Annotated in this window: 47 protein-coding genes and 1 pseudogene (1 of these 48 cut by a window edge); 24 read left to right on the forward strand and 24 right to left on the reverse strand. The window is 58.9% G+C overall.

All coding sequences use genetic code 11. The features are described 5' to 3' along the window. Positions 1 to 424, forward strand: the end of a protein-coding gene (gene speE, locus BMZ63_RS06065; RefSeq protein ID WP_091703041.1) for a polyamine aminopropyltransferase. It extends 458 nt beyond the left edge of the window; the window shows 424 of its 882 coding nt (coding positions 459–882); its start codon lies off the left edge, out of view; the stop codon is at positions 422 to 424. A gap of 119 nt (positions 425 to 543) precedes the next feature. On the opposite strand, the gene BMZ63_RS06070 is transcribed toward speE, so the two are convergent. Beyond that, complete coding sequence (locus BMZ63_RS06070) at positions 544 to 1812, reverse strand: ammonium transporter (RefSeq protein ID WP_091703044.1); 1269 nt, start codon at positions 1810 to 1812, stop codon at positions 544 to 546. A gap of 69 nt (positions 1813 to 1881) precedes the next feature. Further along, a complete protein-coding gene (glnK, locus tag BMZ63_RS06075) occupies positions 1882 to 2220 on the reverse strand; it encodes a P-II family nitrogen regulator (protein ID WP_091703047.1) in 339 nt (112 codons plus the stop codon). A gap of 362 nt (positions 2221 to 2582) precedes the next feature. Here glnK and BMZ63_RS06080 point away from each other — a divergent pair, with 362 nt between their 5' ends. The 3 genes from BMZ63_RS06080 (at position 2583) to trmB (ending at position 5262) form a co-directional block, all read left to right on the forward strand. Continuing rightward, the gene (locus BMZ63_RS06080) at positions 2583 to 2831 is read left to right on the forward strand and encodes an accessory factor UbiK family protein (RefSeq protein ID WP_091703049.1); all 249 of its coding nucleotides are present in this window, start codon (positions 2583 to 2585) and stop codon (positions 2829 to 2831) included. A 93-nt stretch (positions 2832 to 2924) separates the two neighbouring features. Next, positions 2925 to 4466 carry a YifB family Mg chelatase-like AAA ATPase gene (locus BMZ63_RS06085; RefSeq protein WP_091703050.1) on the forward strand — a complete coding sequence of 514 codons (1542 nt, stop codon included), beginning with the start codon at positions 2925 to 2927 and terminating at the stop codon, positions 4464 to 4466. Positions 4467 to 4536: 70 nt separating this feature from the next. Continuing rightward, positions 4537 to 5262, forward strand: coding sequence for a tRNA (guanosine(46)-N7)-methyltransferase TrmB (trmB, locus tag BMZ63_RS06090; RefSeq protein ID WP_091703053.1), 726 nt, complete (start codon positions 4537 to 4539; stop codon positions 5260 to 5262). A gap of 38 nt (positions 5263 to 5300) precedes the next feature. Here trmB and BMZ63_RS06095 read toward each other — a convergent pair whose 3' ends face one another. The 10 genes from BMZ63_RS06095 to BMZ63_RS06140 all read right to left on the reverse strand — a co-directional run bounded on the left by BMZ63_RS06095 (position 5301) and on the right by BMZ63_RS06140 (position 14087). Beyond that, positions 5301 to 5852: a hypothetical protein gene (locus BMZ63_RS06095; RefSeq protein WP_227663443.1), complete on the reverse strand. Its 552-nt coding sequence runs from the start codon at positions 5850 to 5852 to the stop codon at positions 5301 to 5303. After that, positions 5849 to 7015, reverse strand: a complete 1167-nt coding sequence (gene hemW, locus BMZ63_RS06100) for a radical SAM family heme chaperone HemW (protein ID WP_091703058.1) — start codon at positions 7013 to 7015, stop codon at positions 5849 to 5851. The genes BMZ63_RS06095 and hemW overlap by 4 nt, the downstream gene beginning before the upstream one ends. Then, on the reverse strand, positions 7008 to 7607 hold the full coding sequence (rdgB, locus tag BMZ63_RS06105) for an RdgB/HAM1 family non-canonical purine NTP pyrophosphatase (RefSeq protein ID WP_091703060.1): 600 nt from the start codon (positions 7605 to 7607) through the stop codon (positions 7008 to 7010). The genes hemW and rdgB overlap by 8 nt, the downstream gene beginning before the upstream one ends. Positions 7608 to 7611: 4 nt before the next feature. Next, entirely contained in the window at positions 7612 to 8061 is a 450-nt protein-coding gene (locus BMZ63_RS06110; protein WP_091703063.1) for a DUF4426 domain-containing protein, read from the reverse strand. 2 nt (positions 8062 to 8063) lie between these two features. Next, entirely contained in the window at positions 8064 to 8663 is a 600-nt protein-coding gene (metW, locus tag BMZ63_RS06115; protein WP_091703066.1) for a methionine biosynthesis protein MetW, read from the reverse strand. Beyond that, on the reverse strand, positions 8660 to 9808 hold the full coding sequence (metX, locus tag BMZ63_RS06120; RefSeq protein ID WP_091703069.1) for a homoserine O-succinyltransferase MetX: 1149 nt from the start codon (positions 9806 to 9808) through the stop codon (positions 8660 to 8662). Before metX ends, metW begins: the two co-directional genes overlap by 4 nt. Positions 9809 to 9882: 74 nt before the next feature. Then, the gene (locus BMZ63_RS06125) at positions 9883 to 11847 is read right to left on the reverse strand and encodes a dynamin family protein (RefSeq protein WP_091703072.1); all 1965 of its coding nucleotides are present in this window, start codon (positions 11845 to 11847) and stop codon (positions 9883 to 9885) included. A gap of 25 nt (positions 11848 to 11872) precedes the next feature. Beyond that, on the reverse strand, positions 11873 to 12457 hold the full coding sequence (locus tag BMZ63_RS06130; protein ID WP_091703074.1) for a YggT family protein: 585 nt from the start codon (positions 12455 to 12457) through the stop codon (positions 11873 to 11875). 22 nt (positions 12458 to 12479) lie between these two features. After that, positions 12480 to 13313 carry a pyrroline-5-carboxylate reductase gene (gene proC, locus BMZ63_RS06135; protein ID WP_091703077.1) on the reverse strand — a complete coding sequence of 278 codons (834 nt, stop codon included), beginning with the start codon at positions 13311 to 13313 and terminating at the stop codon, positions 12480 to 12482. A 60-nt stretch (positions 13314 to 13373) separates the two neighbouring features. Further along, positions 13374 to 14087 (reverse strand): YggS family pyridoxal phosphate-dependent enzyme, encoded by a 714-nt coding sequence (locus BMZ63_RS06140; RefSeq protein WP_091703079.1) that lies wholly within the window; start codon positions 14085 to 14087, stop codon positions 13374 to 13376. A 52-nt stretch (positions 14088 to 14139) separates the two neighbouring features. Here BMZ63_RS06140 and BMZ63_RS06145 point away from each other — a divergent pair, with 52 nt between their 5' ends. The 3 genes from BMZ63_RS06145 to BMZ63_RS06155 all read left to right on the forward strand — a co-directional run bounded on the left by BMZ63_RS06145 (position 14140) and on the right by BMZ63_RS06155 (position 18052). Then, a complete protein-coding gene (locus BMZ63_RS06145) occupies positions 14140 to 15174 on the forward strand; it encodes a type IV pilus twitching motility protein PilT (protein WP_091703082.1) in 1035 nt (344 codons plus the stop codon). A 192-nt stretch (positions 15175 to 15366) separates the two neighbouring features. Continuing rightward, positions 15367 to 16488, forward strand: coding sequence for a PilT/PilU family type 4a pilus ATPase (locus BMZ63_RS06150; RefSeq protein WP_091703085.1), 1122 nt, complete (start codon positions 15367 to 15369; stop codon positions 16486 to 16488). Positions 16489 to 16618: 130 nt separating this feature from the next. Beyond that, the gene (locus BMZ63_RS06155; protein WP_091703087.1) at positions 16619 to 18052 is read left to right on the forward strand and encodes an OmpP1/FadL family transporter; all 1434 of its coding nucleotides are present in this window, start codon (positions 16619 to 16621) and stop codon (positions 18050 to 18052) included. 39 nt (positions 18053 to 18091) lie between these two features. Here BMZ63_RS06155 and BMZ63_RS06160 read toward each other — a convergent pair whose 3' ends face one another. Both BMZ63_RS06160 and polA read right to left on the reverse strand, forming a co-directional pair. After that, entirely contained in the window at positions 18092 to 18445 is a 354-nt protein-coding gene (locus BMZ63_RS06160) for a hypothetical protein (protein WP_091703090.1), read from the reverse strand. 337 nt (positions 18446 to 18782) lie between these two features. Then, positions 18783 to 21515, reverse strand: coding sequence for a DNA polymerase I (gene polA / locus BMZ63_RS06165; RefSeq protein WP_091703093.1), 2733 nt, complete (start codon positions 21513 to 21515; stop codon positions 18783 to 18785). Positions 21516 to 21602: 87 nt separating this feature from the next. Here polA and BMZ63_RS06170 point away from each other — a divergent pair, with 87 nt between their 5' ends. Further along, positions 21603 to 21941 carry a DUF2782 domain-containing protein gene (locus BMZ63_RS06170; protein WP_091703208.1) on the forward strand — a complete coding sequence of 113 codons (339 nt, stop codon included), beginning with the start codon at positions 21603 to 21605 and terminating at the stop codon, positions 21939 to 21941. 22 nt (positions 21942 to 21963) lie between these two features. On the opposite strand, the gene BMZ63_RS06175 is transcribed toward BMZ63_RS06170, so the two are convergent. Together BMZ63_RS06175 and pyrE are read right to left on the reverse strand one after the other, a co-directional pair. Next, positions 21964 to 22620 (reverse strand): DUF4124 domain-containing protein, encoded by a 657-nt coding sequence (locus BMZ63_RS06175; RefSeq protein WP_091703095.1) that lies wholly within the window; start codon positions 22618 to 22620, stop codon positions 21964 to 21966. 2 nt (positions 22621 to 22622) lie between these two features. Beyond that, positions 22623 to 23261 carry an orotate phosphoribosyltransferase gene (gene pyrE / locus BMZ63_RS06180; protein ID WP_091703098.1) on the reverse strand — a complete coding sequence of 213 codons (639 nt, stop codon included), beginning with the start codon at positions 23259 to 23261 and terminating at the stop codon, positions 22623 to 22625. Between the two features lie 81 nt (positions 23262 to 23342). On the opposite strand from pyrE, the gene BMZ63_RS06185 reads away from it, so the two are divergent. Next, the gene (locus BMZ63_RS06185) at positions 23343 to 24149 is read left to right on the forward strand and encodes an exodeoxyribonuclease III (protein WP_091703100.1); all 807 of its coding nucleotides are present in this window, start codon (positions 23343 to 23345) and stop codon (positions 24147 to 24149) included. 109 nt (positions 24150 to 24258) lie between these two features. Here BMZ63_RS06185 and rph read toward each other — a convergent pair whose 3' ends face one another. Then, positions 24259 to 24975 (reverse strand): ribonuclease PH, encoded by a 717-nt coding sequence (gene rph / locus BMZ63_RS06190; protein ID WP_091703103.1) that lies wholly within the window; start codon positions 24973 to 24975, stop codon positions 24259 to 24261. A gap of 165 nt (positions 24976 to 25140) precedes the next feature. Between rph and BMZ63_RS06195 the strand changes: the two genes are divergently transcribed. Beyond that, a complete protein-coding gene (locus BMZ63_RS06195) occupies positions 25141 to 26007 on the forward strand; it encodes a YicC/YloC family endoribonuclease (RefSeq protein ID WP_091703106.1) in 867 nt (288 codons plus the stop codon). A gap of 186 nt (positions 26008 to 26193) precedes the next feature. Continuing rightward, positions 26194 to 27435, forward strand: a complete 1242-nt coding sequence (locus BMZ63_RS06200; protein WP_091703109.1) for a tyrosine-type recombinase/integrase — start codon at positions 26194 to 26196, stop codon at positions 27433 to 27435. Positions 27436 to 27444: 9 nt separating this feature from the next. Here the strand turns inward: BMZ63_RS06200 and BMZ63_RS06205 are convergent, their stop codons facing one another. The 3 genes and pseudogenes from BMZ63_RS06205 to BMZ63_RS15295 all read right to left on the reverse strand — a co-directional run. Then, positions 27445 to 27687, reverse strand: coding sequence for a helix-turn-helix transcriptional regulator (locus BMZ63_RS06205; RefSeq protein ID WP_091703112.1), 243 nt, complete (start codon positions 27685 to 27687; stop codon positions 27445 to 27447). Between the two features lie 366 nt (positions 27688 to 28053). Further along, a complete protein-coding gene (gene istB / locus BMZ63_RS06210) occupies positions 28054 to 28809 on the reverse strand; it encodes an IS21-like element helper ATPase IstB (RefSeq protein WP_091703115.1) in 756 nt (251 codons plus the stop codon). A 160-nt stretch (positions 28810 to 28969) separates the two neighbouring features. Beyond that, positions 28970 to 29162, reverse strand: a pseudogene (locus BMZ63_RS15295) (IS21 family transposase); the annotation flags it as partial. A gap of 1301 nt (positions 29163 to 30463) precedes the next feature. Here BMZ63_RS15295 and BMZ63_RS06220 point away from each other — a divergent pair. The 12 genes from BMZ63_RS06220 to BMZ63_RS06275 all read left to right on the forward strand — a co-directional run bounded on the left by BMZ63_RS06220 (position 30464) and on the right by BMZ63_RS06275 (position 43682). Then, positions 30464 to 30910 carry a MarR family transcriptional regulator gene (locus tag BMZ63_RS06220; RefSeq protein WP_091703120.1) on the forward strand — a complete coding sequence of 149 codons (447 nt, stop codon included), beginning with the start codon at positions 30464 to 30466 and terminating at the stop codon, positions 30908 to 30910. Positions 30911 to 31178: 268 nt separating this feature from the next. After that, positions 31179 to 32177 (forward strand): lipid A deacylase LpxR family protein, encoded by a 999-nt coding sequence (locus tag BMZ63_RS06225; RefSeq protein WP_091703123.1) that lies wholly within the window; start codon positions 31179 to 31181, stop codon positions 32175 to 32177. Positions 32178 to 32233: 56 nt separating this feature from the next. After that, positions 32234 to 33487, forward strand: a complete 1254-nt coding sequence (locus BMZ63_RS06230) for an efflux RND transporter periplasmic adaptor subunit (RefSeq protein ID WP_031211604.1) — start codon at positions 32234 to 32236, stop codon at positions 33485 to 33487. Further along, complete coding sequence (locus BMZ63_RS06235; protein WP_091703125.1) at positions 33484 to 36651, forward strand: efflux RND transporter permease subunit; 3168 nt, start codon at positions 33484 to 33486, stop codon at positions 36649 to 36651. Before BMZ63_RS06230 ends, BMZ63_RS06235 begins: the two co-directional genes overlap by 4 nt. Next, positions 36641 to 38074, forward strand: a complete 1434-nt coding sequence (locus BMZ63_RS06240) for an efflux transporter outer membrane subunit (protein WP_091703128.1) — start codon at positions 36641 to 36643, stop codon at positions 38072 to 38074. The genes BMZ63_RS06235 and BMZ63_RS06240 overlap by 11 nt, the downstream gene beginning before the upstream one ends. Beyond that, the gene (locus BMZ63_RS06245; RefSeq protein ID WP_091703130.1) at positions 38058 to 38525 is read left to right on the forward strand and encodes a GbsR/MarR family transcriptional regulator; all 468 of its coding nucleotides are present in this window, start codon (positions 38058 to 38060) and stop codon (positions 38523 to 38525) included. The genes BMZ63_RS06240 and BMZ63_RS06245 overlap by 17 nt, the downstream gene beginning before the upstream one ends. 228 nt (positions 38526 to 38753) lie before the next feature. Next, a complete protein-coding gene (locus BMZ63_RS06250) occupies positions 38754 to 39374 on the forward strand; it encodes a glutathione S-transferase family protein (RefSeq protein WP_091703133.1) in 621 nt (206 codons plus the stop codon). A gap of 63 nt (positions 39375 to 39437) precedes the next feature. Beyond that, positions 39438 to 40106 carry a cupin domain-containing protein gene (locus tag BMZ63_RS06255; protein WP_091703135.1) on the forward strand — a complete coding sequence of 223 codons (669 nt, stop codon included), beginning with the start codon at positions 39438 to 39440 and terminating at the stop codon, positions 40104 to 40106. Between the two features lie 43 nt (positions 40107 to 40149). After that, a complete protein-coding gene (locus BMZ63_RS06260) occupies positions 40150 to 40716 on the forward strand; it encodes a TetR/AcrR family transcriptional regulator (protein WP_091703140.1) in 567 nt (188 codons plus the stop codon). A 144-nt stretch (positions 40717 to 40860) separates the two neighbouring features. Next, entirely contained in the window at positions 40861 to 41667 is an 807-nt protein-coding gene (locus BMZ63_RS06265; protein ID WP_023011702.1) for a dienelactone hydrolase family protein, read from the forward strand. Between the two features lie 84 nt (positions 41668 to 41751). Further along, the gene (locus BMZ63_RS06270) at positions 41752 to 42837 is read left to right on the forward strand and encodes an aldo/keto reductase (RefSeq protein WP_091703143.1); all 1086 of its coding nucleotides are present in this window, start codon (positions 41752 to 41754) and stop codon (positions 42835 to 42837) included. 77 nt (positions 42838 to 42914) lie between these two features. After that, positions 42915 to 43682, forward strand: coding sequence for a MipA/OmpV family protein (locus BMZ63_RS06275; protein WP_023011700.1), 768 nt, complete (start codon positions 42915 to 42917; stop codon positions 43680 to 43682). Positions 43683 to 43855: 173 nt separating this feature from the next. On the opposite strand, the gene BMZ63_RS06280 is transcribed toward BMZ63_RS06275, so the two are convergent. From BMZ63_RS06280 to BMZ63_RS06290, 3 genes are read right to left on the reverse strand one after another with little or no spacing between them, the layout of a single operon-like run. Continuing rightward, complete coding sequence (locus BMZ63_RS06280) at positions 43856 to 44758, reverse strand: alpha/beta fold hydrolase (protein WP_091703146.1); 903 nt, start codon at positions 44756 to 44758, stop codon at positions 43856 to 43858. Further along, positions 44748 to 45239: a PaaI family thioesterase gene (locus tag BMZ63_RS06285; RefSeq protein ID WP_091703150.1), complete on the reverse strand. Its 492-nt coding sequence runs from the start codon at positions 45237 to 45239 to the stop codon at positions 44748 to 44750. Before BMZ63_RS06285 ends, BMZ63_RS06280 begins: the two co-directional genes overlap by 11 nt. Continuing rightward, positions 45236 to 45721, reverse strand: a complete 486-nt coding sequence (locus BMZ63_RS06290) for a PaaI family thioesterase (RefSeq protein ID WP_091703211.1) — start codon at positions 45719 to 45721, stop codon at positions 45236 to 45238. The genes BMZ63_RS06285 and BMZ63_RS06290 overlap by 4 nt, the downstream gene beginning before the upstream one ends. A 260-nt stretch (positions 45722 to 45981) precedes the next feature. Between BMZ63_RS06290 and BMZ63_RS06295 the strand changes: the two genes are divergently transcribed. Then, positions 45982 to 46596: a TetR/AcrR family transcriptional regulator gene (locus BMZ63_RS06295; protein ID WP_091703153.1), complete on the forward strand. Its 615-nt coding sequence runs from the start codon at positions 45982 to 45984 to the stop codon at positions 46594 to 46596. A 107-nt stretch (positions 46597 to 46703) separates the two neighbouring features. On the opposite strand, the gene BMZ63_RS06300 is transcribed toward BMZ63_RS06295, so the two are convergent. Continuing rightward, on the reverse strand, positions 46704 to 47099 hold the full coding sequence (locus BMZ63_RS06300; RefSeq protein WP_091703156.1) for an ectoine synthase: 396 nt from the start codon (positions 47097 to 47099) through the stop codon (positions 46704 to 46706). Between the last annotated feature and the right edge of the window lie 41 nt (positions 47100 to 47140).

Genomic DNA, 47140 nt, shown 5'->3' on the forward strand with positions numbered 1-47140 from the left:
CAGTGTGGATCTGATTATCATCGACAGCACCGATCCCGTCGGCCCGGCCGAAGGGTTGTTTGCGCTGGATTTCTACCGTGATGCGCTGGCGGCGCTGCGCGAGGGCGGCATTATTGTCCAGCAGAGTGAATCGCCGTTGCTGCACACCAACACCATTATTCGCGATATTCACAATGACATGAAGAAGGCCGGTCTGAGCCACGTGCAGACCCTGCCGTTCCCCCAGCCCGTCTACCCCACCGGGTGGTGGAGCTGCACCATGGGAAGCAAGGAGAACCCGCTGAAGTATTTCCGCGAGCAAGACGCGGACGAGCGGCCATTCGTTACCCGCTATTACAACCGGGGCATCCACCAGGGAGCACTGGCGATGCCGCAATTCATGGTGGATGCGCTGGAAGACGAAGTGCATCCGGAAGAGGGCTGAGCCGGCTTGCTCTGCAGAGGGGATTGCCGGTCAAGCAAACACGAAAAAGGGGGTGCCGGTTTCGGCACCCCCTTTTTTGGTCACTGGTTCAACCAGCTTGTTGTTGTCCGTGCCAGAGCTTATTTGCTGGAAACAAACTCCGGATAGGCTTCCATACCACACTCGGACAAGTCGACGCCTTCGTACTCGTCTTCTTCCGATACCCGGATACCCATCACCGCTTTGATGATGCTCCAGACAATCAGGCTGGCCACGAATACCCAGACGAAGATGGTGACCGCACCAATCAACTGTCCGCTGAAGCTCACGCCGGAGTTGGTCACTGGTACCAGCAGCAGGCCAAGGAAACCACACACGCCGTGGGCGGAGATGGCACCGACCGGGTCATCAATGCGCAGCTTGTCCAGGGCAACGATGCTCAGCACCACGACCAGACCACCCAGGGCGCCCCACAGGGTTGCTGTCAGCGCACTCGGCGTGGACGGCTCGGCAGTGATGACCACGAGGCCGGCGATGGCGCCGTTCAGCAGCATGGTCAGGTCGGCCTTGCCGAACATGGCGCGGGCGGTGACCAGGGCGGCAATGGCGCCGCCGGCAGCGGCCGCGTTGGTGTTCAGGAATACCATGGCCACGGAGTTGGCGCTGGCGATGTCGCCCAGCTTCAGAACCGAGCCGCCGTTAAAGCCGAACCAGCCCATCCACAGGATGAAAGTACCCAGAGCCGCCAGCGGCAGGTTGGCACCCGGGAAGGCGCGAATTTCGCCGTTCGGGCCGTACTTGCCTTTACGCGGGCCGAGCAGAAGAACCCCGGCCAGGGCAGCGGCCGCACCGGCCATGTGAACGATGCCGGAGCCGGCGAAGTCGCTGAAGCCCAGGTCGCCCAGGTTGTACATGCCGAATACATCGGCACCACCCCAGGTCCAGGCGCCTTCCAGCGGGTAGATAAAGCCGGTCATGAACACGGCAAAGATCAGGAAGGACCAAAGCTTCATGCGCTCGGCCACGGCACCGGATACGATGGACATGGCGGTCGCCACGAACACCACCTGGAAGAAGAAGTCAGAGGCTGACGAGTAGATCGAGCCGCCTTCAAAACCGCCCTCACGATCGGCAAAGTCGCCCAGGATGCTGGTGACATCAATACCGGCAATGCCGGAGAGGAAGTAGCTGCCGCCATACATGATGGCGTAGCCGCACACCAGGTACATGGTGCAGGCAATGGCAAACAGGGCCACGTTTTTGGTAAGGATTTCGGTGGTGTTCTTGGCGCGCACCAGGCCCGATTCGAGCATGGCAAAGCCGGCGGCCATCCACATGACCAGGGCACCACATACCAGGAAATAGAAGGTGTCTATCGCATACTGCAGGTGAAAGAGATTACTTTCCATGGGAAGCCCTCCGCACAAGGCTTTTAAATCAGAATTTTTTGCGTTGGCTGGAAACTGGCCGGGTCGGGATCAGACCGCTTCTTCGCCGGTTTCGCCCGTCCGGATCCGGATGGCCTGGGCCAGTTCGGTCACGAAAATCTTGCCATCGCCGATCTTGCCGGTATTCGCGGCCTTAGTGATGGCCTCAATAACCTGGTCAAGCAGATCGTCGCCAATGGCGATTTCCACTTTTACCTTGGGCAGGAAGTCCACCACGTATTCCGCGCCCCGATAGAGCTCGGTGTGGCCTTTTTGCCGGCCGAAGCCTTTGACTTCAGTTACGGTCACGCCCTGTACACCAATCTCGGATAGTGCTTCACGCACATCATCGAGCTTGAAAGGCTTGATAATTGCTGTCACAAGTTTCATTGCTGTCTCCTTATAAAACCGTTCCGATCAGTGGCCCCGCGGGCCAGGTGTCGGGTTCGGGGGATGCTGCCACCTCGCACATCAATTGTGCGGATTGCGTACGTAGGCTTTAGCATCGGGTATGCCAACGCAAAAAAGTTCTTTTAATACAGCTGCTTGTATAAACGCGGTGCTATTTTAGCGCAAATGCACGCACTAATGTGGGGCGAGTGCGTTACACCTGGCTCAAAACAGCGCATGTTCTGACCCTGCCATTATAGAGCTGCTGCCCGACAGTATGGCAGCGGCCGGGGTGTGGTACACTTTTGCTCCACAAATCACACAGTTTATCCAGAGGCGGGCGAAAGGCCCGGAGGTGCGTAATGAAAGGGCCACAGGATATTTTTGCCCAGTTGCAGGGCCAGTTCGGCCAGTTTGTTCCCGACATGGCCAAAGCGGCCCGGGACGACGTGGAAAACCAGGTACGGGCTAGCGTGATGGCCATCATGTCGCGTCTGGAACTGGTTACCCGGGAAGAATTCGATGCCCAGCAGGCGGTGCTGGAGAAAACCCGTGAAAAAGTCGAAGCGCTGGAAAAGCGGGTGGCAGAACTGGAAAGCCGACAGTCCTGACCGCCCCCGTTTTACTCCGGTTCTGATACAGTGTTCAAACGCGGGCACGGGACGTGCCCGCGTGTGTTGATTCCCTGCCAAGGAAAGGTTGCCATGCTTGCCATTGTTCATTCCCGCGCCTGTATTGGCGTCAGCGCCCCCGAAGTGACCATTGAGGTGCACCTGTCAGGCGGTTTGCCTGCCCTCTCCATTGTTGGCTTGCCGGAGACCGGTGTGCGTGAGAGCAAGGACCGCGTGCGCAGTGCCCTGCTGAATGCCGGCTTCGAGTTCCCGGCCCGCCGGATCACCATCAATATGGCGCCCGCCGATTTGCCCAAAGAGGGCGGCCGGTTTGATTTGCCCATCGCCCTGGGCATTCTGGCCGCCTCCGGTCAGATTCCCTCTGAATCGCTGGAAAATATCGAATGCATTGGCGAGCTTTCGCTTGATGGTGCCCTGCGGCCGCTTAAAGGTGTGTTGCCGGCGGTGCTGGCCGCCCGCGAAGCGGGCCGGGTTCTGCTGTTGCCACAGGAGAATGCGGCGGAAGCCGCCCTGGCCAGTAACAACGATGTGCTTTCGGCCAGCCATCTGCTGACGGTGTGCGAGCATTTGTCTGGCCGTGCCAAACTGGTGCCTCTGCCACGGGCCGAGGATGACAAAAATACGCCAGCGGCGGTCAACGGGCCGGACCTGGCCGATGTCCGTGGCCAGCAGGTGCCACGCCGGGCCCTGGAGGTCGCGGCGGCTGGTGGTCACAATCTTCTGTTTTTCGGTCCTCCCGGCACCGGCAAAAGCATGCTGGCCAGCCGCCTGCCGGGCATCCTGCCGCCCCTGGAAGACCATGCTGCAATGGAAGTGGCCAGCGTGCACTCGGTGGCCGGTCATGCCGTGCAGGCCGGCGAGTGGCGCAAACCGCCATTTCGGAATCCTCACCATACCGCCTCGGCGGTGGCGCTGGTGGGCGGTGGCAGCAGCCCGCGACCGGGTGAAATTTCGTTGGCGCACCGCGGAGTGCTGTTTCTGGATGAACTTCCGGAGTTCGACCGGCGTGTGCTGGAAGTGCTGCGAGAGCCGATGGAAAGTGGTGAGATTGTCATCAGCCGGGCGGCCCGGCAGGTTACCTTCCCGGCCCGTTTCCAGGTGGTGGCGGCCATGAACCCCTGTCCCTGTGGCTACCACGGCCATCCCAACATCGAGTGCCAATGTACGCCCACCCAGGTCATGCGTTACCGGGCCAAAATTTCCGGGCCGCTGCTGGACCGTTTTGATCTGCACGTGGAGGTGCCCGTGCAGACCGGTGAAGTGTTGCTGGGCGCGGGTGGCAATGCCGGGGCCGGGGAAAGCAGTGCCAGTGTCAGCCAGAGGGTGATGCGCGCACGGGTTGCGCAACAACGAAGGGGTGCACTCAATGCCGCCCTGGCTGGCCGGGCACTGGATGAGGCCTGTTATCTGGAGGTCGAGGGCCAGAAGTTGTTGTCTTCGGCCATGGAACGGCTGGGCCTGTCGGCGAGGGCGTTACACCGGATTCTGCGGGTGGCCCGGACGCTGGCGGATCTGGACGGTGCCACAGAGCTGCAGCGCCAGCATCTGATAGAAGCGCTGGGGTATCGTCAGCTTGACCGTCAGCATGGTCAGAATTCCCTGGTGTCCGCCTGACGGGGCGGACTCTGTTAAACTGTCGGTAAATTTCCAAGAAACCCATCCGCTGTGGCGGAGAGAGGATGACATGACCGATCAGACCGATAATCGAGAGTCCTCCGGCGACAATCCGGTGACCACCCGCCGTGGCGTGCGCAGTTTTGTGCTGCGCCAGGGCCGCATGACCGAAGGCCAGAAGAAAGCCTATGACCGCCTGTGGCCAAAGTACGGCCTGAGCCGTGAAGATGGCATGATTGATCCGCGCCAGGTATTCGGCCGCGATAACATGCTGAACCTGGAGATTGGCTTTGGCATGGGGCGGTCACTGGCCGACATGGCCGAGGCGGCGCCGGAGCAGGATTTTATCGGCGTTGAGGTGCATTTGCCCGGTGTGGGCGCGTTGCTCAAGGAAGTGGAGGAGCGTGGCCTGGAAAACATACGCATCTACAGCATCGATGCCAACGATGTGATTGACTTGTGCCTGCCCGAGGCCTGCCTGGACCGGGTGATGGTGTTCTTCCCCGACCCCTGGCCGAAGAAAAAGCATCACAAGCGCCGTCTGGTGCAGCCGGAGTTTGTTCAGCGCATTCGTCACAAACTGCGCGTCGGCGGTGTTCTGCACCTGGCCACCGATTGGGAGAACTACGCCGAACACATGCTGGAAGTGATGAGCGAGGCGGAAGGCTTTGCCAATACCCGGGAAGAGGGCGGGTACTCACCGCGCCCGGACGACCGGCCGATTACCAAGTTTGAAAAACGCGGAGAAAACCTGGGCCATGGGGTCTGGGATTTGCTGTTCTACCGCACCAACTGATCCTGCCCGTACAGCGAAACGCCGCCATGCATCCGTTGTCAGCCCGCCGGCTGTAACGGGTGTCGGCGGGCAGCGCGTATAATCACCAGTCCCGCCACGCCCAGAATCAGGCCCGTGTACTTCAGCAGCGCCAGGATCGCGGCTGCCAGACTCAAGGCGTCGGTCGCCGGGTTGACGTTGTTCAGTAACACCAGGTTTTCCGCCACATCGGCCAGTGCCGCCAGCACGAATACCACGCGTACGCCGCGGGCAATGCGCCGTTCACGGATACCGGGCCGGTCGCGGGTGAAATGGCGGGTCAGCTGCAGCAGCGTGGCCAGATAACTCACGATAAACGCGAAGTCCAGCCACAAGGCGGTATAGGCCAGCCCCAGGCGGCCATCACTCCAACTGCGAATAATGCTGTGGGCCTGCTCGGCACTGCCGGCCAGCTGGAAGCTGATCATGCCCTGGGGCGCAGCCGCTGTCTGCAGCAGGTTATTGATGATCACCAGCGCCAGGAACAATACTCCCGCCAGCGCCATGGATACTTTCATGGGCAGGCGCATGGGCAGTCCCGGTAGCCAGGTGGGGCGATGATGGTCCGTCACAGGAATTGCTCCAGCAGGCTGTTCAGATAACGCTGGCCCTGCTCCGTGGCCTGTATGCCAGAGCGGGCCAGCAGTCCCTTATCTCTCAGTTCCTCCAGTTTTACCGAAACCGGGGACAGCGGTAAACCGGTGCGTTCACAATAGAGAGATTCAGGCACCCCACCGCTCAGTCGCAGAGCGTTCATCATGAATTCCAGCGGCCGCTCGGCCGGGTCGATGTCTTCGGTGCCGGAAGTACGCGAACCGATCCGGTTCAGATAGGCCTCCGGCTGGCGGGTTTTCCAGTAGCGGAAAATACGGCCGTCCGCCGTGCTGATCTTGCCGTGAGCGCCGGCACCCAGGGCCAGATAATCCCCGAAAGTCCAGTAGTTCAGGTTGTGCCGGCTTTCCCGCCCCGGCCGGCTCCAGGCCGAGACCTCGTAATCGTTGAAGCCCTGGCTGCGCAGATAATCGGCGCCGGTTTGATAGATGCGCCAGAGCCGCTCATCATCGGGCAGCGTGGGTGGGCGTGAGAAGAATTCGGTATTGGGCTCGATGGTCAGCTGGTACCAGGACAGGTGTGTCGGCCCCTGTGCCAGCGCCGTTTCCAGGTCGGCCAGGGCCTGCTCTGGTGTTTGCCCAGGCAGACCGTGCATCAAATCGATGTTGAAATTGTCGAAGCCGGCCTCGCGGGCACTGGTGATGGCCTGCAGGGCGGCGTCCCGGTCGTGGATGCGCCCGAGGACCTGCAGGTGTTCCGGCTGGAAGCTCTGCACGCCGATTGATAAACGGTTGATGCCAGCCCTGCGAAAATGCTCAAACCGGCCGGCTTCCAGGGTGCCGGGATTGGCTTCCAGGGTGATTTCGGCGTCGGGACTGAATGTCAGATACCGGCGCAGTTGTTCAAACAGCCGTTCATAGAAATCGCCGGACATGAGCGAGGGTGTACCCCCGCCGATGAACACGCTTTCAATGGCCCGGTCGCGAACCAGTGCAAGGTCCTGTTCAAGATCTTCAATAATGGCGGCCAGGTAGGCCTGTTCCGGCAGCTCGCCGCGAATGGCGTGGGAATTGAAGTCACAGTAGGGGCACTTGCGCACGCACCAGGGCACGTGGATGTACAGCGCCAGGGGCGGGCAGACCGCCACCGGGGCGGTGGCGGTTGACGGGAGGGGGTCAGGCATTGGCCTTCAACTGTTCCAGCAGGCTGGCCAGTGCGCGGCCACGATGACTGATCTGGCCTTTTTGCTCGCGGTTCAACTCGGCGGCACTGCACTGGTACTCCGGGGCAAAAAACACCGGATCGTAGCCAAAACCACCGTCGCCGACGGGTTGCTCAAGAATCCGGCCGGGCCAGCGGCCATGGCAGATTAACGGCGTGGGATCGTCGGCATGGCGCAGGTACACCAGCACGCAATGAAACTGGGCCGTCCGTTCGGCTTCGGGTATGTCGGCCAGTGCTTCCAGCAAGGCGGCCACGTTATCGGCATCGGTAGCGCCGGGGCCGGCGTATCGGGCCGAACGTACTCCGGGTTGTCCACCCAGGGCATCCACGGCCAGCCCGCTGTCGTCCGCCAGGGCTGGCAGCCCGGTCTGCCGGGCGGCGTGGCGGGCCTTGAGGATGGCATTTTCGACAAAGGTGACCGCCGGCTCATCCGCCTCTCCAACGCCCAGGTCGCCCTGGGGCAGGGGGGTGAAGTCCAGAGGCGCGAGCAGGTGCTCAAATTCGGCAAGCTTGCCTTTGTTGTTGCTGGCGATGACGAGTTTTTTCAGCATGGTCTCAGTCACTGAACAAGGTGTGGGTGAAGCGTAAGGGCATGGCCTCGTTCTGGCCCCGGGGGCGGGCTTCCACGTTGAAGGTCATCAACTCGCCAGAGGAATACTGGTACTGGGCGATGAAGTACACCGCATCGCCTTCCTGAATACGCCGGAATGCCAGAAACTTTACCTGCTGGATATCGTTGGAGACTTTGCCTTCCACCTGGCCGTTAACCGGTTGCGGCTGGCCATTTTCATCCTCTTTCATGATCGAGATATTGACGATGCCAATGCCCCGGGAGCGGGTCAGATCGTTGGCCTGGGCCACCTCCGGTGACAGGAAGGTGCTGGGGAAAACGCTCCAGTGCACCTGGTAATCGCCAAAATCCTTTTCTCCGGCTGCGGCCGGCAGGGATGCCAGCAGCAGGGAGCAGAAGGCCAGTAAGAAAGCACTGACAGAACGTGTAATCATGATTATTCCTCCCGCGTGATACGGTAAATGGCAATCTCGCCGAGCAGGTTGGGCCAGGCCCGGGCCAGCCAGCTGTTCTGGTGCTGGCAGTCCACCACCCGGCGGCTCTTGATGCGAATGCCTTTCTGCCGGCACAGCGCCTCGAAATCCTTGAAGGTGCAAAGCCGGATATTAGGGGTGTTATACCATTTATACGGCAGTGCGTTCGATTCGGGCATGCGGCCGCTCAGGGTCAGCCCCCAACGCAGACGCCAGTGGGCGAAGTTGGGGAAGGTAACAATGCCTTCCCGGCCCACCCGCAGCATTTCCTCGATCACCCGGTCTGGCCGGCGCACGGCTTGCAGGGCCTGGGTCATCAGTACGATATCGAACATGCCGTCATCAAAGTTGTCCAGTCCCTGGGTATCCAGGTTCTGCTCGATCACACTCACGCCACGGCCCATGCAGGTGGTGATGTGGTCCGGGTTGATTTCCAGGCCAAAACCGGTGGCGTTGCGTTCACGTTGCAGGAAATCCAGCAGGGTGCCGTCGCCACAACCAAGATCGAGCACGTGCTGGCCGGGGGTAACCCACTGCTGGATGATGTCGAGATCCGGTCTCATGCGCCAACCTCCCGTGCGACCCGGTCCAGATAGGCCGTGAATACGTCAGTGTACCTGGGGGTGGGGATCAGAAACGCATCATGCCCCCAGGGCGCATCAATTTCAGCGTAGCTGACCTTTTTCCTGGCGGAAATCATGGCATTCACCATTTCCTCGGAACGCTCGGGTGAGAACCGCCAGTCGGTGCTGAAAGACAGCACCAGGTATTCGCATTTTGCCGGTGCCAGGGCTTTAGCCAGGTCCCCATTGGTTTCCCAGGCCGGGTCGAAGTAATCCAGTGCCCGGGTCATCAACAGGTAGGTGTTGGCGTCAAAGCTCTCGGAGAAGCGCTCGCCCTGGTAGCGCAGGTAGCTTTCCACCTGGAATTCGGCACCAAAGCCGAACTGGTAGGCTTCATCACGCAGCTCCCGGCCGAATTTCTCGCCCATGGAGGCATCGGACAGATAGGTAATGTGCCCGACCATGCGAGCCAGCATCAGGCCCCGGCGGGGAATGGCGTTGAAATCGTAATAGCGGCCTTCGTGAAACTCCCGGTCGGAGGTGATGGCCTGGCGGGCCACTTCGTTGAAGGCGATGTTCTGGGCGCTCAGTTTCGGCGTTGAGGCAATGACCACCGCGTGGCGTACCCGGTCCGGATAGCTCAGGCTCCACTGCAAGGCCTGCATGCCGCCCAGGGACCCACCAACCACGGCGGCCCATTGTTCAATGCCCAGCCGGTCGGCCAGCCGGGCCTGGCTTTCGACCCAGTCGGTCACGGTAATAACCGGAAAATCCGGGCCGTAGGGTTTGCCGGTGGCCGGGTTGGTCGAGGCCGGGCCGGTGCTGCCGTGGCAGCCGCCGAGGTTGTTCACGCTGACCACGAAGAAACGGTTGGTGTCGATGGGTTTGCCGGGGCCGATGCAGCTGTCCCACCAGCCGGGTTTGCGTTCGTCCATGGCGTGGTAACCGGCGGCATGGTGATGGCCACTCAGGGCATGGCAGATGAGCACGGCGTTGCTGGCATCGCTGTTCAGCGTGCCATAGGTTTCGACCACCAGGTCGTAGCTGTCCAGGGTCTGGCCGCAGGCCAGCGCAATGGGTTGGTCGAAGTGCAGGGTTTCCGGGCTGACTAGGCCTACGGAATCCGCAGGCAGGGTATCGGGCATGGGTGTGAGGTTTCCTGCTCAACAGTATGCGAACGCAGAAGTGTAAAGCCGCCCGCCAGCACCTGCAACCGGCGCTAACCAGCGCCGGACAGGTTCACCACTTTTTGTTGGCTGGTGCTGGGCGGCGGTTTGCGGATTTGCCGGCTCATGGTGTTGGTCATTGCCAACTGGCGTTGAATGTCGGCGATCGTTTTATCCAGCCGCTCCCGCTCGGCGCGGCTGTTGCGATCAGCCTGGACCATTTCCCGCAGCCGGCGGATCTGGTGTTCCAGCATCTGCTTTTGCTCCAGGGAATACTGCATGACTGGCAGCAACGCCTGCTGCGGCCAGCGCTCGACATCCTGGCGGGCGCGCTCGTGCAGACGGCGGGCTTCGCTGACCATCACGTTGAAGAACCGGCGGATCAGCAGGGATTGTTCGGTCAGCAGGTTCTTCGGGCTGATGCGAAAACGCCTGGCTTTTTTGCGCAGTTCGCGCACGGCGATCATGTGCCGGCCCACTCTGAGGGGAGCCGGTGCCAGATGCTGGCTTCGGCTGTCCTGGTTGTAGCGGCTGTAGATGCCGGCTGCCATTTTTTCCGCCAGTCGTGCTTCGGTCAGCAGGTTGGCGATGTCGCTTTCCAGGCGCTCGAAAAACTGCTCCATGGCCCGGTTCATGCCGGCGGTGGTCCAGCTGTTACTCATCTGTTCCCGGGCTTGTGCGGCGTGGGCCTCGAAGGCATCTTCGCTGACGATCCGGGCCAGCATGTCACCCTGGGAGTCCATCAGTCGCCTCGATGACCGCAGGGCAATCACCTGCTTGTGATAGAAGTCGTATTCCTTTTGCGCTTTCTCCGCCATGCGGCGCAGGGCCGCCTTGTCGGTGGTCTGACCGCTGCAGGCCTGGCGCTCCTGTTCCAGGCCTTCGAGTCTTGCCTGCAGGTTGGCCTGGCTGTTTTGCAGCATGCCGAGCAAATCGCTGATCAGGTTCTGGGTGATCAGCTGTTCCTTGTAGGTAAGAATGCGCTCGACGATCAGGTTTTCCAGTTGCCCCAGATTGGCGCGCTCGAACAGGGCTTTGTTTTTGCGCACCCGCGCCAGCAGGGCCTGTTTCGCCGATAGTGGAATGATGTCCCGCTGATGAATGCCCAGATGGTCGGCGGTGGAGGCGCGTACCCGTTCAATCGCCTGCCGGGTGTGTGCCTCGCCCTGCAGGTCATCCCAGAGTACATCCACTTTGTTCAGTACCGCGAAGCGTCCGGCCCGGTGATCGGCCTCGCGGGTGTCGATGTGTTCTCGCCACAGGGCCATGTCGCTGGCGGTGACGCCGGCATCGGCGCTGAGGATGAAGATGACGGCATGGGCCCGGGGCAACATGCTGTAGGTCAGTTCCGGCTCCGAGCCCAGGGCGTTCAGGCCCGGGGTGTCGAGGATGCGCAGCCCCTGCTCGAACAGCGGATGGCGGATGCTGATCAGCGCATGGCGCCACGCCGGCACCAGCACATGGCCGGGGTTGTCACGGTCGTGGTCCAGCATGTCTTCGTTGAAGCCCAGGTCACGGGCCTGCTCCGGTGTCACGCTTTTGTTACGGGCCACTTCGGCCAGCACATCGCGCATGACATCCGGATGGTGCTCATCCAGCTCGAAGCGGTGCCAGCGCTCGGGCTGCTTGCGCAATTGCTGGAGCGACAACTCGCCGGTGCGGGTTTCGATGGGCAGCAGGCTGAGGTAGTTTTCCCGGCTGTCGCGATCGAAGAAGAGTTCGGTTGGGCACATGGTGGTGCGCCCGGCCTCCGAGGGCAGCATGCGCTGACCATAATCGGAAAAGAACAGGGCGTTGATCAGCTCGGTTTTGCCCCGGGAGAACTCACCGACGAAGGCAATGGTGAGTTCGTCTGCCAGCAACAGCTCCACCCCATTGCGGATGCGCTGGCCGATGTCGTCGGAGAACAGCTCGTTGTTCTGCAGCCACAGCTGGTAGTAACCCATCTGCCGGATCAGGTCTTTTTTCCATTGATGGTAGGCTTGTACCTGCCGCGACAGTGTTCCCTGCTGTTCCATCGATCCTTCCTTATTGCTGTACCAGTTACATGCCCAGGCCAAGCGCACCCAGGCCGGCGGCCACTTTCATGTGATCAATCACCACGCTGATCACGTTCAGAATCAGAAAGACAATAATCGGTGACAGATCCAGCCCGCCCATGGAGGGCATCAGGTTACGCACCGGGCGCATGACCGGTTCGGTCAGCTGTGCCACCAGTTGAATGGCCGGGTGGCCGCTTTGCGGGGCGATCCAACTGACCACCACCACGGCAATCACCGACCAGAAATAGATTTTCACGATGAGCCCGAGCACATTCAGCACCGCCCACACCAGCAGTGTCAGCGGGTTGAGGGACGGGATGCCCCCATTCAGGGCGATCAGTATGAAGAAAAAGGCAAGCGCCTGGATGATCACTGCCAGCACCAGCGAGGCGCCGTCTATGCCGCCCCAGCCGGGGATGATGCGGCGCAATGGGCGCAAGGGCGGGTTGGTCGCCTTCACCACAAACTGGGTGATGGGGTTGTAGAAATCAGCCCGTGCCAGTTGCAGCAGAAAACGCAACAGCACCACCGTCATATAAAAGGTGGATGCAATCGCCAGGATGGTGATGACAATGTCTGCCAGCATGAAGCGGTGTCTCCGTTATCGGTTACTGTTTGTCGGCCAGTTCTTTGGACATTTCCTGCGAGCGGGTAAAGGCCGCACCGTAGGCTTTTTGCACCAGTTCCCTCAGGCCGCCATCTTCAAAGGTGTGGATGGCCTGTTCGGTGGTGCCGCCCGGTGACATCACATTGCGCTTGAGCTGGGCCGGGTCGTGCTCGCTGCGCCCGGCCATTTCGGCGGCGCCGGCCATGGTCTGGATGGCCAGCTTGCGGGCGGTGTCGGCATCAATGCCGGCCTCGGTGGCGGCGGATTCCAGCGCTTCGAGCATCAGGAAGAAATAGGCGGGGCCGCTGCCAGACAGCGCGGTGACCGCGTGCAACAGGTTTTCGTCGTCCACCCACAGGGCGGTGCCGATGCTTTCGAACACCGATTGCACCATTTTCTTCTGGTCATCCTTCACCTGGCTGTTGGCATAAAGGCCGGCGGCGCCCTTGCCCACCAGTGACGGTGTGTTGGGCATGACCCGCACCAGCGGCAGGCCACCACCCAGCCATTGGTCCAGGGTCCCGGCGGTCAGGCCGGCTGCGATTGAGACCATCAGCGGGCGGGTATTCTGCACCACCGGGGCAATGTCGCGACAGACATCCGCCATCACCTGGGGTTTGACGGCCAATACCACCATGTCGGCCTGTTCGGCGCAATAGCGGTTGTCGGTGGTCACGCTGATACCAAAACGCTTGCGGAGGGTTTGCAGGTGGTTGTCGTCCGGTGCGCTGACCCAGATATCACCGGCCTTGAAGCCGCTGTCGAGCATGCCGCCAATGATGGCACTGGCCATGTTGCCGGCGCCGATAAACGAGATGGTGGGTGAGGTACTCAAGGTTCACTCCCGGGCTTGGTCGTTAATGGATTATCCGCATCATAGCAGGAACCGGCGGCTTCAGCCTTGTGCCGGCTTTTTCTCGCGCGCACCGAACACGGCGGTGCCCACCCGGACCCAGGTGGCCCCTTCGGCAATGGCCGTTTCCAGGTCACCGGACATTCCCATGGACAGCGTGTCGAGCGGGCCGGCTTCCGGATGTGCCTGTTTAAGCGCGCGCAGGGTGCCGGCCAGCTTCCGGAAACTCAGGCGCAGCTCGCCTTCCGGCTGGTCCGGGTTCGGGATGGCCATCAGCCCCCTCAGTGACAGGTTGGGCAGTTCCCCTATCGCGTCCACCAGCTCCGGCAACTGCTCCAGCCGACAGCCGGACTTCGACGCCTCGTTATTAATATTGACCTGCAGGCAAATGTTCAGGGCCGGCAGCCCGTCCGGCCTTTGCTCACTCAGCCGGCGGGCGATTTTCAACCGGTCCACGCTATGCACCCAGGCAAAGGACTCGGCAATCTGCCGGGTTTTGTTGGACTGGATCGGGCCAATGAAATGCCACTCCAGCTCGCTTAAATCCTGCAGGGCATCGATCTTTTCGAGCGCCTCCTGCAGGTAGTTCTCACCAAAGGCCGTTTGCCCGGCCGCGACGGCAGCACGGATAGCTTCCGGTGGGCGCGTTTTGCTGACCGCCAACAGGTGCACACTGTCGGGATCGCGCCCGGCGGCCACTGTTGCTTTTTGTATGCGTCGGGTTACGCTCCCGATGTTGTCTGCTATGCTGCTCATACTGTGAGTTTGCCGCTTCTGGACCAAAAGAAAAAGCCCTCCGAGGAAACCTATGGATATTACTGAACTGCTTGCCTTTTCGGCCAAACAGGGTGCGTCGGATTTGCACCTGTCGGCCGGGTTGCCACCAATGATTCGTGTTGATGGCGATGTGCGCCGAATCAACCTTCCGCCCATGGAGCACAAAGAAGTGCACGGGCTGATTTACGACATCATGAACGACAAGCAGCGCAAGGATTACGAGGAATTCCTGGAAACCGACTTCTCCTTTCAGGTGCCCGGTGTGGCCCGCTTCCGTGTTAACGCATTTAACCAGAACCGGGGTGCCGGCGCCGTATTCCGGACTATCCCTTCGAAAGTACTGACCATGGAAGATCTGGGCATGGGCCAGGTTTTCAAGGACGTGTCTTCGGTTCCCCGTGGCCTGGTGCTGGTGACCGGCCCCACTGGCTCCGGTAAGTCCACCACTTTGGCGGCGATGATCGACTACATCAACGACACCCGCTACGAACACGTACTGACCATCGAAGACCCGATCGAATTCGTGCACGATTCGAAAAAATGCCTGGTCAACCAGCGGGAAGTACACCGCGATACCCTCGGCTTCAACGAAGCGTTGCGTTCGGCCCTGCGTGAAGACCCCGACATCATCCTGGTGGGCGAATTGCGGGACCTGGAAACCATTCGCCTGGCCCTGACCGCCGCCGAAACCGGCCACCTGGTATTTGGCACGCTGCACACCACCTCCGCCGCCAAGACCATTGACCGGGTGGTGGATGTGTTCCCGGCGGAAGAGAAATCCATGGTCCGTTCCATGCTTTCGGAATCCCTGCAGGCGGTTATCTCCCAGACCCTGATGAAGAAAATGGGCGGTGGCCGGATTGCCGCCCACGAAATCATGCTGGGCACCCCGGCCATCCGGAACCTCATTCGAGAAGACAAAATCGCCCAGATGTACTCCTCTATTCAGACCGGTGGTTCCCTGGGCATGCAGACCCTGGACCAGTGCCTGGAGCGGTTGCTGCAGAAAGGCATGATTTCCCGCGAAGCGGCGCGGGCGAAGGCGAAGATGCCGGATAATTTCTAACGCACATTGGGTTCTGGCAGTGATGGAGGCCGGCAAGCCAGTTTGCGGCTGAGGCAGGTAGTCCCTCCCGGGACTGTCTGCAGCATGGATGCTGCAGTCAAGCGTACAGGGACGTATTCACAGCGTGTCCCGGGAGGGACTACCTGCCTCAGTCCTGCCCCCGGATTAGATAAACAAAGTAGGTAAAATAAAATGGAATTCGAAAAACTGTTAAGGCTGATGGTAGAAAAAGGCGGCTCGGACCTGTTCATTACCGCAGGTGTGCCGCCCAGCATGAAAGTGAACGGGAAGGTCCTGCCGGTCACCAAGAATGCCCTCACGCCGGAACAGACCCGGGAGCTGGTGTACGGCGCCATGAACGACAAGCAGCGCGCCGAATTTGATGAATCCCACGAGTGCAACTTCGCCATCAGCGCCCGTGGCATCGGGCGTTTCCGGGTCAGCGCCTTCTTTCAGCGCAACCTGTGCGGCATGGTACTGCGGCGCATCGAAGTGAAAATCCCGCAGATCGACGACCTGTCCCTGCCGGAAATCATCAAAGAACTGGCCATGACCAAGCGGGGACTGATCATGTTCGTGGGTGCCACCGGCACCGGTAAGTCCACCTCGCTGGCGGCCATGCTCGGCCACCGGAACCGCAACAGCCGGGGACACATCATCTCCATCGAAGACCCCATCGAATTCGTGCACCAGCACCAGGGCTGCATCGTTACCCAGCGCGAAGTGGGCATCGACACCGAAAGCTTCGAAGTGGCCTTGAAAAACACCCTGCGACAGGCCCCGGACGTCATTCTTATTGGTGAGGTGCGAACCCGCCAGACCATGGAGTACTCCGTGCAGTTCGCCGAAACCGGCCACCTGTGCCTGGCCACCCTGCACGCCAACAACGCCAACCAGGCGCTGGACCGGATTATCCAGTTCTTCCCGCCGGAGCAGCACAACCAGATCTGGATGGACCTCTCGCTGAACCTGAAAGCTATCGTGGCGCAGCAGTTGATCCCCACACCGGACGGCAATGGCCGCAAAGCGGTTATCGAAGTGCTGATCAACACCCCGCTGGCGGCGGACCATATCCGCAAGGGTGAAGTGCACAAGCTCAAAGAGCTGATGAAGAAGTCGAACGAGTCCGGCATGCAGACCTTTGACCAGGCGCTGTACAAGCTCTACTCCGAAGGCTCGATCACCTACGAAGACGCCCTGGCCCACGCCGATTCCGCCAACGACCTGCGCCTGATGATCAAGCTGGGTGCCGATGCTCAGGGCGCGGACCAGCTGAATTCCACCGTAGATAAGCTCTCAATCCAGGACGATTAACGCCCCAAATGCGGCCCCTGCGGGCCGCGATACAAAAGTTTACAAAATTCATTCAAACGTGTGTTTAATTGGCTTGTGGCTGCTAAGGAATGGTGCCTATACTCAGGCTGAAACCTTGTAAGGAGTCGTTATGAACAACAATTACAATGCACTCGCAAAAGCTGTCCGTTTCGCCACCCTGGCCGCCATTGCCGCGCCCGCCAGTGTCATGGCCGGTGGCTTTTCGCTGAACGAACAAAGCGCTTCCACCTCCGGCTACGCCAACGCCGGCGCTGCCGCCCATGCTGCCGATGCCAGCACCGTGTTCTTTAACCCTGCCGGTATGAGCAAGCTGTCTGGAACCAATGTGTCTTTCGGGGCTTCGGTTTTGGATATTGATGCGGAGGCGAAGAGTGGGTCTCAGACCGCTACCAATCAAGTTGGTGAGCCTGTGACTGGTAGTGGCGGTGGAGATATTGCAGACCCGGCAGTGTTGCCCAGCTTGTTTGTCACTCACGAAGTAAATGATTCAATTGATGTCGGGTTTGCTTTGCATGCGCCTTATGGTTTGGCAGCTGACTATGACAATGACTTTCAGGGACGTTTTTTCGCCGATAAAACAGAATTGTCGGTAATCTCCTTTAGCCCATCTTTAGCTGTTAGTAATGGCGAGGGCCTCTCGATGGGTGCGGGAATTAACATCATGTACGCGGAAGGCCGCCTGTCCAGATATCAGGACATAAGCGGTAAACTCCTGCGGGATGATCCCCGATACACCACTCCAGAGGAAGCAACCGCTGCAGCTAATGCCTTTGAGGATGCGTTCGGGGCCCCATATGCCGATGTTGAAGGCGATGACGTGGCGATCAACTTTAAAGTTGGTTTTCTCTACGATATTTCAAATAGGACTCAGGTAGGTTTGACCTACCAAACTTCTACAGAGTTCGAACTTGAGGGGGATATCAAAGTAAGTGGGGCGCCGAATCAAATGGGGAATGGAGTTCAGCCCACACTCCAAGAAGATGCCTACGTTCCACTTGATATTCCGGAGAGCGTCACGTTCGGTGTAAGTCACCAATTAACTGATGATATTACGGTTTTGGCAGGAGCAACTTATGCTAAGTGGAGCCGTTTTGAGGAGCTCGACGTATATAGCGCAGAAGGAAATCAAGGCGAAGTCGCCGATTTGCTTGAAACACAAGGCGATCAACCTCTGACTCACGTTACCGAAGAATGGAAAAATACTTGGCAGTTTAATGTCGGTGGTATCTGGCAGGCCACGCCCAAGTGGCAGCTAAAAGCGGGTTATGCTTATGACGAATCGCCCGTAAACAATTACGTGACCGCGCGCATTCCGTCTCAGGATCGCCACTGGCTGACGCTGGGTACCCAATGGAAAGATGTCCAAAGCGGTTGGACGGTCGACGCCGCTGTTGGCACCTTGATTTTTGATGGTGATGCAAAAGTAGAAGACCGTGAGTATTCTCATGACAACCCAAGCGTTCAAACATCTAAGGCTTCTTATGACGCCGAATACGACCTAAGCGCCTGGAGCGCCTCCCTGCAGGTCAGCAAGGCGTTCTGATCCACTCCCCAACCGGCTGATTGCCCGGACCCCGGCTAGTCAGCCCACCACCTGCCCCCGGTACACCACCTTGTTGTGCCGGGGGCGAGGTGGGTGTTTCCCCTCCCCGCTTTTACTCCCCGGTTCCTCATAGACTGTTTGTCCCCGGTAGGTTTTCACCGGTTTGTCGTCCTCGCCCAGCTCCGGCACTCGTTGCTTCAGCGCCTCCCAGGTATGTACCAGGTGACGAGAACGGGTTTGTTGGGCGTATTCGGCCAGCTGTTGTTCCAGATCGTCCTGATTCAAATGCAGTTTTACACCGAATTCGGACTGGATCAGGCGTCGGCACTGATGCACCAGTCGTAACAGTTCCGGTTCAAACAGCCAGCTGCGTTCATTCGCGGTGGAATTCATGGCGGGCCTCTCATTGCCTGTGCTGCTCGGGGAGTTTCCCCTGGTGAGTGCATCCAGCAGGTTTCGTGCCCGTTGTTGGTATCTCCGCCCAAGACGAGGGTGAGCATCCGGTTGGGAGGCTTTGGAAAAACCGTGCGGAGCCAGGGATGGCGGAGCTCGAGCGACACAGGGAGGTGCCGCAGGAGCGTGTTTTGGAAAAGCCTCCCCACCGGATGCTCTGGCTTGGAGGTGAGTGTTGCAGCGGTTCCGTCGGGTTCAAGCAACGCCCTGTTACCGCACAAAGTCAGTGATTCTGCACGGAGACAGGGCGCGTGGGCCTAAGAGGTGGCGGCCCCGCTTAGTGCGCCTCGTCCCAGTTATTCCCCACGTCAGCCTCCACCAGCAGGGGCACGTCCAGGGTGGCAGCGGCGGACATGCGTTTGACCAGGCCTTCTTTTACCTTCTCCAGCGCATCCTCGCGCACCTCAATGATCAATTCATCGTGCACCTGCATGGTCATGCAGGCGTCGTCGGCGTGTTCGTTGTGCAGCCAGTTGTCCACGTCGATCATCGCCCGCTTGATGATGTCGGCGGCGGTGCCTTGCATGGGCGCGTTGATGGCGGTGCGCTCGGCGGCCTGTTGCATCTGCTTGTTGCGGGCGTTGATTTCCGGCAGGTACAGGCGGCGGCCGTACAGGGTTTCCACGAAACCGTCGTCGTGGGCCTGTTTGCGGATGTTGTCCATGTATTTGAGCACGCCGGGGTAACGCTCGAAATAACGGTCGATGTAGGTCTGGGCGTCTTTGCGCTCTTCACCCAGCTGGCGGGCCAGGCCGAAGGCGGACATGCCGTAGATCAGCCCGAAGTTGATGGCCTTGGCGCGGCGACGCTGGTCGGAGGACACATCGTCCAGGCTGACGCCGAACACTTCGGCAGCGGTGGCCTTGTGAATATCCTCGCCCTGCTCAAAGGCGTTCAGTAAGCCCTTGTCGCCAGACAGGTGCGCCATGATGCGTAGCTCGATCTGGGAGTAGTCCGCCGCCAGCAGTTTGTAGCCTTCCGGCGCGATGAAAGCCTGGCGAATGCGCCGGCCTTCCTCGGTGCGGATGGGGATGTTCTGCAGGTTCGGTTCGGACGATGACAGGCGCCCGGTGGCTGTCACTGCCTGGTGATAGGACGTATGAACCCGGCCGGTGCGGTGGTGAATCAGCTCCGGCAGGGTGTCGGTGTAGGTGGACTTGAGCTTGCTCAGGCTACGATGTTGCACGATCAGTCTCGGCAGTTCGTGTTCGTCCGCCAGTTCCTGCAGCACCGGCTCGGCGGTGGACGGCGCGCCTTTCGGGGTTTTCTTGACCACCCGCAGGCCCAGTTTGTCGTACAGGATGGCCTGCAGCTGTTTCGGCGAGCCCAGGTTGAAGGCTTCGCCAGCCACTTCGTGGGCCTGCTCCTCCAGCTCGGCCATGCGTTCGGCCAGTTGCTGGCTATGGTTGCGCAGGGTGCTGGCGCTGATCAGTGTGCCGCGCCGCTCCATGCGTGAAAGCACGGGCACCAGCGGCAGGTCGATCTCCCGGTACACGCTTTCCAGTTTGCCGGTTTCCTGCAGTTTCGGGCTCAGGGCGTGGTGCAGACGCAGGGTGATGTCGGCGTCTTCTGCGGCATAGGGGCCAGCCTGCTCCAGGTCGATCTGATTGAAGGTCAGCTGCTTCGCGCCCTTGCCGGCGATGGACTCGTAGCTGATGGTCTGCTCGTCCAGGTACACCCGGGCCAGGCTGTCCATGTCGTGGCGGGTGGCCACGGAGTTGTAGACGTAGGATTCGAGCATGGTGTCTTCGGCAATGCCCTCCAGGGTGATGCCGTGGTTGGCAAGCACGTTCTTGTCGTACTTCAGGTTCTGGCCGATCTTCTTGTGTTCCGGGCTTTCCAGCAGCGGTTTTAGTTGGTCAAGCACGCTGTCGCGGTCCAGCTGTTCGGGGGCGCCCATGTAGTCGTGACCCAGGGGCACGTACGCAGCTTCGCCTGGCTCAACGGCGAAGGAGACGCCCACCACTTCGGCGTCCATGTAGCGCAGGCTCGTTGTTTCGGTATCGAAGGCGAACAGGGCGGCGTTTTTCAGTCGCTCCAGCCACTGGTCGAATTCCTGTTGGTCGGTGACCACCGAGTAGCACTTTTCCGGCTTGTCCGGCATGGGGGTGCCGGTGCTCCGGGTGGATTGATCGTCGGAATGGCCGTTGCCGTTTTCAAGCTCGGCGATCCAGCTGCGGAATTCGTATTCCCTGAACAGTTCCAGCAACTGGTCATCGTCCTGTTCGCGGTCTTTCAGGTCTTCCAGGCCAAAGTCCAGTTCGACGTCGGTGCGGATGGTGGCCAGCTCGCGGCTCAGGGGCAGGGTGTCGGTGGCGTCGCGCAGGTTGTCGCCGATCTTGCCTTTGATTTCATCCGCGTGTTCGATCAGGTTGTCCAGAGTGTCGTAGGTCTGCAGCCACTTCACGGCGGTTTTCGGACCGCACTTGTTGACTCCGGGGATGTTGTCCACCTTGTCGCCGACCAGGGCCAGGTAGTCGATGATCTGCTCTGGCTTCACACCGAACTTGTCCACCACGCCTTCGCGGTCCATGGCGGTTTCGGTCATGGTGTTGATCAGCGTTACGTGGTCGCTGACCAGTTGCGCCATGTCCTTGTCGCCGGTGGAAACCACCACGTCGATGCCTTTGCTGGTCGCTTCATGGGCCAGGGTGCCGATTACGTCATCGGCCTCAACGCCCGGCACGATCAGCAGCGGCAGACCCATGGCCTTGACGATGTTGTGAATTGGCTCGATCTGCATGGCCAGGTCTTCGGGCATCGGCGGGCGGTTGGCCTTGTACTCTTCGTACATGTCGTGGCGGAAGGTTTTACCCTTGGCATCAAACACCACCACCACTTTGGAGCCGGGGAAATCCTGCTCCAGCCGGCGCAGCATGCTGATGACACCCTTGATGGCACCGGTGGGGTGATTTTTGCTGGTGGTGAGCGGCGGCAGGGCGTGAAAGGCGCGGAACAGGTAGGACGATCCGTCCACCAGAACCACGGGCGGGGTCTTTTGTTCAGTCATGTTGAAACAGGTCCGGATTCTGATTGAAGTGTGGGTTGGCTTGTGCAACTCTGTATTCAGGGATTTTTGTCAAAGGGTACCATGAAAATGAAACGAATCGCCTGTTGTGCGCTGTTGCTTGGCTGTGTAGCGGTGCCTGTTGCCGCCCAGGATGAAGGCGCGCTGGATGCTGAACCGGTGGTGACGCCTCAGGAGCCGGTGGTGATTTCCGATTACCAGCCATCCTCGGAGGATGCGCAGATTGTTATTCGCCCGGGCGAAGATGAGGTGTTCTACGAATACCGCGTCAATGGCCAGTTGGTGGAGATCAAGGTGGTGCCGGAAGTGGGGCCGGAGTATTACCTGGTGCCGGCCGAAGGTGGTGGCTGGATTCAGGACACCGAGTCGGATTTGCTGGTGCCCAGCTGGGTGCTATTCCGCTGGTAACGGGGCGGGTTGGCCTCGCCCTTTAGTCGCTGGTCCGTGCTTTCTTTTTGCGCTCCAGCGGCACCGTGCGCTTTTCGCCGGTTACTTCCTCCAGCCGCTCGATATCGGCCATGAATTCCTGTTTCATGGCTTCGATCTGCTTGCGCTGGCTGGCAATTTCCGCCTCGATATCGCGAATTTGTGCCTCCAGCCGCTGGATCTTGTCCAGTGACGCCTGCGGTACATCCCGGCCGGAACGCTCCATGTCGGCTGCCCGGCTCTGTTCGCCATCCAACTGGCTTGCCAGTACGGAGATATTGCCCCGCTTGAGCTGAATAATGCCTTCCATCTCGCCGATTTTACGGTGCATGGCCCGTACTGCCTGGTTTGGATGGCTGTAGCGCTGCAGCAACTTTTCGTCTTCCTGGCGTTGCAGCTCTGCCTGGCGCTGGCGCTCTTTTTCTGCTTCGCGGGCCGCGATTTCTTCGGCGGTCGGCGCCGGGGCTACTTTCTCGATGACCCGGCCGTTATTGCCAAGAATCTCGTAGCCCCGCTTGGTGGCTTCCTGCGGAACGCTGCTGCTGATCACCGTTTGCCCGTTCTCATCCTTGTAGCGATACATATTGGCCTGGGTGCTGGTTGTAACCAGCAGTCCGGCAAGCGTGGCGGTAATAAGGCAGGCAGTCAGCCGTTTCGGCATACTCAGACTCCGTAGCGATCCCGGTAGGCGGCCACGTTCTCCGCGTGACCGGCAAATTCCGGATTGGCCTTCAGGTAATCCAGTACCTGTTCCAGACGAATAATACTGACAACGGGGATGTTGAATTCTTTTTCCACTTCCTGGATGGCGGAAAGTTCGCCGTTACCTTTTTCCTGGCGATCCAGCGCGATCAGCACACCAGCGGGCTCGGCGCCGGCGGCGCGGATGATGTCGATGGATTCGCGAATGGCGGTGCCGGCGGTGATGACGTCGTCAACAATCAGTACCTTGCCCTTCAGCGGGGCGCCGACAATGTTGCCGCCTTCTCCATGATCTTTCTTTTCTTTGCGGTTAAATGCAAAGGGTTTGCTGTTACCGTCTGTTGCCAGTGCCATGGCGGTCACGGTTGCCAAGGGAATGCCCTTATAGGCCGGGCCGAAAATAATGTCATAATTCAGCCCCCTACGCTCTATGGCTGCGGCATAGGCTTTGCTTAGCTGGAGCAGGTCGTTGCCGGTGTTGAACAGCCCGGCATTGAAAAAGTAGGGACTGGTGCGCCCGGATTTGAGGGTGAATTCTCCGAAACGCAGTACATTCCGCTGAATGGCAAACTCGATGAAATTTTGCTGATAGTCGTGCATGGCAAGGCTTCTGGCGGGGTTGCAACTTTAAATAGAGTGTAAAAGCGGTATGATACACACAAACCGAATCAGGGAATACGTATGCGGGTAGTATCAATCAGTGTGAACGGCCTTGCCCGGGCTGTTGAAAATGGTTTTTTTGACTGGCTGGCCGAGCAGGACGCAGACGTTGTCTGTGTTCAGGACCACCGCATGCGGGCCTACGAGATTGAAGACAAGAACCTGATTCCCGAGGGCTACGAAGCCTATTTTATTGATGGCGAACTGGACGAGCATGGTGGTGTGGGTATCTACACCCGGCACTTCCCCAAGGCCATCATGTACGGCTTTGCCAACGCCCAGGCAGACCGGGAAGGGCGCTTCATTCAGGCCGATTTCGACAAGGTTTCTGTTGCCTCTGTGCTGGCGCCCTGTGCGCTGGGCCGCGAGGAAGAGCTGACCGGCGAGGACGATCTGACGGTTCTCGACCACAAGGACGAGTTCATGGAGGCCTTTGGCCTTCATATGCAGAAGACCCTGCGTAAGCGCCGCCAGTTCATCCTCGGCGCGAACCTGCAGACTGCCCATCATGTGACCGATGCCAGCCCGCTGTATCACCGCATGGAGTATTCCGGTTTCCTGCCCCATGAGCGGGCGTGGCTGGACCGTCTGTTTGATGAGATGGGCTGCATTGATGCGTTCCGGGAGATCAATAAGCAGAGTAATCAGTTTACCTGGTGGCCGGAGCAAATCGAGGGGGCGAGGAAGTCCGCCGGTATCCGGGTGGACTATCAGTTGCTGACGCCGGGTATTCGCAAGACTATCCAGGATGGCTGGATTGATCCGTCTGCGAAGTTTTCGGACCATGCGGCGGTGGTGATGGACTACGATATCGAAATCGGTTTTTGAGGAATTCTCAGCTATAGCCTTTCTGGGTGTGGGGGAGCGTGCCGTTGTGGTAAGCCTTCCCCACTCGGGCACGCGAGAGTTAACTCCAAAAAGAACTAACTCCCAAGCATCAGCTCTCCAGAGCTTCCTTCTGAACAGCAAACAACTTCTCACTGGCATTGCGAGCCAAAGCCAGCATGGCGTCGAGTTCGTCCTGCTGGAAAGGCGCGCCTTCCGCCGTACCCTGGATTTCGATGAAGCCGCCCTGGTCGGTCATGATCACGTTCAGGTCCGTATCAGCTGCGGAGTCTTCCGGGTAGTCCAGATCGGCGACCGGGGTGCCCTTGTAGATACCCACGGAAATAGCGGCGATCATCTGCTTTAGCGGGGATTTCTTGACCCGCTTTTCAGCCACCAGGTAGTTCAGCGCATCCACCAGTGCCACGCAGCCGCCGGTAATCGCCGCCGTGCGGGTGCCGCCATCCGCCTGGATGACGTCGCAGTCGATGGTGATGGTGTGTTCACCCAGGGCCTTGAGGTCAACCGCTGCACGCAGGCTGCGACCGATCAGGCGCTGGATTTCCACGGTGCGGCCACCCTGCTTGCCACGGGCGGCTTCGCGGCCCATGCGGCTGCCGGTGGAGCGGGGTAGCATGCCGTATTCGGCGGTGATCCAGCCCTGGCCTTCGCCGCGCAGGAAGGGCGGCACCTTGTTTTCCACGGAGGCGGTGCAGATCACCTTGGTGTCACCAAATTCCACCAGTACCGAGCCTTCGGCATGGCGGGTGAAGTTGCGGGTGATGCGAACGTCTCTGGGTTGTTCGGGAGTTCTGCCGCTGGGTCGCATAGTGTGTCCTGTTCCTGAAAATGGATGTCCGGCGGGCTCGCCGGTCGGATTATGTGAAGGAGTGGGAGTGTAACACGCAGCGCCGGTTTCTTCTTTGGCGCGGTTCGCTGCCGGTGCACAAGCCCTGCTAGAATCAAAACTCTTTTGCCGATGACTGGAGCCGATATGATCCGCAGTATGACCGCTTTTGCCCGTAAGGATGCCCGTGGTGACTGGGGCACACTGACATGCGAGATCCGCACCGTGAACCACCGCTATCTCGAGCCGTCGTTCCGGCTGCCGGAGGCATTCCGTGAGCTGGAAAACGACTTCCGCGAACAGCTCCGCTCAGGCCTGAAACGTGGCAAGGTGGATGTGTCCATGCGCCTGCAGTCCTCCGACAGCGAGTTCCAGAGTTTTGAGGTAAGCGACGACATGGTGACCGCGATCAACGAGGCGGCCAACCATGTGAACCGCATTCTCGATAACCCGGCCCATATCAGTGCCCTGGATATTCTGCGCTGGCCGGGGGTGATGTCGGTGCCGGAGAAGGATTACAGCGCGGCCAAGGAGGCTGCGGCCGGCCTGTTTGCCGAAACCGTGACGGAGCTGGTGACTGTGCGGGAACGCGAAGGCGAGCGTTTGCGCCCCCTGTTTGATGACAGGCTGAGGGAGATGACACGACTGGTGGGCGAAGTGCGTAAAAAACTGCCCGTACTACTGGAAGCCCAGGAAAACACCCTGCGCGAGCGTTTCGAGAAAGCCAAAGTGGAGCTGGACGAAGACCGGCTGTCTCAGGAGATGGTCATGCTCGCGCAGAAAAGCGACGTAGCCGAAGAGCTGGACCGCCTGGAAGCCCACATTGGCGAGGTGGCCGACACCCTCAAGAGCGACCAGGCCATCGGCCGTCGGCTGGATTTCCTGATGCAGGAACTGAACCGGGAAGCGAATACTCTTAGCAGCAAGAGCATTGACGCGGAAGTGACACGGGCGGCGGTGGATCTGAAGGTTTTGATCGAACAGATGCGCGAGCAGGTGCAAAACATAGAGTGATGTTCTTGGGTGTTTGTCGTTGTTCTTTAGTCCTTTTAAAATCAAATGGTTATGTAATTTTGACGGTCATGGCGTTCGTGTAAGTTCTGCCAAGTTTGGGTAGTGATGGGTAGTAGATTGGGGAGTATTTTCTCGCTATATTGTGTCGGCGAGATTGTACTCCCCAATTTGTTTTGAGGCAGGAAGGTGGGCAAGCTACACGACAAAACCGTCAAGAAATTAATCAAAGAGAAGCCATCCGTTCGGCATGCCGACGGCAATGGCCTCTACCTCATGACCCCGAAGCGCGGCGATGCCTACTGGATGCTGCGCTACACCACCCCAGCTACCAAGCTTCGTCGTGAATACACCATCGGCAAGGTGGACGACTGGTCATTGGCCGACGCCCGCGATGAGGCGGCGAAGCTGAGGTTGGCGATCAAGCGTGAGGGTGCTGATCCGGTCCAGGAACGGCAGAAGCTCAACCAAAACCCCTTCAAAACGCTCAATGACCTGTACGCGGACTACTACGAGCTTCGCAAGCGAGAAATCGCGTCCCACCATAAAGAGAAGAGCCTGTACGAGCGTGAGGTCGCCTGGCGCATCGGGAAGGTGGAACTGGAAAAGATCCGGCCAGTGGATATCAGTGAAATCCTGCGGGACGTGGCCAATGGCTATGACGACAATAAGCCCCGCCCGACCCTCTCAAATGACTTGATGCGTCTATTGAGGAATCTGTTTGATCATGGCATCAAATTGGACGTCACCAGGTTCAATCCAGCCTCGCCATTCCGTCCCAGGGACGCCGGCGGGGAGGAGAAGGCCGCCAACTACCCAATGAATGAAGACGAAGTCACCGAGTTCTTCACCAAACTCCGGGTGATTCCGGCGCAATTCAGTCGAGAGAACTACTTGGCCTGTGCATTGCTGATAGCGACTTGTACGAGAAAGATGGAGCTTTTGGCCGCGCCTTGGTCGGAATTCGATCTTGAGAACCGTATCTGGTACCTGCCCGAGGAAAGGACTAAAAAGAGAAGAGCCATCGATATTCCGCTCACAGAGCCTGCAGTGGAATGGCTGAGCGAACTGAAGGTGCGCTCGTGCGGTAGTGAGTGGGTCTTCCCAGCTCGCAGGATCAGTAAAAAAGCACGGACTCCGCACGTATGTGAAAATACGCTGAACCATGCGCTGAAGAAGCTCTTTGAGAAAAGGCTCTTCTCATTCGACAAGCGCCGCGTTCACGATCTACGGGGTACGGCCAGAACCAAGCTGGGAAAACTCGGCTTTGATGACAATCTGGCCCAACGCTGCCTGAATCAGCTGCCCGGGAACCGGACGGACCGGGTCTATAACAAGCATGGGTATTTCGAAGAGCGAAGAGAGGCTCACGAGGCGCTCTGTGATTGGCTCGCTCCCATCGTCAGGGGTGAGGTTCGTTCTGGAGAGTAAAGGGGCCACTCAGACCCCTTGCTGTTCAATCCAGGCCAACAGATCCGATAACCGCCACGCCACCGAGTTGCAGCCCAGCCTTAGCCGTGCCGGAGTAAGTTTTTTTCGTTCCAGCGACCACCATTGAGTTCGGCTGACGCCGGTAATCGCACGACGATCCCGCTCCCGGACCAGTCGTTCACACTGTCCTGAACGAGCCAGCAGCTTGGTGCGCATCTCCTCCGAAGGCGGACTGAAAGTTTTGTCACTCATTCTCCGTTACCTCCGAATTTTCACTGGGAAGAGTGGGAAACTGGGATAGCCCATCAAGATCTGATAAGGAATTCAGATAGCTCCTGATGCGATCCGGCCATAAGGCGAAAAACCTTTCAAATCTGCCATTTACTTTGACTCTCAGGGTGCCCCGGCTCCTTTCATTAGTTTCCAACAGGTCTTTCTGGATCAGGAATTCAATTTCACGCATATACCGAGTAGGAAGCCCGAAAAACTGCAAGAAGTTGGCTTTCCTAACAAGTAGCTGCTTTTTGCGTATTCCGGTGAACGTGACCGGTCATTCCGGGGATCGTGACCGATTTGCACACGGCCATCACGCTGGAGTCAGTTTTGTACTCTGAGCGGTCACGATGGGTCAACCGATTCCGTATTTTGTGCTTTCGCTTTTCGCAGTGATTCCCCCTTCAGATTGAGTCGGTGAGCGCCGTGCAGGAGCCGATCCAGGATGGCGTCGGCGAGCGTGGCGGAGCCGATGTAGTCATGCCAGTGTTCGGTTGGTAACTGGCTGGCGATGAGCGTTGAGCCTCGCCCATGCCGGTCTTCGATCACCTCCATCAGATCCTGTCGCTGTTGTGCCGTGACCTTCTGCATGCCCCAGTCGTCCAGGATCAGCAGATCGGTTTTTAGCAACTGGTTCATCAGTCGGGCATAGCTGCCATCGCCATGGGCGATGCGCAGTTGCTCGAACAGGCGCGGTACTCGCAGGTAGCGAACCGAGAGCCCCTGTCGGCAGGCCTGGTTGCCCAGGGCGCACGCCAGCCAGGTCTTGCCGCAACCGGTTGGGCCGGTGATGCACAGGTTCAGCGATTGGCGGATCCAGTCACAGCTTGCCAGACCCGCCATGCGGGAGCGCTCCAGCCCCCGTGGATGGCGGTAATCGATGTCTTCCACGCAGGCCGGCACCCGCAACCGGGCCGCCTTCAGCAGCCGATCCAGACGGCGGTTTTCCCGGTGCAGCACCTCCCGGTCGATGAGCAAGGCCAGGCGTTCCTCGAACGCCAGGTCGTGGGTGTCGGGCTGTGCCCGTTGTTGTTCCAGGGCATCGCACATGCCGGTCAGCTTGAGCTGTCGCAGGGTATCGAGGGTGTTTTGAGTCAACATCATTTTCTCCGGGATCAGTGGTAGTAGCGGGGGCCGCGAACGTTGGTGTGAACGGGCAGATCGGCCAGTTCCGGTTCTTCCTCGGTCAGTGGCAGAGGCAACTGATCCAGGCCCTGCTTCAGGATCGAGGTGATGCTCTGGTAACTGGCCGAGTTGATGGACAACGCCCGGGCACAGGCCTGTTCCAGCCGGTCACGGCTGTAACGTCGGCTCAGGTTCAACAGCCCCAGGCAGGCCCGGTAGCCATGCTCGGGATGCGGGCGATCCTTGAGCTGGCGCTGTACCACGTCGAGCGTGGCGGGGCCGATGTCCGTGGCCCAGTTCAGGAACCGCCCCGGCGACCAGTTCTGATGGGCCTGGAAGTAGTCGGGCTCGGCAAAGCGTGAAGGCGGCATCTTGGCCGGGAACAGCTGGGCCTCCAGCCGTGCTTCGTCCGTGCCTTCCGGCAACGGCCAAGTGATGCCCTGAGCGGTGGCCAGGCTGACGTACTTGCCGACCACGCCCTTGGAGAGTCCGCAGGCACGGGCAATGCGCTCATGGCTCAGGCCCGCTTCGTACTTGAGGCGCAAGACCTCGATGATCTGTCGCATGGAAATCCTCGCTGCCGGCATCCGCCCTTCCTCGTGATGAAAAAGGAAGGGGTATGCCGGATAAAGTTGAAGAATTCCAGCGTGTTGGCAATGATTCCGGAGGAACGTGACCGGGGATTCCGGCATCGTGACCAGCGATTCCGGAAAAACGTCCAAAATCGGTCACGATAAAACGGAATGAGCGGTCACGATCACCCGGAACAGGCGGTCACGTTCAAACGGAATGGGTGGTCACGATGGGCCGGAATATGCACTAGGGCCGCGTTGAAGTTCAGCTGTTGGGCTTGTGAGCGTGCTTTTTTCAGCCAAGCAGCTTCGTGGGGTAGTAGATGATTGATTCTCATCCAGCTCACAATCGAGACTCCAGCGATCACACCGAACGAAGGGTGCCACGCTATCGCAATGGGGCTGATCATCGCAGGCCAACTAATCCAGGCGTAACGGTGGTGCCGGAGGTAGCGCTGAGAGATTGTTAATAAGTCCAAAACTTCACCATGTTGTCAGACTTCGAGTGCATAGCTTAGCGTCATTGATGCCGCCTGGTGCACAGTGGCCGGCAGTGGATCCTGCGATTTGGCCGACACTGCCCAGGCTTTGCGGTTTACCGCGATCTTTATCGGGGCCTTGCTTCCGCCGGATAGGCCAACCCAATAACGGACAAAAACGGAGGATGTTTCCCGGAGCCATGAACTGGGCTGACCTACTATTGTCTGAATCTTTCTGGCTGGTCATTTATTGATCGATATCGAGCCATCAGTCGCTTCCGCTCTTTGCATCCTAACCTCACAATCAGAGCCTCACCAGGTTCTCGCCCCTTATTGGCGCAGAGGGTGACCTGACGGATGTATTGGCGAGCGGAGTCACTGATTCAGGATCAAAACATGGTCAAATCTTGGTCGATTGGCAAGTCCCCGATATTTTATACACCTGACGGCTACGCCCCAGCACAGCTTTTTAAGTTGCAGGTCGATTTGGCGCAAACCTGGTTAGTGCGTAACGCAGACTTGCCTCAATGATTAGCTTACGATTTACTGTTACTGAGTCAGCAATATCAGGACAGTGATATGGACCCGCAAATCCCTCGAGATCAGTTTCCTTTTACCAGTGCCCGGGTAGCAAGGCGCTGGCGCAAGTTATTGGATGAGCGCATGAAAGATCTGCGGGTTACCCAGGCTCGCTGGTTCACCATGGTCTGCCTGCAGCGTGGTGGTGGAGGATTGACTCAGCGTGAGTTAGCCCATTTGATGACCATCGAAAGTCCGACATTGGTCCGTCTGCTTGACAGCCTTGAGGAGCAGGGTCTGATTGAACGACGGCCCTGTAAGCATGATCGGCGCGCCAGGCTGCTGTATCTTACCAATGCCGGTGAACGTTTTATGGGCGAACTGAATGAGCGGGCGGATCTATTGCGAGAGGAGATGCTGAAAGGCATCGAAGACAAGGATCTGGAAGTCGCTCTGCGTGTGTTTGAGCGGGTTATGGAAAATTCCGCCAACCCCAAATATTACTGAACCCGAGACATTTTTCAGACGCGAGCGACAAGATTAGGATTGGAGCGTTCCGCAAATTTCGCCGGCACAGGACGGCTCCATCACGGCTGGCGGTCCGTCGTTATGTGTGTTACGTTCAGTCCATGCTGAACGAAATGAACAAGTTTTGCAGCAGCCTTCCTATCATTGTTGGCGGAACACCGAATCAACTGGCACGGGAAAGTGGGGCAGCATCCGGGAGTATGGTCTATTGCAACCGGTTCAACCCGCCTTGGCAGAGGGCGCTTTAATGAAATCTCGACGTTGCAGAAAGCGTTATCGGAATTGGTTCTCAGGTCTGTTGCTGGGTTCTCTTGTGACATCAGCTTCCGCTGAAGGCCTGCTGTCCCTGAAAGTGGAAAACGATGCGTTTTCCGCCGGCGGCGATGGTCAATATACCAACGGCGTAGAGGTGATCTGGGCCTTTGAGCCCGCCGATCAACACTGGACCCGTCGTCTTGCGGATATTATTCCGGGCTGGTCTGGCAGTAGTCTTGCCGGCGCAACATACCGGCTGGGGCAACAGATGTATACGCCGGAAGACATAGAGGTTGAAACCCTTATTGAAGATGACCGTCCCTATGCCGGCCTTTTGTTTGGCGGGATTTCGCTACTGAGCGAAAGGGAGCACGGTGGTTTGCGTTTGGCAGACAGCCTGCATATCGACGTGGGCATCGTAGGACCGGCTTCCGGAGCTGAAGTAGTCCAACGAAATTTCCACGAACTGATTGCGGCAGACAAACCGAGGGGCTGGGACAACCAGCTTGACAACGAGCCAGTCATTAATTTTGGTTACGAACGTGCCTGGCTAGTTCAACAGGATCTCGCTGAGCTGACTGTTGAATATGGGCCGTCTGCCGGGTTCGCGCTCGGCAACCTGTATACCTACGCTTCCGGCGGCCTGGGGTTTCGTTTGGGGGAGGGGCTTGATCGTAGTTTCGGCATTCCGTCAGTCGCCCCCTCGCAAGGCGGGCAATCCTCTTTTCGGCGGGATCGGGGCTTTAGCTGGTACGTCTTCGCTGCCGCTGAAGGGCGCTATGTGGCACACAACCTGCTGCTCGACGGCAACAGTTTCGAGGACAGCCACTCCGTTGATAGTCGCGAGTGGGTTGGCGATGCCCAGGTGGGTGCGGCATTGACCTGGGATCGCTGGCAGATCGCTTACACCTACCTGTGGCGCAGCGAAGAATTCGAGGAAAAGGACGGTGTCGATCAGTTTGGATCGATCGTTCTGTCTACCTGGTTATAAATGAAGGCATGGATCGAACGGTTTTTGAGTCTTTGGCCCATTCAGAGGTTAGTGATATGCAGACAGAGAAGAGTTTGATGGCGCGTCTCCTTGGTGCCCGCATGCTGCCAATGTGGTTGGCGGTTCTTTTGCTGGCTGGTTGTGACAATTCCTCCGGTCAGGCAAAGGCTGAACGGTCAGCGCCGCCGCCTCCGGAAGTCGGGGTTGTTGAAATGCAGCCTCAGCGTGTGAACCTTTCAATGGAACTGCCGGGCAGGACCGCCGCTTACCGTATCTCGGAAGTGAGGCCGCAAGTCACGGGCATTTTGCAGGAGCGCTTGTTTGAACAAGGCGCCCAGGTCGAAGCAGGTGAGGTTCTCTACCAGATTGATCCCAAGCGGTACCGTGCTGCCCATCAGCGGGCCCAGGCAGAACTGGAGCGCGCACAGGCCGAATTGCGACAGGCGCAGCGGGAGTGGGCACGTACGTCAGACTTGTTTGAGAAGAACGCGGTCAGCAAGCGTCAACGTGATGAAGCGCTATCGGCCTTGGAGGCAGCCCGGGCGGATGTCTCCCGATCCCAGGCGATGGTCGAAACGGCGGGTATCGATCTGGCGTATACCGAGGTCAAGGCTCCCATCGCCGGGCGCATTGGCCCGACACTGTACACGGAGGGTGCGCTGGTAACCGCCAATCAGCCCCAGGTCCTGGCGCGCGTGGTTCAGCTTGATCCCATGTATGTCGATATTCAGCTACCGGTCGAAAAACTGGCTCGAATTCGGTCGTCTCTGAAGGAGGGCGCGGCTTCTAAGGCCGGCCCAAATGAAGCCGAGACTGTTTTGTTGCGCGAAGACGGTACCCCCTATCCGCATAAGGGACGCGTTGACGTTACGGATGTAACCGTCAACCAAAGCACCAGTTCTGTCACGGTGAGAGCCGTTTTCCCCAATCCGGACGAAGACCTTCTGCCTGGAATGTACGTGCGCGTTCGTCTGAGTGAGGGAGTTCGGGAGAACGTCATTCTGGCGCCGCAGCAGGGCGTGAGCCGTAACCCGCAAGGAGAGGCCACCGCGTTGCTGGTCAACCCGGAGGGTGAAGTTGTCGCCCGCCAGTTAGAGGCAGAGCGGGCCATTGGCGCATTCTGGCTGGTGGAGAAGGGGTTGGAACCGGGAGATCGTCTCATCGTCTCCGGTCTGCAGAAGGTTCGGCCAGGAGCCAAGGTGAAGCCGGTTGCCGCAGATATTCCATTACATCCCACCCAAAACCAGCAAGCCAGTGGCACGAATAATCCGAAGAAGAACGCCTCCAAAGAGGAGGGCCCCGCGCAATGATTAATTTCTTTATTTCCAGGCCCGTTTTTTCCTGGGTTCTGGCCATTGTCGCCATGCTGGCAGGCATCATGGCGATCTTCGTTTTGCCGGTTCAGAGGTATCCGTCGGTGGCGCCGCCGGCGGTGGAGATTCAGGCAGATTACCCTGGCGCCTCGGCGGACACCGTGTCCAATACGGTGGTTCAGGTGATTGAGCAAGAGATGACCGGTCTCGACAATCTGCTTTATATGGGTTCTACAGCGGATTCCTCCGGCCATGCTACGGTTACTCTCACCTTTGCGGCGGGCACCGATCCGGACATTGCCCAGGTCCAGGTGCAGAACAAGCTCAAACTGGCGGAACCGCGGCTCCCGGAGGTGGTGCGTCAGCAGGGGATCAGCGTCGAGAAATCCAGTACCAGCTTTCTGATGGTAATGGCATTCGTCTCTACCGACGGTCGCCTCAGCAAACTGGATCTCGCTGACTTCATCAGCTCCGAGTTAGCGGAACCCATCGGACGGGTAACCGGCGTCGGCAGCGTGCAGGTTTTCGGCTCTGAATATGCGATGCGGATTTGGCTGGACCCCTCGGCGTTGACCAATTACGGCCTGACCGTCGCCGACGTAAGCGCCGCCATCGAGGCGCAAAACGCCCAGGTCACCGCCGGCCAGCTCGGCGGGCTGCCCGCAGTTGAGGGCCAGCAGCTCAATGCCACGGTCACCGCCCAGACCTTGCTCACCTCAACCGAAGAATTCCGCAACATCCTGCTTAAGAGTATGCCCGACGGGTCCCGCGTGCGCCTGGGTGATGTTGCCCGCGTGGAGCTGGGTGGTGGTGCAGTCCAGATTGACACTTTCTACGATGGCGAGCCGGCTGCCGGCCTTGGCATCAATCTGGCGCCGGGTGCCAACTCTCTGGCAGTCACAGAGGCTGTTAAAGCGCGGGTTCAGGAGCTCGAGCCCTATTTTCCCGAAGGAGTGGAGATTCGGTATCCCTACCAGACGGCGCCCTTCGTAGAGGCCTCCATTGACGCAGTGGTGCAGACCATCATCGAAGCGATCGCACTGGTGGTGTTGGTGATGCTGCTGTTTCTGCAGAGCTGGCGAGCCACCCTGGTGCCGGCGATCGCGATTCCGGTCGTACTGCTCGGCACCTTTGCGATCATGGCGGCTTTCGGTTTTTCCATCAACATGCTCACTCTCTTCGGCCTCGTATTGGCGATCGGCCTTCTGGTGGATGATGCCATCGTGGTGGTTGAGAACGTCGAGCGTGTGATGCATGAGGATGGCCTGAGCCCGATGGAGGCGACGCGCAAGTCCATGGGGCAGATTGCCAGCGCGCTGATTGGCATCGGTGTGGTGCTGTCTGCTGTGTTTATCCCCATGGCCTTCTTCCCAGGCTCCACAGGGGCAATCTATCGGCAATTTTCCCTGAGTATTGCTGGTGCCATGGTCCTTTCGGTGCTGGTGGCTCTGATTCTCAGCCCCATGCTGTGCGGTCGGATACTCAAGCCCACACATGAAAGAACCCTGTTGCAAAAACTGTTCGGCTGGTTTGAAGCCGGCCTGGCGCGAATAACCCGGGGGTATGTCCGGCTGGTTGACCATACGGCGCGCCACGCATGGATTTACACCTTTGCGTTCTTCGGGATCGTCGGACTGGTCGCGGTTCTCTTTTTGCGGTTGCCCGGAGGGTTCCTGCCGGCGGAGGACCAGGGCTTTGTTGTGGTTCAGTACCAGCTGCCTCCCGGTGCAACGCAGCAGCGCACAATCGATACCATTGAGGTTATCGAAGATTACTTTATGGAGCAGGATGAGGTACAGGGCCTCTTCACAATCGCTGGTTTCAGTTTCGCTGGCCGGGCGCAGAACGCGGGATTGGCGTTCGTCAATCTCAAGCCATGGAGTGAGCGTGATCCTGAGACACAAAGCGCCGGCGCCATCATTCAGCGGGCGAACCAGGCGCTTGCCGGGCTGGTCCGTGATGGGCGGGCTTTTGCTTTCAATTTGCCACCGATACCGGAATTGGGCCAGGCCCTGGGTTTTGAGTTGCGTTTGCAGGACCGGGGGGCTATTGGGCATGAAGCGCTCATGGCAGCGCAAGGTCAGTTGCTGCAGTTGGCGGCCGAAAGCCCCGTTCTGACGAGTGTGCGTCCCAACGGTTTGGCGGACAATCCCCGCTACAAAGTCGACATCGATCATGAAAAGGCGCAAGCCCTTGGCATAGAGCTTTCCGAGATCAGTCGGCTTCTGTCGGTGACCTGGGGCTCACAATACGTTAACGACTTTCTCCATGAGGGGCGGGTCAAGCGAGTCTATGTTCAGGGTGATGCCCCTTTCCGGATGCTGCCAGAGGATTTCGAGGCCTGGTATCTGCGAGCCGCTGATGGAGAGATGACTCCGTTGAGTGAAGTGACGAACGGACGCTGGGAGTATGGCTCACCGCGCCTTGAGCGTTTCAATGGTGTTCCGTCCCGCCAGATTCAGGGTGAGCCGGCGCCAGGCTACAGTACCGGTGAGGCCATGGCAGAGGTTGAGCGTTTGATCGCGCAACTCCCGGACGGTGTGGCCGGCGCCTGGAGCGGCCTGTCCTATCAGGAGCGTCAGGCCGGTGCCCAGGCACCCCTGCTTTATGCGTTGTCGGTACTGGTGGTGTTTCTGGCACTCGCGGCGCTCTATGAAAGCTGGACCATTCCCATTTCTGTCATGTTGGCGGTGCCATTGGGCGTGCTCGGAGCGGTGCTTGCAGCCATGGTGCGCGGCCTGCCTAATGACGTCTTCTTCCAGGTCGGCATTCTGACTACCGTTGGTGTGACTGCGCGCAACGCTATACTTCTGGTGGAGTTCGCCCGAGCACTCGAGGATCAGGGAATGAAGCTGATTGAGGCAACCAAGGAAGCGGCGCGAGTGCGCTTGCGGCCGATTCTGATGACATCGGTCGCTTTCAGCATGGGTGTGCTGCCGCTCGCTTTTGCCAGCGGGGCCGGTGCAACCACGCGTATTGCGATAGGTACGGCGGTTCTCGGCGGCATGATTTCGGCAACGATACTGGCGACGTTCTTTATTCCACTGTTCTATGTGGTCGTTCGCCGTATCACGGATTTTCTGAGTGGCACCAGAGACCAGGACGGCTCGGCATCGGCCGCTCCCGAACGTGCAGACGGAGGTGTGGCTGATGACCGTTAAGGTATTGCTGACCACTTTGATGGTGTTGTCACTTGGTGGCTGCTCACTCGCGCCGACTGTTAAGAAGCCCGAGCCGTCGATGCCGGAAAACTGGACGTCCGCACGACTTTCTGCGGACGAGAAACTCCCTCTGGACTGGTGGCGTGGCTATGGCGATCCGGCACTTGTCACGCTTGTTGAGGAGGCGCTTGATGCCAACAACGATCTGCAGCTCGCCGCTGCCCGGGTTGCCGAAGCAAGGGCGCTCCTTACCGGACAGCAGGCAGAACGATACCCACTTCTGGAGGTGGAGGGCTCCGCGGTGCGCCAGGGCCCGAGTGAGGAGTCCGTCAACAGTACTGGTGGTCAACCCTTCAATGATATCCAGGTTGGCGGTGTTCTATCGTACGAGCTGGATCTCTGGGGGCGGCTAGCCAATGCCAGCGAAGCGGCCCGGGCACGGCTGCTGGCCAGCGCCGCGAATCGCGAGGCCGTAAGACTGGCCGTGATTGGTGAGGTGGCCAATGGTTACTTCAATTTGCGAGCCCTTGACCGTCAGATTGAGATCGCGGAACGCACCGTATCGTCCCGCCGCGAATCGGTTGCTTTGCAACGATCCCTGTTTGAAGGAGGCGAGATTAATGAATTGGCCCTGCGGCAGGCCGAATCCGAGCTTGCCGCTGCAGAATCGGAGCTTCCGAGGCTTCGCCAGCAGCACACCCTTCAGCGAAACGCCTTGGCAGTGCTTCTGGGACGAGAGCCACGACAGATTGTACGGAGTGATATTGCCGTAGCGGATACCATCGGTGATATTGATGTTCCAGCCAGCATTCCTGCCGGCCGGCCGGCGGATCTGATGGTCCGGCGACCCGACATTGCCGCAGCCGAACAGGCGTTGATTGCGGCCAACGCCGAAATCGGTGTTGCCCGGGCGGCGTTCCTGCCCAGGATTTCGTTTGAGGGGCTGCTGGGCCTGCGAAGTGCGTCCGGGGGTGACTTGTTCCAGGATTCGGCATCCACGTGGCAGTTGGGCGGCTCGCTGGTCGGCCCGTTGCTGGACTTCGGGCGTTCCGAGGCACTGGTCAATCGGGCGGAGGCGCGTCAACGCCAGGCTCTGATTGCCTATCGTCAGGCCATTCAGGTAGCGTTTCGGGAGGTGCTCGACGCCATGGCCGGGGTGCGTGGTGCCGAAGAGCGCCTGGAAGCGCAGGCCCGGCAGGTAGCAGCACTGCGGAGCACCACTAAACTTGCGCGGTTGCGCTTTGAGGGTGGCGCCTCCAGTTATCTGGAGGTACTGGATGCTGAGCGGAGCCTGTTTACAACCGAACTTGATCTCGTGGAAACGCGGCGCGATCAATTGCAGTCGACGGTTAATTTGTATCGCGCGTTGGGAGGGGGTTGGCAGAGTTCATCGCAATCTTCAGATTATGAAACCACTGACTGAATCAGACAGACGGTTTATTGAACGCCTCGGTCTTCAGGCTCAATCCGAAGGCTTTTCCCGGATTGCCGGCCAAATTTGGGCGACACTTATCGTGTCGGATGAGCCGGTCAGCTCATCGCAGCTTGTGGATACGTTGCGTGTCAGTAAGGCGAGCGTCAGTACGAATACGTGCTTTCTCGAAAGACTTGGTATTGTTGAACGCCGAAGCATTCCGGGTGAGCGCCAGGATTTTTTCGCCATTCGTCCGCATCCTTACGCTGCCTTGGTGGAAGGGCAGATGAAACGGCTCGAGGCCAGAAAGGAGGTGATCGCCGAAGCCAAGGCAACCATTACCAATGAACAAACGCTTGCCAAGCTGGCTGATCTGGATCAGTTCTACACCCTGTATTATGAGAGCTCCAAAGACCTTCTAAAGCAGCTGAGATGTCAAATCCGCGATCATAAAACATAATAAACGCAAAGGAGTTGGCTCGGGTTTTATCCGGGCCTGAAGGAAACGCGGGCTATGTCAGAGCAACCCTGGCTGGTGTTACTGCGAGGAGGCCTGGACCGTCCTTGCTGTTTGGGATGTCTTGTCAGCGCCTCAAAGCAAAGCAGAATAAACAAATTGCCTCTTGCGCACCTACCTACTAACAGGTAGATTGGTTGGCGTATGCTTAATGACCAACAGAGGTAAGCAATGAAAATTTACGACACTGAAGGCTTTCCCAATCCGCTCCGCGTTCGCATCGCCCTGGCAGAAAAAGGCGCAACGAATAAGGTGGAATTCGTCCCGGTCGATGTCATGGGTGGGGAGCACCGTTCCGATGCGTTCAAGACGAAAAACCCCGATGCCACAGTGCCCATGCTGGAACTTGACGACGGCACCTGCATCGCTCAGTGCAATGCCATCACCGAATATATCGACGGCGTTTTTGATGGTCCGTCCCTTATGGGTACAACCCCAGCGGAGCGTGCCCGTATCGCAATGATGAATCTGCGGGCAGAAAACGGTCTGATGAACGCCGTGGGTGCCTATTTTCACCACGCGACCCCGGGGCTCGGTCCGGATCTGGAAACCTGGCAATGCGCTGAGTGGGGCAATAAACAGAAAGAAGTGGCCAGCGCAACCATGGCCTACCTTGACAGTGTTCTGGCGGACAACGAGTTTCTTGCAGGTGACAGCTTCTCGGTCGCAGACATCACCGCCTTTGCCGGCCTGGGGTTTGCGGATTTCGCCAAGGTCGACATTCCCGAGTCCCTGACCAATCTCCAGGCCTGGCGCGCAAGAGTCGCAGCCCGTCCTTCAATCGCCGGATGACCCGAAACCTTCGGGTTTAATGCAAGCGCTGAAACCATGAAGCGCACAAAAGGGAGGAATAACATGGAGATTAATGCAGATTTCTCCGAACCGGTGGTTATGCATTCCGACCAGATTGAATGGCAGCCCTCGCCCATGAAAGGGGTGGAGCGGCGCATGCTGGACCGGATCGGGGACGAAGTTGCCCGCGCCACCACCATCGTGCGTTATGCGCCGGGCAGTCATTTCTCGGCGCATACCCATACCGGTGGAGAAGAATTCATCGTACTCGACGGTGTGTTCCAGGACGAGCACGGTGATTTCCCTGCCGGCAGTTATGTGCGCAACCCCCCGACCACCTCACATATTCCGGGCTCTGACACAGGCTGCACGATATTTGTGAAACTGTGGCAGTTCGACCTGGCCGATCGCACCCAGTTCAGCAAGAATATGGAGGCCGGGCTGGGCGCCCCGGTAGGCGGCGTTGCCACCGCAAAGCTGCATGAGGACGATCGTGAGATCGTGACCTACAGCCAGCTCGATGCGGGGGCGACACTGACCTCTGAGGCGCCCGGCGGAATCGAGCTGCTGGTAATCGAAGGTTCGGTGACCGGGAATGGCGAGGTGCTGGCCAGGCATGACTGGCTGCGCCTCCCTGAAGGACACCGGTTGTCCCTGACGGCCGGGGACGACGGCGCCAAGATCTGGATGAAAACGGGGCACCTGCGATTTGCCGGGGCGCCGAGGGTATAAGCCCGGCAATAGCGGGATTGCAAAGGCAGACAGGTGGATAACCATGAACCGTGATACCAGAACAGCCCTGATGGACCTTGCCGAGCACACCGTTCGGTCACGGGGCTTTGACGGGTTCAGCTATGCGGATCTGGCTGAGGCCATCGGCATTCGAAAGGCCTCGATCCATTACCATTTCCCCACCAAGGCGAAGCTCTCCGAAGCCTTGATCGAGCGCTATCAGACCAGTCTGCAGCAGGGTCTGACCGAGATAGACGCAGCCCATGCCAGCGCCGGCGCGCGCCTCAAGGCACTCATTGCCCTGTACCGCGGAGCGTTGCATGATGGCCAGACCGTGTGTCTGTGTGTTGCCTTTTCGACCTGCCGCGAAAGCCTGTCCGACACCGTCATCGCCAGAGTCGGCGCCGTTCGTGCAATGGTTCTGCAGTGGATTACGGCAACCTTTGAACTGGGACACAGGGATGGGACCGTCTCGGCCATCGGTGATCCGAGTGATGAAGCACCGGCCACCCTGGCGATGCTGGAAGGCGCTCACCTCGCCGCGCGCACCAAAGAAGACCTCGCCGTGTTTGATGCCGCAACGCGACTGCTGCGCGCCCGCTGCCAGTAACGACGGGACAGGAATCGCGCTTTGAGCGAGCGATTACATTCGTGTTCGCTCACCCGGCGACATTTCCTGTGAGCTTTGGTCGATGTCTACCCGTACATAATCGCTACGCAAATTGACTCATAACGAGCGAAAAGGAGCAAACAGATGATGAGCACCCTGAAAACAGCACTGGCAGCAGCCACGCTGTCACTCACTGTTGCAAGTACGCAGGTACTGGCAGAAACGCAAACCAGAACCATTGAGTATCAAGTCGGCAACGAGACCTTCACCGGCTACATGGCCTGGGATGATGAATTCGGGCAGAAGCGCCCGGGGGTTCTGGTTGTTCATGAATGGTGGGGGCACAATGAATTCGCGCGAAATCAGGCAGAACGGCTTGCTTCCGCCGGCTATACAGCGTTTGCACTGGATATGTATGGCTCTGGCAAACAAGCCGACCACCCTGATACTGCCCAGCAATTCATGCAGGAAGCCACCAAGGACATGGACCAGGTCAAGGCGCGCTTCATGAAGTCGATGGACATCCTGAAGAACCACGAAAGTGTTGACGCGTCCCGAATTGCAGCACAAGGTTACTGCTTTGGCGGTGCCGTTGTTCTCAACATGGCGCGCATGGGCGCTGATCTGGACGGCGTTGTCAGCTTCCACGGTGCGCTCGGCAGCCCTCTCCAGGCTGAGCCCGGGTCCGTAAAAGCCAGGATCCAGGTTTACACAGGCGGTGCCGACAAACTGGTCCCCTCGGATCAGGTGGCGAGCCTGGTCAAAGAGATGCAGGATGCCGAAGTCGATCTGACACTGGTGAGCTTCCCCGGAGTGCTGCACTCATTTACCAACCCGGGTGCTGACAAGATCGCCGAGGAGTTCGGCATGCCGGTGGGTTATGACGAAGAGGCTGCCGCCCGCTCCTGGGAGGGCGCTATGCGTTTCTATAAGGCCATCTTCGCCGAGTAACACAAGCGAATGCAAACAAACCGAAACCGGCAGTATTTACAGTGAATTCTGGAACACCAACCGAAAAACATGAGGAGGTGCAACATGGCAACTGAGAGTTTACCGCGGTTCAATGATGACAATCGTCCAGGCTACAAGTCGCTGGGCAACTCGGGTCTGTTCGTCTCCGAGCTGTGCCTGGGCACCATGACCTTCGGCGGCGATGAGGACATCTGGGGGCTGATCGGCCAGTTGCAGCAGGAACAGGCCGACGAACTGGTGAAGATCGCTCTGGAGGCGGGAATCAACTTTATCGATACCGCCAACATCTATGGTTTCGGCGCCAGTGAGCGCATTGTTGGCCAGTCCTTGAAGAACCTCGGCGTTCGCCGGGAAGATGTCGTGCTGGCCACCAAGGTGCTCGGCCCGATGGGCGAGGGCCCCAATGCCCGTGGTGCTTCCCGCGGCCACATCATGAGCGAATGCAAGGCGAGCCTGGGGCGCCTGCAAACGGATTATATCGACCTGTACCAGATCCACGGGTTTGACCCGGCTACGCCGATCGAGGAAACCCTGGAGGCACTGAACACCCTGGTGCAACAAGGCCATGTGCGTTATGTGGGTCTGTCCAACTGGGCCGCCTGGCAGGTGATGAAAGCCATCGGCATCAGCCAGGCCCGCAACCTGTGCCCGATCATATCCCTGCAGGCCCACTATACCCTCGTGGGTCGCGACCTGGAGCGGGATATTATTCCGATGCTGGAATCTGAAAACGTCGGGCTGATGGTGTGGAGCCCCCTGGCAGGCGGTTATCTGTCCGGTAAATACGAGGGGCCGGACGTGTCCGAGGAAAACCGGCGTGCCAAGTTTGACTTTCCGCCCGTCGACCGTGAGCGGGGCAGCAAAGTCATCAAGGTGATGCGGGAGATTGCCGACGGAAAGCAGATGGACGGCGAGCCGGTTACCGTGGCACAGATCGCCCTGGCGTGGCTGTTGCACCAAAACGTCGTGAGCAGCATTATCGTTGGCGCCAAGCGGCCGGAGCAGCTGAAAGCCAATATCCAGGCAGCGCAGATCCGGTTGTCTGGCGAAGAACTTAATGCGCTCGACGAGGTGAGCCGTATACCGGAGGAGTACCCAGGCTGGATGATGAAAATGATGGCCGGGTACCGAGACTCTACCGAGTCCTGATTCCGAAACCAACCCAATCGTCACAGCGTGCTGCGCCCCGGCGGCGCAGCGAAGCTATTCAACTGGAGAATCCGTTTATGTTGTCGAAACCAGAACGTCGGTGGCTACTGGCCGCTTCCACGACTCTGTTGGTCGTTTCAACCCCGAGCCTGGCAAACACGCAGTGGGATGCCAGCCTGGGAGCCGGTGTGCTCTATGCTCCGGACTACCTTGGCAGCGACGATTATGAAACCAGGGTCTGGCCGACGATCAATGTGAGCTATGGTGACCGTTTCTACTTTAACATTCGCGATGGTCTTGGCTGGAACCTGATTCGCCACGGCAACTGGAAGCTGTCGCCCTTTATTGGATACACTCCGGGGCGCGATAATGATGAGGATCTCGAACGCCTGGACAAGATTGATGGCGGCGCGATCGCCGGCTTGCGCGTTGCTTACACTCACGACGCATGGTCGTACAGCGCAGCTGTCCAGTCTCCCTTCACCGGCGATGTCGATGGCTATCAGGTGGTGCTTAAGGCGCGATGGCGGAACCAGCTCAGCGATCAATGGTCTGCCTCCCTGGGTCCAAACCTGACCTATAGCAGTGATGACTGGACGGACGATATGTTTGGTATTTCCGATACGGAAAGTGCCCGCTCCGGCTTGGCCTCCTATAGCCCTGATGGCTATGCCCGGTATGGCCTGACAGGCAGTTTAACCTATTCGTTGTCTGCGCAATGGTCGGTCACCGCGACCGCTGGGGTGTCACAATTAACCGGCGATGCAGAGGATAGCCCGATTGTCAGTGATATCGGGGAGGCTACCCAAGCCTACACCGGTGTTTTTATGAGTTACCGATTCTGACTGTCTCCGGGTCCTTATCCTGCCCTGTCATGGTCGCCACCAGATCAAGGTCGCGCCTGGCCAGTGCTGTGTTGCAGGGGGCGGCTGAACCCGATTGCGTGAGCAGCAAGATAAAGGGTGTCAAGCGCACAGCACATGCAGGTGTCCCGATCGGCAAAATCCAGGTGTGGTTATCAGTTCCCGCGCCATCCAGACAAAGCAAGCTGCAGGATGGCATCGCGAACGGTGTTGTTCTGCTCCATGGGCAGAAAATGGGTTGTACCTGCAACCACCCTCACGTCAGCCGAAGGCAGCAGGGTCTGCAGGCGTTTTTGCGCCGCCGGCGAGAAGGTTGACCCGTGTTCCGCAGCCAACGCGATAACCGGGCACCGCAACTGACGAATACCCGGCCACGGGTTGTGTTCGGTATGGGCAAACGTCGTACTTTCCCACTCTGGGCTACACGCCAATTGAACTTGGTCACCCTGCGGCACGAAGGCGTGCTGGACGTAGGCTTCCAGCCATGCTTCGGGCCAGGTTTTGAAACCACCGCGGCCACGATAGTTGTCCAGCGCAGCAGCGTGCGAGTCGAATACCCTGCGCCGACGTGCCGCTCCGGCGGCCAGTGACAACCGATGTGACTGACGCAGCAGCTTGGCCCCCCACAACTTAAGGCCCTGCACCGGATCCATGATCACCGGTTCCGCCAGAATCAGACCCAGCACTTTGTCAGGCCGCCGGGCAGCGGCCATGATGCTGGTGGTGGCACCGATGGAATGGCCGGCAAGCCAGACCGGCTCGTCCTGGCTATCCAGCAGAGCCGTCATATCGCGATAGTAGGTTTCCCAGCCCCGGAATGTCGAAACGTTCGCCGCACCGGCGCTGGCCCCATGCCCCCGCATGTCCCAGGCCAGGACATTGACGTCCGTGGCAAGCTCGTCAAGGAGAGGGCGATACAGGCGGCCATGGAAACCCGTGGCATGTGCCCAGTGCAGCGTGGGGCGCGCTTTGGATTGCGGCCAGCGCCACAGTGCGATATCGGCGCCATCCGTCGCCCGGAATTCGTCGCGTTCAGGTGTGTTGTGCTTAATGCCCATGACGGTCTTCTTGTTGGGCGGCCATTGTCGGGAGCAATAACTGAACCTGACCCGTGGCGATCGGTTTGTTCTCATCGCCTTGCCAGCAGGTCACCTGGACCAGGCTGGTCCGCCTGCCTTGCCGGACAATGTCGGCCCTGGCGAACGTCGATCGGGCCTTAGCGGAGCGGAGGTAATTGATGTGGCTGTCGAGAATGCGCGGGCAACGTGTCTCCGTATCCTGGCTTTGCGCAGCCACCCGCGCGGTGAGTTCGATCAGGGCCCCAAGCACCCCGCCATGGAGGGCAGGTAGCATGAAGTTGCCAATCAGTGCTTCACGACACGGCAAATGAACCAATACACCTGCATCACCGCGCTGAACCTCAAGCCCGAGGTGCCGTGCGTAGGGAATGCGCTCCAGCAGAGCCTGCCAGTCAGGACATTCTTTCCCACTTTCCCCAGCGCCTGAGATGTGTTGTGCCGAATCGCCAATCGTGCTCATGCGCTCTCCCTCTCTCGTCCACCTGCGTGGAATTGCTGGCCCTGGGTGTTACGCATGAAAGTGGCGTTTGCCGTCGCCAGCAACTCACGATTGCCCTCGCTAAGGATGTCACAATGAATAAACGCGACCTCGTCCGTTAAATGTCGGCAGGTAGCCACCGCTAACAGGGCCTGGTCGCCGCCGGCAGGGCGCAGATAATCCATGCGCAGATCCAGCGTGGCAATGGGCATCAACTCAAGGGCCCCCGCGAATACCGCCAGGCCTCCGGCGGAGTCTGCCAGCGAGTAAAGTACGCTGGTGCAGATTTCTTTCGTATCCTCCTGGGAGAACATCCATGACTGTGGCGTCAGACGCATACAGACCTGGCCCTGTTCTACCGAGACAACCTGCATACCCAGCTCCCTGCCGTGGGGAACCTGCTCGGTGAACTGCCACGCCGTCGCCACAGCGTTACTGTGCTGAGCTCTGTTCGGCTTGGTCATCAGATCTGCCCAGCCTGGCATGCCTTTCGTACCGGGGCGGAGGTGATGGGAAACCACTGATTTTCATCGATCATTGCCATGTCATTGTCTTCCGAATAGTATTGTTGCTGGATTTTGGTTGGGTAACCAACCAAAAGTCAAGGCTATGTTTGCGGACCAATGGCACGCCGCCTGGGTCATGGCGTACGATCAGTGCAGCAAGTCTGGTGGCGACCGCTCTGATGAATAATAAATGGGCTTGCTGAGGAGATACTTAAGCGATGGTTAACAGACAGATTACTTCCGCAGGCAAACCGGGCGACCAGGGCGACGTTTTGTTTAATGCAGCCCGGCTTTTTCGGGAGAAAGGGTTTGAAAGGACGTCGCTCAAAGAGATTGCCGAGGCCTGCAATATGCTGCCTGGAAGTCTGTATTATCGTTACAACAGCAAGGAAGCGCTGCTTGTCGAGCTGATGCGTCGGGGAGTCGACCTGGTGACCGCAGAGGTCGAGTCGGCTTACGCCAGCTCGGACGACCCGGTTGAGCGTTTGCGTCTTTGTATCAACGCACATCTGCGAGCCCTGTTGTTAGATTCGGATGCGGTTTACGTGCTGTTGTTTGAATGGCGGGCGCTGGGCCCGGAGGCTCGCGAGGAAATCATCGAACTGCGTGACCAGTACGAGTCCCTGTGGGCCGGTATCCTCGAAACAATGATTGCGCAGGGCGTGGTCCGGAAGAATGTTGACGGCCGTTTGCTTCGCTTGATCGGCCTTGGGGCGCTCAACTGGGTTGCAACCTGGTTCGACCCGAACGGGGCACAGTCACTCGACGCCATTGGCGATTTGATCTGGCAGATCGCTATGGACGGTGTGATCAATAAAGGTGTCCAGGCATAATCGGGATTTTCCGGCATGGACGTACCAGCCAAAGCAACAGCGCTACCGCCAGCAGTCGCGCTGGCGGTGTGCCAGCGGTCAGATCAGCCGCCCTCTATCAGGGCGGATCAGTTATCGCTGCTGTCCGGCAGGTAGGCGCCGTCCTCGTCATGAACTTCCTGGCCGGTCACCGGCGGGTTGAAGGCGCAGATCAGGCGCATGTCCTCGGTGCCACCGTACAGGGTGTGCTTGTCGTGGTTGTCCAGGGCGTAGAGGGTACCGTCGGTAATCTCGTGAACTTCACCCGTGGCGAGGTCCTTGATGCGCCCGTTACCGGCAACGCAGTAAACGGCTTCCAGGTGGTGCTTGTACCAGAAAGTGTGCTCGGAGCCTGCCTTGATGATGGTTTCGTGGAAGGAAAATCCCATTCCGTCCTTCTTGAGCAGCAGGCGGCGGCTGGTCCACTGCTTGTCGCTGACTTCACGCTCGGTACCAATGATGTCCTGAACTTTAACGATTTTCATGGGCGTATCTCATGGTTGGTTGGTCAGAATCGGGTGAAACA

Source organism: Marinobacter persicus, assembly GCF_900114155.1.
Classification (GTDB): domain Bacteria; phylum Pseudomonadota; class Gammaproteobacteria; order Pseudomonadales; family Oleiphilaceae; genus Marinobacter; species Marinobacter persicus.

Excerpts from the sequence above, each read along its gene's own strand:
- BMZ63_RS06290 (WP_091703211.1), bottom strand. The coding sequence starts at position 45,721 with ATGACCAAGCCGAACAGAGCTCAGCACAGTAACGCTGTGGCGACGGCG.
- BMZ63_RS06270 (WP_091703143.1), top strand. The coding sequence starts at position 41,752 with ATGGCAACTGAGAGTTTACCGCGGTTCAATGATGACAATCGTCCAGGC.
- BMZ63_RS06235 (WP_091703125.1), top strand. The coding sequence starts at position 33,484 with ATGATTAATTTCTTTATTTCCAGGCCCGTTTTTTCCTGGGTTCTGGCC.
- istB (WP_091703115.1), bottom strand. The coding sequence starts at position 28,809 with ATGTTGACTCAAAACACCCTCGATACCCTGCGACAGCTCAAGCTGACC.
- BMZ63_RS06140 (WP_091703079.1), bottom strand. The coding sequence starts at position 14,087 with ATGAGCAGCATAGCAGACAACATCGGGAGCGTAACCCGACGCATACAA.
- hemW (WP_091703058.1), bottom strand. The coding sequence starts at position 7,015 with ATGCCTGACCCCCTCCCGTCAACCGCCACCGCCCCGGTGGCGGTCTGC.
- BMZ63_RS06295 (WP_091703153.1), top strand. The coding sequence starts at position 45,982 with ATGGTTAACAGACAGATTACTTCCGCAGGCAAACCGGGCGACCAGGGC.
- BMZ63_RS06285 (WP_091703150.1), bottom strand. The coding sequence starts at position 45,239 with ATGAGCACGATTGGCGATTCGGCACAACACATCTCAGGCGCTGGGGAA.
- BMZ63_RS06260 (WP_091703140.1), top strand. The coding sequence starts at position 40,150 with ATGAACCGTGATACCAGAACAGCCCTGATGGACCTTGCCGAGCACACC.
- BMZ63_RS06125 (WP_091703072.1), bottom strand. The coding sequence starts at position 11,847 with ATGGAACAGCAGGGAACACTGTCGCGGCAGGTACAAGCCTACCATCAA.
- BMZ63_RS06170 (WP_091703208.1), top strand. The coding sequence starts at position 21,603 with ATGAAACGAATCGCCTGTTGTGCGCTGTTGCTTGGCTGTGTAGCGGTG.
- BMZ63_RS06220 (WP_091703120.1), top strand. The coding sequence starts at position 30,464 with ATGGACCCGCAAATCCCTCGAGATCAGTTTCCTTTTACCAGTGCCCGG.
- trmB (WP_091703053.1), top strand. The coding sequence starts at position 4,537 with ATGACCGATCAGACCGATAATCGAGAGTCCTCCGGCGACAATCCGGTG.
- BMZ63_RS06160 (WP_091703090.1), bottom strand. The coding sequence starts at position 18,445 with ATGAATTCCACCGCGAATGAACGCAGCTGGCTGTTTGAACCGGAACTG.
- pyrE (WP_091703098.1), bottom strand. The coding sequence starts at position 23,261 with ATGCACGACTATCAGCAAAATTTCATCGAGTTTGCCATTCAGCGGAAT.
- BMZ63_RS06280 (WP_091703146.1), bottom strand. The coding sequence starts at position 44,758 with ATGGGCATTAAGCACAACACACCTGAACGCGACGAATTCCGGGCGACG.
- BMZ63_RS06150 (WP_091703085.1), top strand. The coding sequence starts at position 15,367 with ATGGAATTCGAAAAACTGTTAAGGCTGATGGTAGAAAAAGGCGGCTCG.
- BMZ63_RS06205 (WP_091703112.1), bottom strand. The coding sequence starts at position 27,687 with ATGAGTGACAAAACTTTCAGTCCGCCTTCGGAGGAGATGCGCACCAAG.
- polA (WP_091703093.1), bottom strand. The coding sequence starts at position 21,515 with ATGACTGAACAAAAGACCCCGCCCGTGGTTCTGGTGGACGGATCGTCC.
- BMZ63_RS06155 (WP_091703087.1), top strand. The coding sequence starts at position 16,619 with ATGAACAACAATTACAATGCACTCGCAAAAGCTGTCCGTTTCGCCACC.
- BMZ63_RS06225 (WP_091703123.1), top strand. The coding sequence starts at position 31,179 with ATGAAATCTCGACGTTGCAGAAAGCGTTATCGGAATTGGTTCTCAGGT.
- BMZ63_RS06300 (WP_091703156.1), bottom strand. The coding sequence starts at position 47,099 with ATGAAAATCGTTAAAGTTCAGGACATCATTGGTACCGAGCGTGAAGTC.
- BMZ63_RS06080 (WP_091703049.1), top strand. The coding sequence starts at position 2,583 with ATGAAAGGGCCACAGGATATTTTTGCCCAGTTGCAGGGCCAGTTCGGC.
- rph (WP_091703103.1), bottom strand. The coding sequence starts at position 24,975 with ATGCGACCCAGCGGCAGAACTCCCGAACAACCCAGAGACGTTCGCATC.
- BMZ63_RS06265 (WP_023011702.1), top strand. The coding sequence starts at position 40,861 with ATGATGAGCACCCTGAAAACAGCACTGGCAGCAGCCACGCTGTCACTC.
- rdgB (WP_091703060.1), bottom strand. The coding sequence starts at position 7,607 with ATGCTGAAAAAACTCGTCATCGCCAGCAACAACAAAGGCAAGCTTGCC.
- BMZ63_RS06230 (WP_031211604.1), top strand. The coding sequence starts at position 32,234 with ATGCAGACAGAGAAGAGTTTGATGGCGCGTCTCCTTGGTGCCCGCATG.
- BMZ63_RS06175 (WP_091703095.1), bottom strand. The coding sequence starts at position 22,620 with ATGCCGAAACGGCTGACTGCCTGCCTTATTACCGCCACGCTTGCCGGA.
- BMZ63_RS06275 (WP_023011700.1), top strand. The coding sequence starts at position 42,915 with ATGTTGTCGAAACCAGAACGTCGGTGGCTACTGGCCGCTTCCACGACT.
- glnK (WP_091703047.1), bottom strand. The coding sequence starts at position 2,220 with ATGAAACTTGTGACAGCAATTATCAAGCCTTTCAAGCTCGATGATGTG.
- BMZ63_RS06130 (WP_091703074.1), bottom strand. The coding sequence starts at position 12,457 with ATGCTGGCAGACATTGTCATCACCATCCTGGCGATTGCATCCACCTTT.
- BMZ63_RS06250 (WP_091703133.1), top strand. The coding sequence starts at position 38,754 with ATGAAAATTTACGACACTGAAGGCTTTCCCAATCCGCTCCGCGTTCGC.
- BMZ63_RS06070 (WP_091703044.1), bottom strand. The coding sequence starts at position 1,812 with ATGGAAAGTAATCTCTTTCACCTGCAGTATGCGATAGACACCTTCTAT.
- metW (WP_091703066.1), bottom strand. The coding sequence starts at position 8,663 with ATGAGACCGGATCTCGACATCATCCAGCAGTGGGTTACCCCCGGCCAG.
- BMZ63_RS06185 (WP_091703100.1), top strand. The coding sequence starts at position 23,343 with ATGCGGGTAGTATCAATCAGTGTGAACGGCCTTGCCCGGGCTGTTGAA.
- BMZ63_RS06240 (WP_091703128.1), top strand. The coding sequence starts at position 36,641 with ATGACCGTTAAGGTATTGCTGACCACTTTGATGGTGTTGTCACTTGGT.
- BMZ63_RS06145 (WP_091703082.1), top strand. The coding sequence starts at position 14,140 with ATGGATATTACTGAACTGCTTGCCTTTTCGGCCAAACAGGGTGCGTCG.
- BMZ63_RS06085 (WP_091703050.1), top strand. The coding sequence starts at position 2,925 with ATGCTTGCCATTGTTCATTCCCGCGCCTGTATTGGCGTCAGCGCCCCC.
- BMZ63_RS06195 (WP_091703106.1), top strand. The coding sequence starts at position 25,141 with ATGATCCGCAGTATGACCGCTTTTGCCCGTAAGGATGCCCGTGGTGAC.
- BMZ63_RS06110 (WP_091703063.1), bottom strand. The coding sequence starts at position 8,061 with ATGATTACACGTTCTGTCAGTGCTTTCTTACTGGCCTTCTGCTCCCTG.
- metX (WP_091703069.1), bottom strand. The coding sequence starts at position 9,808 with ATGCCCGATACCCTGCCTGCGGATTCCGTAGGCCTAGTCAGCCCGGAA.
- BMZ63_RS06245 (WP_091703130.1), top strand. The coding sequence starts at position 38,058 with ATGAAACCACTGACTGAATCAGACAGACGGTTTATTGAACGCCTCGGT.
- BMZ63_RS06255 (WP_091703135.1), top strand. The coding sequence starts at position 39,438 with ATGGAGATTAATGCAGATTTCTCCGAACCGGTGGTTATGCATTCCGAC.